Raw genomic sequence first — 54,222 nt, forward strand, 5'->3', positions numbered from 1 at the left:
GCTCGACTTGCATGTGTTAGGCCTGCCGCCAGCGTTCAATCTGAGCCATGATCAAACTCTTCAATTTAAGATTTTGTCGGCTCAATGAATACTGAACATTACATAAGTAATGTTTGAATTGACTGTGCTGAGTCTTTCGACTCAATGGTCACTTCGTATCATTGAAACCTAATTTGATACCGCTTTCCGTTAAGAAAGAAACATCTAATTGGATTATCATCAACGAGTGCCCACACAGATTGATAGGTTCTTATTTTTAAAGAGCTTTTCTAACATTTTCAGCAACTTAGTTGCTCGTCGTTAGGGGTGCGTATCTTACTTCACACCGTGAGAGAGTCAAGCATTTTTTCAAATTCTTTTTTCTCTCTTCCCGACTCGCTGTGTGACTTTCGTCTCACTCCGTGTCGGTGGATGCGCAGTATAGGGGGTTGAGAAATTAGTACAAGCGTTTTTTGCAAATAAAAAACCAACCGGTCACAAATTATCCAAAAGTGCGATATTTGCATATTTCTTCGTCACATTTGAGACATATCACAGCAATTGGTTGGAAAAACACCAACCATATACGTAAGATTCATGTGTCTATTCTGTTAATGGACAATCGATCTCTTTATCACTATGTGTAGTAATTAAAATGACGTCTAAAAAAAATCTGATTTTATGTGTTGGGCTGGCCATCGTTGGGGGAATCATCTTCTCTCAATTCATCATCCCACCAGCCTTGAGCTTCCTCATTGGTGTTATCGCTACTGCTTTTCTTTTTTCATTTTCTAGCAAAACACCTGTTCTTCAATCTTCGGATCCTGATCCTTCAACTAAAACGCTATATGTCGGCAACCTTCCTTATAAGGCCAATGAGAGTCATGTTCGCGATTTGTTTGCTGAATATGGACAGGTCTATGCGGTACGCTTAATGAAAGATAAGCGTACTGGAAAAAGAAGAGGGTTTGGTTTTGTAGTGATGGCTGCGGCAGATGCCAAGCCAGCTATCGCTAAACTTAATGAAAAGGAATATATGGAGAGAACGCTAAAAGTGAGAATTGCGAACGATCCTAAACATCCGGATGGTGGTAAACCTGAACAGGATTAAAACCTAGCTTCTTTAAACAAATGTTCAGTGCATCTTCCTGCCAAGGAGTTGCACTGGCATAAATCGACTTACTTCCCTCTTCTGTATCCTCAATTTCATCACTTAATAGCAATGCTTTTACTCGACGTGCAATCGCTGCGCCTGAATCAATTAAAGTAACGTCCCCACCCAAAGCTTGATGAATTTCCTCTTTGATTAAAGGGAAGTGAGTACAACCGAGCACCGCAACATCGACTTTATCGCGAAGGGGAAGCAGGATATTTGTCAGTTCGTCGAGAGAAACGCTGTTGCCCCGCAACTTCTCTTCGGCCATATCTACCAAGCGAGTTGATCCCACCAGCTCAACTGGTTTGCCTTGCGCAAAGTCCCGTATTAACTCGTGAGTATATTGGCGTGTTACTGTCGCCGGAGTGGCGATCAGCCCTACCCCTTTTGATGCTAAAAGCGATGCGGGTTTAATCGCAGGGACAACACCAACAACGGGAATCGATAAATTTTCGCGTAAGGAAGGAAGCACTATGGTGCTCGCCGTGTTGCAAGCAATGACGACAATGTCGACTTGGTGTTCTTCGACTAAAGAAGAGACCAGTTGGTTAACTCGTGAAACGAGTACAGCCTGATCGAGTTCACCATAAGGGTAAGCCTGATTATCGAATAAGTATAAGTAGTCTAGCTGGGGCAATAGGCGATGTATCTCTTGGAATACAGAAAGACCACCAACACCAGAGTCAAAAACTAGGACTTTTTTCTTACTTGCTACTCGCACGAGTCTTACCTAAAGAACAGAAACGTTGCGATCATACTGCGTAGATTTGTTTTGGCAATGCTTTAGCATGGTATCTTTGATGGCTGAATCTATCTCCAGATTCTACATCTCGCTTCGTCAACTCGATATGTCCTTGAAAAGATGGCGAACACGTGACCAATGTGTGAAATTCACCATTTTCCCCACAGGGATCAATTTGACTTGGTAATGACTCTATTAGGGCTTTGTCATACCAGCGACCACACCATTCTGGAGGGAGAACTCTTCCGTCGATGGTGATTAACATAGTTTGAATACCACGCTCTATGATTTCCATCGCTAGTTTTTCGCTGCTCTCCCCTAATAGAGGAAAGACGCATTCCCAGCCAACAGGTTCAATATAGCTGCGTCGGTAATCGGCAATGCCATTACAAAACATATCACCAAATGCGACAGCTTCTATGTTCAGACCACTACTTTGTAATGCATTAACGATGGTCGATTGATAAATGTCGTTACTTGGAAAGATTTCAGGTAGCTCGATAGTAATGAGCGGAAGCGCAAGTAAGTCTGCTTGCATTTGTACGACTTCAAGCGGAGTTGCTTGGAAAGGGACTTCTTTCCCTACGTAAGTCGTGTACAAACCGACAACTTGATAATTTGGATTCTCGTTAAGGCGCTCAAGCGTTAATGTCGAATCTTTACCACTGGACCAACTGATCACCACTCGCTTGGGTTTCTTCATTCGATTTTCCACCACAAAATATTAAAAACCGCCCGAAGGCGGTTTGTACTCATTCACGATTAGAATTCGTAGCCAACGTTGAGATAGTACGCTCGCTCTGCAGCAGGGTAACCTTTTGCCATCTCATACTCTTCATCAAGTAGATTATCGATACGAGCGCTAATAGAGGTCGACTCATTCGGATAGTAAGTCACCGCCGTATCAACCAACGAGTAAGAAGAAAGCGTAATATCTTGTGAAGGCCAAGTGCTGTAATCCACATCTGGACGCTTACCGACGTACTGATAGCTAACCGACCAATCCACTTTATCGAAGCTCACTAAAGTATTCCACTTATACATTTCTTTAGCGCGGCGCTGCAACTGATGCCCTTTATCGTCTTCTGCATCTTTATAATCTGCACTCAACTGGTGCTGCACAATCCCTGTGTCAAACTCAGCAACAAGCTCCACACCTTGGATATGTGTTTCACCATCGACATTCAAATATTTGTATGTGGTTGGATGGTAATCGATAAGATTCGTGATTTTATAGTCATAACCCGTCACGGACCAAAAAACGCCTTGGACATCACCGCTGAATGCTAGCTCCCAAGCATCTGACTCTTCCGGCTTCAGATCTTTCTCACCGTATGTTGGGTCATACTGTTGATATAGGTTTGGAGCCTTAAACGCAGTACCAAAAGAGGCTTTAACCCCAAACTCTGGTACAAACTGGTAACCAGCCGCTAAACTGTAAGTGAACTCACTACCGTATTCTTCGTTATCATCAAGGCGAGCACTGCCCTCGAGCATTGCTTTATCAATACTAGTGGTTGCCATACCAAACAGAGCGCCATTGGTCCGATCAAACGTTTTATTCGCACTCTTGTCTTTATAAGACTCGTTGCGCCAATCAATACCACCAGCAAACGTCGTATTGTTGTTTAGCAAGTAACTGTTGGTCCACTGGACATTTTGCTGCTCAAGTTCATCTTCAGTACCTGAGTGTTTGCCTTTTGCTTGCTCATAGTTCCAAGACTTCTGTTTCTGTGCCGTTACTTGCAGTTCTGACATCACATTATCAGACTGATACTTACCGCCCAGAGTGACAGAAAGATCGTCTTTTTCTGCTTCGTAGTAACCGCGACTGCCGTAGCTGCTGTCATATTGATAAACATTTTCGTAAGCACGTAGGTTACCAAATGCAGACCACTGGTCATTGAAGTTGTGCACGTAACCTAGCAGACCATTCTTTGTATCAAAGCCATGGCGATCGCCGTCATTAACTCCCGGTACAGGACGAACGTTATAACCATCATCACTTTCACTACCAAGCGCGATATTTAGCTGGCCGCTCTCTGTGACTTTAATACCAGATGCCACACTCAATTCCTGGTAATCTAAGCTGCCTAAACCCGCACTTAACTTCGTTCCTTCTTCGTCAGCACGCGCAATGGTGATGATATTGATCACGCCACCAATCGCTTCTGAGCCGTAAAGTGACGCACGCGCACCACGCACGTACTCAATACGTTGAACGTAAGTAAGTGGGATTTGGTTAAAGTCCACAGCGCCCTTCGCTGCTCGTGCAAAACGTACGCCATCAACCAGTACTAAAACTTGGTCGGAACTGGTTCCACGAACAAATAAAGACGCTAACTGACCACGACCACCATTTTGTGAAACTTGAATTCCGGTAAGGCGACGCAATACATCTGGTAGGGTTTTCGCTTGAATGCGATCGATGTCTTGTCGAGTAACTACTTCGACATCTGCCAACGTACGGCTTTCGGCTTGCTCAAAACGGTTTGCAGTAACAACGATGGTTTCGTCAGTGGAGGTTTCTTGGGCCTGTAGATAAGAGACAGGTGAAAGCAGCGATGCCAAAGTGATCGCCAGTGCGGATTTTCTCATTGTATTGTCCTAAATCGCGTAATTCCTTCCGAGCCCTGTCATCATGACAGTCCAGTGCTGTGGCTCAGTTGTTGGCAGGTATTCGGACTCAAGAGCACGGGTGTACCGCCTACTTGCTCGACTTCCCACATAAACTAATGCAGTGTCTGATGAGCGTTCGTTCTCTTTTACCGCTGCGCGTCAGTTCTGGATTCACACCAGATTCCCATTTCAGCCATCTAGATTGCTAGATAGCACCAACTTGAGGCAAATATTATTCAGCTATTGATTATTTGTCCAGCCAATATTGCCCTTAGAAGTTGTAACGTTTTGATTGGTTTTGCTTTCTACTCTGCCTGTACGCACTATCTTTAAATCAATTCCAGTACAAAACTGGACATCCTATTGAGATTGAATAAAATCTGCGCTCTTAAATTGAATGCACCATAAAAGGTAAGATCATGGCTACTCTTGATGTAAACCCACAACGCTACCAAGAACAACTGGCTGAAAAAGTCGAACGTCTCACTGATATGTTCGCGCCATACAACGTGCCAGAACTGGAAGTGTTTGAATCACCAGAGCAGCATTACCGTATGCGTGCTGAGTTCCGTGTTTGGCATGAAGGCGAAGATCTTTACTACATCATGTTCAACCAAGAGACTCGTGAGAAATACCGCGTAGACCAATTCCCAGCAGCCAGCCGTCTGATCAACGATTTGATGCCGCTATTGGTTGAAGCGATGAAAGACAACGACTCACTACGTCGTAAACTGTTCCAAGTGGATTTCCTATCGACGCTAAGTGGTGAGATTCTGGTTTCACTCCTTTACCATCGCCAACTTGATGAAGAGTGGATTGAAAACGCGAAAGCCCTTAAACAGCGTTTAAATGATGAAGGCTTCAATCTAAACATCATTGGTCGTGCTCGTAAGATGAAGATTGTCCTAGACCGCGACTACGTGATCGAGAAGCTCGATGTAAATGGTCAAAGCTACATCTACCAACAAGTAGAGAACAGCTTCACTCAGCCGAACGGCAAAGTCGCAGAGAAGATGCTGGAATGGGCTGTCGACTGTACCCAAGAAAGCACTGGTGACCTACTAGAACTTTACTGTGGTAACGGTAACTTCTCGCTGGCGTTGGCACAGAATTTCGACCGCGTACTGGCAACTGAGCTAGCGAAGCCATCTGTGGTATCTGCACAGTACAACATCGCTGCCAATAAGATTGATAACGTACAAATCTTACGTCTATCAGCAGAGGAATTTACTCAAGCGATCGAAGGTAAGCGTGAATTCCGTCGTCTACAAGATGCAGGTGTAGATCTGAAGAGCTACAACTGCAATACGATTTTTGTCGACCCACCACGTGCTGGGATGGATGTCGATACTTGTAAAATGGTGCAAGGTTACGAGCGCATCATGTACATCTCTTGTAACCCTGAAACTCTAAAAGAGAACTTGGACACTCTATGCGAAACACACAACGTAACGCGTTTTGCTCTGTTTGACCAATTCCCTTATACCCACCATATGGAAGCGGGCGTGCTATTGGAACGCAAAGCGTAACCCACTGCGTCAAATACAAAAAAAGCGAGCTCAATGGCTCGCTTTTTTGTATTTGATTCGTTTTGCTTATTCCGCAGAAGTCTTCTTGCTGACAAAACCTAACTTCTTACCAATCCATGCGAGTAAGATCATTGAAACCATGATCGCAAAGAAGTTTGAGCCTGCTTCTGGGTATTGCGCTTTAATAAACGCAGAGTGGCCAAACGCACCTACGAAGAAACACGCCAAGCCAACTAATGGGATATCTTCTGATACCGGATTATTTAGGTACTCTTGGTAAAGAGCTTGTACAGCCAGTACGAGTGCAATCAATGGGAAGATTGAAAAAGACACTTCACTCATGGTCAACCATGACAACAAAGCATCACCACACATACCTGCAACCAGTGCCAAAATCAGCGTTTTCTTTTCAGATTTATTTCCATTCGACATTATTCTATCCCGCCTTTTAATCGGTTACGTTCACGTTCTTTGCGATACCAATAGGCCCCTTTGGCTATCATTCGCAATTGCATGATCAATCGCTCGGCGAGTTCATCGCGCTCACGTCGATCTAAATCTAAAGCTTCAGCCCCCGAACTGAAAACCAAAGTCACAGACGCTTCTGCTTGAGTATACGCCTCTTCTCTGGTCACGCCGGTGCTCATTAAATACTCGGTTAATTCTGCCGCAAAATGCTGGATTTCTCGAGCAACAGCGGTACGAAATTCAGCAGAAGTGCCGGAGCGCTCACGCAACAACAAACGAAAAACGTTCGGACTACTTTCAATGAATTCCATAAAGGTTTCGACCGAGGTACGAATTACGCTACCTTCTTTCACAATACGTTGACGCGCCTGACGCATCAGTTGGCGTAGTAGCAAACCGCCTTCATCAACCATGGTTAAGCCTAGCTCATCCATATCTTTGAAGTGACGATAAAAAGAAGTCGGTGCAATCCCTGCCTCTCGGGCGACTTCTCGCAAGCTAAGGCTGGAAAAGCTGCGATCCGCACTTAACTGACTAAATGCCGCATCGATCAATGATCGACGTGTCTTCTCTTTTTGCTGTGCGCGGATTCCCATCGATTTCATTCTTAACTTGCTCTTTTTCTATAGGGTACAAGAGCCTCAATATAACGCAATTTGCTCCTACGGAGAAAGATATGTTGCTTCGCTCGCTCTGAGCGCCGAGAACGTTACTATTGGCATGCATCTAATTGCAATGCTCTCGATGCAATTTATAGACATACAACATACCAAATCACCCTTTTGGTCGATTCTGCGTGATCACTTCCACTCTCTAACAGGCATGACGTGTACCAATAGAGTAAATGAGTTAAAATCGCGCTAAAGCAATGTTAAGCAAATATAACAAGGAAGGCATCATGGCGCATGTTAATCACTATGACGTGATCGTAATCGGTAGTGGCCCTGGCGGAGAAGGGGCTGCAATGGGATTAACCAAAGCGGGACTGAATGTTGCCATTGTCGAGAAAGAAAGCAGTGTCGGCGGCGGTTGTACTCACTGGGGTACTATTCCATCAAAAGCACTGCGTCATGCCGTTAGCCGCATCATCGAATTTAATAGCAACCCGCTATTTTGTCGAAACAACACCAGCGTTCATGCAACATTTTCTGACATTTTAGGTCATGCTAAATCGGTCATTGATAAGCAAACTCGACTTCGTCAGGGCTTTTATGACCGTAACTCATGCACACTTTTGTTCGGAACCGCGCGATTTATCGATAACTACTCAATTGCAGTGATGCAAAGCGACGGTACAGAAGAAATCTATTCTGCGGATAAGTTTGTCATCGCGACGGGTTCTCGCCCGTATCAGCCTAACGACGTAGATTTCTTGCATGAGCGCATCTACGACAGTGATTCCATTTTGAGCCTGAAACACGACCCTCGCCATATCATCATTTACGGTGCGGGCGTTATCGGTTGTGAGTACGCCTCTATCTTCCGCGGCCTTGGAGTGAAAACCGACCTTATCAATACCCGCGACCGCTTGTTGGAGTTTTTGGATAACGAAGTGTCAGATGCGCTGTCTTACCACTTCTGGAACAGCGGTGTGGTAATTCGTAATGATGAGACCTATGAAAAAATCGAAGGCACAGAAGATGGCGTGATTATTCACCTACAATCTGGCAAGAAGATGAAGGCAGACTGCTTGTTGTATGCGAATGGTCGAACAGGTAACACCGATAAGTTGAATTTGGGTGCAGTGGGTCTGGAAGCGGACTCTCGCGGACAACTAAAAGTAAACCGTAACTACCAAACCGATATCGAACACATTTACGCTGTAGGCGATGTCATCGGTTACCCTAGCCTTGCAAGCGCCGCTTATGACCAAGGGCGATTTGTCGCACAAGCCATTACGAAAGGTCAGGCAGAAAACTACCTGATTGATGATATTCCAACGGGTATCTACACCATCCCAGAGATTAGCTCTGTGGGTAAAACCGAGCAAGAGCTAACAGCTGCGAAAGTACCGTATGAAGTAGGACGCTCTTCGTTCAAGCATCTAGCTCGTGCACAGATCGCAGGGAAAGACATCGGTAGCTTGAAGATATTGTTCCATCGTGAAACCAAAGAAATTTTAGGGATTCACTGTTTTGGCGAACGTGCCGCGGAAATTATCCACATCGGTCAAGCCATTATGGAGCAAAAAGGCTCAGCGAATACCATCGAGTATTTCGTCAATACCACCTTCAACTATCCAACAATGGCCGAAGCGTATCGTGTCGCTGCGTTGAATGGTTTGAACCGCTTGTTCTAATCTATGCTTCTTGATAGCAGACAGAAAAACAGCAGGCTTGGACCTGCTGTTTTTATATCAACATTGTGCTAGGAAGGTATCCTTGTGCCATTGGTAGAGAAAGATAACCCCTAAACCAATACCCCGCATCAACATAAAGCTCGTCATTGCAAACCACAGCGCGTGATTTTCCCACTCGGCGAATAAGTAAAAGACAACGAAGAAACTGCTGGTCGCGACAAACATACTATTGCGCATGTCTTTGCCTTTGGTTGCACCGACAAAAATGCCATCCAATAGAAAGCACCACATCGACGCAAGTGGCATCACCACCAGCCAAGGTAGATACACCGCTGCTTGCTGTTGGACCGTCTCAATTGAAGTGATCATGGCGATCAACTCCGATCCCGCCAAACCAAAGAGCGCGGTCAGTCCTAAGCAAATAACCAAACTCCAAAAGAAAGTGCCGACAAGCGATGCACTCAATTGTTGCCTATCTTTGGCACCAATCGCCTTCCCGACCATGGCCTCCATCGCATAAGCAAAGCCATCCATGCCATACGAGATAATCATCAGGAAGCTCATCAGAACCACATTTGCAGCGACAACCTCATCACCCAAGCTCGCGCCTTGGAACGTCATAAAGCTAAAAGCCGCTTGCAGACACAAAGAGCGTAAGAAAATATCGCGATTCAATTTCACGAATCGCCCTAAACCGTGTTGAGTGCTGGCTAGCAACTTTTGAGGTGATGGTAATTGCCTCTCTCGCCAGGTTTTCCAGACACACATGAGACCAAAACCCATGCCAGAGTAGTCAGCAATCACCGATGCCAGCGCAGCGCCTTCTACTTTCCACCCCAAACCAATCACAAACAACAAATCGAGGGCAATATTAGTCACGTTGGTGATGATCACCATCCACATTGGTGCTTTGGAATTTTGCGTTCCGAGCAGCCACCCCAACAACACAAAGTTCATTAGCGCAGCGGGGGCACTCCACACACGGATAGAGAAATATTGCATACCGTAGTGTTTTACCTCTGCGCTGGCGTCACTCCAACCAAAGATCAAATCAGCTATCGGGGTATGGGCAATAAGGAAGACTAACGCAAACAGCAGCGCCATAAGTGAGCCTTGCATAAACACCAAGGCAAGTTGCTTTCGGTCTTCACCGCCATAGGACTGCGCCGCCAACCCAGTAGTCGACATACGCAAAAAACCAAGCAGCCAAAACGTCACGCTGATCATGGTGCTGCCCAACGCAACACCACCCAAATACCAAGCGTGGTCTAGATGACCAATCACCGCAGCATCGACCAAACCGAGCAATGGAACAGTAATATTCGACAGCACCATAGGTATAGCTAAAGCTAAGACTTGGCGATGAACTTTTGGGTTAGATAAAGGAGAGAAGATTGAATTTGTCACAGGCACCTCATCAGTAAGATCGACGAGTGTACCTGAGCGCTTAACGACTAGCCAATTACCACTTGATATGAACGAGTACTGGCGTGAGGCGATGCTTCAACATTGGAATCTTATTAAGCCAACGCTGCCAAGCTTTCCAACGAGAACAGAATCTATCGAATGGCGAGAAAGCTTTCACCCACTGTGCCCATGGTAACCATTGCAATATCTGTGCTGCAGGCGCTTCAAAGCCATGAGCATAACGATCAGAGCCAAGCTTTTGTCCCCACTTGGTTTCCGTTAAATCTCCTGCCAGCACCATACACAGTTCAGCAGAAACAAAATGTCGACCTAAGGTTTGAATAAATTTCGCGACTTGACGCTCTGTGCAATCGAGCAGTGCCATTTCACATAAAATGAGTACCGGTGCTTGCTCTGGAATGGCTAACGTCTCTAGCCACGACATTTCATCCACACTGCCACAGCGATGTTCATAACGTTCATTTTTGTGGAACAAACGCTGACGCCATACCAAATTTTCCGTCACATCCAGCTCTATCCAATGGCAGCGTCCATTATCCAAACGATAAAAGCGGGTATCCAACCCCGCTCCGACATTGATTATCCAAGCATCGGGATACTGCTGTAAGAAGTGACTAACCTGCTGGTCACAAAGCTGAGTCAGCGTCACGTGCAGCAATTGCTTCTGCGCAATATCACCACTCAAACAATCCGGCGCCATCTTACAGCTCAAACACGCTTTAGCAGCTATCGGATCGTACACCAAGCCATTGTCGACCATGCTTTCACGGCTACGCAATAACAGTGGCTTTAATAAATGGTTAGGAACTTGATGTTTAGACTGAGACATGGGCATTTCCTGCGCCAGAGAGAAAACATAGACATTAATAAAGATGATAATGAATATCAATTACATTATCAAGCTTATAAATTGGTCAAAACAAACAAGGTCAAGATGATGAGCAAGCTTTTGGAGGAAGTAGAAAAAGAGAAAAGACAAAACAGCCCAGATGAACTGGGCTGCTTAAACACACTTACATCCAATCGGTATTGCGAATAATACCAACGGCTAAGCCTTCAATCGTAAGGTGCTGAGACGTTAAGTCCACTTGGATTGGGGCAAACTCTTCATTCTCAGCATGCAGTAATATGGTTGAACCTTTGCGCTCCAAACGCTTCACAGTCACATCATCATCAACACGCGCAACGACAACTTGACCGTCTCTCACATCTTGGGTTTTATGCACCGCGAGCAAATCGCCATCCATAATCCCGATGTCTTTCATACTCTCGCCATTTACACGAAGTAAGAAATCCGCTTGCGGTTTGAACATCGCAGGATCGACTTGGTAGTGCGCCTCTACGTGCTCTTGAGCCAGAATTGGCTCACCCGCTGCGACTTGACCAATCAAAGGCAAACCCTGCTCATCATTGGCTGCGTCTTCAAGCAGGATACGAATCCCACGAGAAGCGCCTGGAATAATTTCAATTGCTTGCTTACGAGCAAGCGCTTTTAGGTGTTCCTCTGCGGCATTCGCAGAGCGGAAGCCAAGCTCACGCGCAATCTCTGCACGAGTTGGTGGCATTCCGGTGTCGTCGATTTTACTTTTAATCAAATCGAAGACTTGTTGTTGGCGTGGCGTTAACGGCTTCATGTCTCACCTGTCTTTTTATACAGTTAACTGTGAGTATATCCAGTAAATGCTCAAATGAAAACCCAATTGGTTGTTTTTTAATTTATTTGTGGGGAGCTTTCAGCTTACCAATTAAGTTCATTCTTTATTCGTTTAAAACACCGACTTTTCATTTAATCAAGTCAAAGCAATAACTTAGGGGTTCGACTAATTTACAGCCAATAAAATTAAAAGGTTTGACCAGTTTCTGGTATCCTTGCAGCGCTTAAATTTTATCGCCTAGGCTTATTTCTATTGCCGTACTCATCTCTTTTTATAGAGAAGACATGCAAAGCGGAAACTGAAATAAGGTTAGGCCTGTTTGAATACCTATTGAGGCTGTGAACTTTATGTCTTCTGGACAATCATTTTCACGTTCATTACTAAAACTACCTTTATCGGTACTGGTAAAGGGCACCGCAATCCCGTCGAACCCGATTGAAGATCTGAACATCGACCTAACTAAACCGATTGTATATGCCCTGCCGTTCCGCTCGAACGTGGATTTGCTGACACTGCAAAAACAAGCCATGAGCCTTGGTCTACCCGACCCGCTCAGCCCGCTGGAAATCAATGGCAAAACGCTGAACCGTTTCGTCTTTATCGCTGCGCGTCCAACTGTGATGAACAACGATAATGATGTCCCAACCGATTCTGTCTCTCTGTTCACTGACTTACTGGAACTGCACAAGCTGGATAGTGAGTTGGATGTTCAAATGATCCCTGCAACCGTGCTTTGGGGGCGTAAGCCAGGTAAAGAAGAGAACCAAAAGCCTTACCTTCAACCGATGAATGGTCCGCAAAAAGCCAAAGCGGTAATGGCGGCGGGACGCGACTGCTTAGTTCGCTTTAGTCCCGTGGTATCTCTGCGTTATATGGCAGACTCTCACGGTACCGACAGCGCAATTGCGCACAAACTGGCTCGCGTGGCGCGTATCCACTTCTCACGCCAGAAACTGGCTGCTTCAGGCCCAAACCTGCCACAACGCCAAGTGTTGTTTGCTCGTTTACTAAAGTCTCCAGCTATTGAACTGGCGATTGCTGACGAAGCCAAGAGCAAAAACATCTCGATTGATAAGGCACGTAAAGAAGCCCACGACATCATGGATGAAATCGCCGCCGACTTCTCCTACAGTCTGGTGAAAAACGGCGACCGCATCCTGAGTTGGTTATGGACAAAACTATACCAAGGTTTGCACATCAATAACGCCTCGACTGTGCGTCGTTTAGCGCAAGACGGCCACGAAATTGTGTACGTTCCTTGTCACCGTAGTCACATGGACTACCTGCTTTTGTCTTATGTTTTATACCATGAAGGCATGGTACCTCCGCACATTGCGGCAGGCATTAACTTGAACTTCTTCCCGGCCGGTCCTCTTTTCCGTCGTGGTGGGGCGTTCTTTATTCGTCGTAGTTTTAAAGGCAACAAACTGTACTCAACCATTTTCCGTGAGTATCTAGCTGAGCTGTTTGCCAAAGGCTATTCAGTCGAGTACTTCAGTGAGGGTGGTCGTTCACGTACAGGTCGCTTACTGCAAGCGAAAACGGGTATGCTGGCTATGACCATCCAAGCAATGCTACGTGGTCTAAACCGCCCAGTAACACTAGTGCCGGTCTACATCGGTTACGAGCACGTAATGGAAGTAGGCACTTACGCGAAAGAGCTGCGTGGCAAACGCAAAGAGAAAGAAAACGCAGGGCTTGTACTGCGTACTCTGCGTAAACTGCGTAACTTTGGTTTGGGCTATGTGAACTTCGGTGAGCCAATTCAGCTCAACCAATACTTGAACGAGCATGCTCCTGAGTGGACGAAAGACATCGACAGCATGGGTGGTAACAAACCACAATGGATGAATCCTGTGGTCAACGACCTTGCTAATAAGATGATGACGCACATCAATGATGCGGCGGCAGCAAACGCGTTGACCTTGTGTGCAACCGCACTGCTTGCTTCTCGTCAACGTGCACTTTCTCGTGACTCGCTGATCAATCAGATCGAGTGTTACTTAAAGCTACTCAAAAATAATCCGTACTCAAGCACCTCCACTATCCCTACCGAAAGTGCTGAGGAGTTGGTTGATCATGCAATTTCGCTTGATAAGTTCGTGATTGAAACCGATAGCATGGGTGACATCATTTCGCTGGACCGTAGCCAATCGATCCTGATGACTTACTATCGCAACAACATCATTCACTTGTTCGCTCTGCCGTCATTAATTGCCCAAATGCTCATTCGTCAGCGCAACCTTTCGGTAGCCAAGATTCAAGCTAATGTCGCGCAAATCTACCCATTCTTGAAGAAAGAGCTGTTCTTAAGTTACCAAGAAGACGAGTTGGATGAATTGGTCGTTAAAACACTGCATGAATTTGCCGATCAGAAAATGATTAGTCTTGATGGTGATAAGCTGGAAATCAATCAATCGAACAACCAGCCTTTGGTTCTGCTAGGTCGTACGATAACTGAAACGCTGCAACGCTACTCTATCGCGATGAACTTGCTTGTTGCTTACCCTGAGCTGGGTAAATCGGACCTAGAGCAGAAGAGCCAAGATATTGCTCAGCGCCTAGGGCGTTTGCACGGTATTAATGCGCCAGAATTCTTCGATAAAGGTGTGTTTACCGCCATGTTCAATACGCTCAAACAGCAAAAATACCTCGATAACGATGGTAACTGTGACACGAAGAAAACGCAGCAATTTGCACGACTACTGTTCACTCTGCTTTATCCAGAAGTGAAACTGACGATCGAAGAGAGTATTCACCAACTTCGGTCGTAACCGTTTTACCTTCTTCCAATAAGAAAAAAGGCATCCAATCGGATGCCTTTTTCTATTTCTTCGCTTACCAAAATGCGACCAGTAACCCTATCGCTATCACCATGCCAACATAATTGTTGTTAAGGAAAGCCTTAAAGCACAACTCACGCTCACGGTGACGAATTAAGTGCTGCTGATAAACAAACAACGACGCTGCAATCAAAAGGGTCCAGTAGTAACTTTGTCCCAATTGATATAACAGCCCTAACCAAACCAACATCGCGAGTGTAATCAGTTGCAACACACCAATAATAAGCTTGTCATGACGACCAAACAGAATTGCCGTCGATTTAATGCCAATCTTTAGATCATCATCTCGGTCTACCATCGCATATTGAGTGTCGTACGCAATGGTCCACAAAGCGTTAATGAGGAACAAAAACCAAACAATTAATGGTAATTCCCCAGTTTGTGCAGCCCACGCCATTGGAATCGCCCAGCTAAAAGCCAAGCCTAAAAATAGCTGTGGAATATGAGTGTAACGCTTCATAAATGGATAGATGAACGCCAACACAATACCAGCGAAGGATAGCTGAATCGTCAGCGGGTTCATGGTCAGCACTAACAAAAACGAGCTGATACCCAAAACCAAAAATAATCCAATCGCCTCTTTTGCTGTCACTTTCCCTGATGGCAGTGGACGTTGCTTAGTACGCTTTACATGGCCGTCGACTTTGCGATCTGCAAAATCATTAATCACGCACCCCGCACTACGCATTAGGAATACCCCCAATACAAACACGATGAATACATCCCAACTTGGCATCCCTTGGGCTGAGATAATTAGCGCCCAAATCGTTGGCCACATCAGTAACAGTGAACCAATCGGGCGATCCATGCGCATCAGTTGCCAATATGCTTTGGCTTTTTCTGCGGACATTTACACTGTCTCCTTAGCGTAAACTGGTGAATTAGATAAGAATAACTCAGCAACTAGCATCGGTTTGTGATTCATCCACAACCTTGAGCGTCGCGCTAACAAACGTCCTTCTGGTACGGCTACCCATCCCATTTGTAAAGAGTCTCGCTCAACGTTATCTGCGCTGAACACCGTTAGTCCTAATGGGATATCCCCTTGTTGAGCCAAATCATACTGCTGATCAACTAAGGTTGAACGAGGAATCAATGTCCGCCCAATAACCCAGTTATTATTGTCACCGCACAAAATTACCTCTCTCAGTAAGCAATCTTGTTCGGACAATAACTGGCTTTCGTCCTGTTTTAATGTCGCTGCAGTGACGATCTGATTTTGTAGCAATTCTACCGTTAACGCTTGGCAGTGCTGTTTTAAACGACGTGACAAAGACCCTTGCTCTTCAAGCCAATGCTTGGCAAATTCATTTGGAAATTCGAATTCTTCGGGGTTTTGCCACTCTACTTCCAATAAAGAAGCAAGATAGAGTGATGTTGGCTGATTCATACTAGTATTCAATTGGAGGCTTTATGCGTACAATAAAGCAACAACTTACCGTCCATAGTAATGTATGTAACCGTAAGTTCCGTTATTTGTTATAGACGGCCCATTGTATCAAGACTGAAGCGATTCGAATATCGCGATCCAGAGAAAGAAAAGTTAGAAATATGTACAAACGTTATATAGCCCAAATTATTTTTGCGTTAACCATACTATTCGCCGCACCAAGTTGGGCTGAAACGGAAGAAGCTGGACCTAAGTTGGCATACTTTACCCTAGAGCCTGACCTCACTACTAACTTTTACACCAAAGGCAAAAAGTTAGGTTATGTGCAAGTGCGCATCGACATCATGGTAATGAGTCAACAAGATTTATCAGTTGTTGAGCATCACCAACCTTTGATTCGCGATGCAGTGATTGAATTATTGGGTAAGCAAACAGAAGATACGATTAAGTCCCTGTCTGGCCGAGAAGATCTGCGCAAAACCTTAGTGACGACCCTCAACGAAACGCTTTTGCCTGAAACAGGTAAAACCATCATTGCCGATTTGTTGTTTACAAAATACCTTTATCAATAAACCCAAATCCGTTTTGAACATAAAAAAGACCGCTCTTGAGCGGTCTTTTCATTTCATCTGCTTTAGGCTTGCTGTTGGTATTTCATCTTGCCTGAATCAAACAGCGCAATCGCCATCCCCGACAGTAGCCCAACTAAGTGAGCGGTGTTTGCAATCGCCATAAATGGCTGCACAAAACCAAGAACTAACCATACCAACATAAAGACGATGATTGGCTTGGGTAGCGTAAGGCCTAAATGTGGCAAGCGGTAACCCAATATCCACAAATAACCAAGCAGTGCATAGACCACGCCAGACAAGCCGCCGAAGTTAGCCCCTTCAACATAGAACTGGCCTGCCCCTGAAAACGCTGCCGACACCACAAAGAGTTGCAATAGCTTACCGGAACCGAGACGACGTTCGATGTCGCCACCCAACTGCCACCACCATAGTAAGTTAAACACGATGTGAGTTACTGAAAAGTGCAGTAACGCATGACTTAGCCATCGCCACACTTGCCATTGTTGCCCCTCAAAAGCCGGGAAGTGCAACAACTTAAACACGCCATTGCCAAAGCCAAACATTTGTAACAAGTAGATGATGATACAGACTGTCATGATCAGCAAAGTCATGGGGCCAGCTTTCGCTTTGACCATGCTTATGATACTCGGGCTGGAATAATGAAATGTGCTCTTACGAGTATCGGCAACGTCCCACGAGGCGGCGCTGTATTTTGAATCAGACGGGTTAGCAAGGAACAGCTTAAGTTCGGCTTCCGCTTCTATTTCATGCTGGCTATCAGTCAGCCACAGCGCAAATTGCCCATCCCCTTCTGGCATCATTTCGATGTCAATTTGGCGAGAGGCCATATAATCAATAAAGGCTTGCGCCATACGTGGATTATTTAACGTTACCAATCTCTTCATTAACTTCTCACTATCGGTAGTTCTGCTCGATGCCAGGCTTCAAAGCCACCATCTACACTGTACACCTGTTCAAAGCCTTGGTTAACCAAATATTGCGCCGCACCTTGGCTACTAATACCGTGGTAACACATCACTAAAATAGGTTGTTCGAACTCCACTTCATCCATAAACGCAACGATCGTATCGTTAGTTAAGTGATACGCGGACTCCGCATGCGCAACGGCAAACGATTGAGGGTCACGGATATCTACAAGCTTCGCATCACCCTGCTCGAGCAGCGCTTGCGCACCTTGTACATCGATATGCTTAAACTGATCCATTTACTTTCTCATTGTCTTATTAATATACCCAAGCAACCTCGAACCTAACGTACTAATCAGCACCCGTGGTACAGCATAAAATCCATATTTGAAGCTGCTTGGGTATACTGCCGCTATTGTAACCTATCCAACGGCAAACTTAGACACATGGATAATCAGGGTTTTCAAAAGTGTACACATTCCAACCATTTGTGGATAAAGCTGTGAATTGCGTTGATAAAGTGTATTTGGATCTTTTGATCCACAATATGTAGTGATGATCCTGATCTAACTGTGTGTATATCTATAACTATCCCCAGATGGAAAAGTGCTTGAATCCCTTATTTTGTCCGGGTTTCGAACAGTTGATAAATAATTACTTCACAGAGTTATACACAGGTAGCACATAAAATCCGGATCGCAAACGCTATCGATTTTCGATCGACAATAAAAAAGCCGAGATCACATGATCTCGGCTTTCTATGAAAATCTTACTTTCAATTAGCAGTGGAAATTAAAATTCACCCACGGCCAATTTTAGTTTCTTCATTGCATTTTTTTCTAGCTGGCGAATACGCTCGGCAGAAACACCGAACTCATCAGCTAAGTCTTGCAATGTTGCTTTCTCATCATCTAACCAACGAGAACGCACGATGCGCTGACTACGCTCATCCAAACTCGCTAATGCATGACCCAAGCGATTGTTGGTGTGCATTTCCCAGTTGGCGGCTTCAATGTTGTCGGCCACATCAGACGATTTGTCTTCTAGGTATAGCATCGGCGCTGTGTAAGCGTTTGAACTGTCGTCTTCATCAGTTGGCATATCAAAGGTTGAATCCACCGCCGCTAAGCGTGATTCCATCTCGCGAACTTCAGAAGGCTCAACACCTAACTCGCGCGCAACGGTTTCCACTTCACCGTTGTTAAACCAACCCAAGCGCTTTTTCGACTTACGCAGGTTGAAGAACAATTTACGTTGCGCTTTAGTGGTCGCAATTTTCACGATACGCCAGTTACGTAGCACGTATTCGTGGATCTCTGCTTTGATCCAGTGGACAGCAAAAGAAACCAAGCGAACCCCTACTTCTGGGTTAAAACGCTTAACGGCTTTCATTAGACCGATGTTACCCTCTTGCACAAGATCCGCCATCGGCAAACCGTAGCCAGAGTAACCACGAGCAACGTGAACAACGAATCGTAGGTGCGAAAGAATTAGACCTTTTGCAGCCTCAATCTCACCTTTATAGTGTAATCGTTCTGCCAGCTCACGCTCTTCGTCTGCAGTCAGCATTGGGTAGCTGTTTACTGAGCGAATATAGCTATCAAGGCTATCTTGCGTGACTAGAGCCATCGGATACGCTTCTTTTGTCATTCAATTCCTCATCAATCTCTGATCTGGAGCATTACATTGCAATTTAGCTTCGATATCTTGAACTCAAAATGAACAAGTTTCAAGAAGGGGAAGCAATTATCCATAAACATTTGGTCTAAGCAAGGGTTCAAAATTAGCTAGTGCTAATGAAATCCAAGTAATAAGACCGCCATCACTTAAACTGGTTCAATTTCTTTTAAATGTCGTTGCGCAGAAAAACGCGCCGCAATACATCCCAAAAGACTCCCAATGATGATTAATAACAAAGATTCATCCCAACTTAGACCAATCAGGCGGAACTGGCTATCGTACAACGCAGCAAGGTCTTCCACCGCACTATTCATGACAATGGTCACTAAAGCCGTTACCAACCACGCAATAGTGGCACCTAACACGCCAAACCACATGCCTGTGTACAAGTAAGGGCGCAGAATAAAACTGTCCGTCGCACCGATCAGTTTCATGGTTTGAATCTCTTCTTTATTCGCCAGCACATTAAATCGCAATGTATTGCCAACGATTAAAAATACCGCACCGAGCATCAGTACTGTCAGGGTAATGACAATAATACTCGCGAGAGTTTTGATGGCATCAAGACGCGCCAGCCAGTCTTCGTCAAGTCTCACGTCGGTCACATCTTGTTGCTCTCGAACGTCTTTGGCTAATGACTGAATATCACTTTTTAGCTCCGAATCTGGCGTAATCACCAACACACCAGGTAGCGCATAGCCACTTAAAAGGCTGATAGCTTGGTCGAACCCTGCATATTGGCTTAAATCAGATAGACCTTGTTGCGGTGAAATATATTCTACCTCTTTTACCAAAGGCCAAGTTTCAATTTGATCTTTGAGAACCATCACTCGTGCATCCGGCATGCCTTCAACTAAGTAAGCACTAACTTGTGAAGGAGAAGCGACATCTTCCGCTGCCCCCGCAACGTTTTTCCCCAATAGATACAAACAAGCTGGCATGGCAAGTGCCATGGAGATGACCGCTAGAGTCAGAATGTTGCCTAGTGGTCGTTGCCATAAGGCGCTAAAAGAGGATTTAGCTTGTTTTGCGTGGACAGAGAAAAAACCATCGGTATTCGCACGCTTGGCACTGCGGCCTTTCCCCTTCTTTTGGGAGTGCTTGTTACCTGCCATAGTCTTCTACCTCACTTAGGAAGCCTTGGTTCAATTCAAAATGACGATACTGTGGGCGAGTGTTTACTAACCCCACATCGTGCGTGGCAAGTAGGATAGTCACGCCCGCACGGTTAAATTCTTCGAATAGACGCAACACACGGTTGGATAATTCTGGGTCAAGGTTACCCGTAGGCTCATCAGCCACCAGCAACGTTGGTCGATTAACCACAGCACGGGCAATACCGACGCGCTGTTGCTCACCACCAGAAAGTTGACTAGGTAGACAACGAGCTTTATCGAGTAAGCCCGTTTTATCTAACGCCGCAGAAACACGGCGTTTGATTTCGTTTTCAGAAATCGATTCGATACGCATTGGCAGAGCGACATTGTCGTACACACTGCGATCCATCAATAGGCGATGATCTTGAAAAACAATCCCAATATTGCGGCGCAAAAAAGGGATGTCTTTGCCTGGAATACGCGTGATGTCGTGGCCATTAAAATGGATTTTGCCATCGGTTGGTCGCTCTATCGCGCAGATCAATTTCAGCAAGGTACTTTTACCAGCCCCGGAATGTCCGCCTAAAAACGCCATTTCACCGCGCCTCAGGTGAAAATCGACTTTTTGCAGTGCTTGTCGACCACCTCGGTAAGCTTTGCTTACTTGCTGAAATTTGATCACCGTTGATTTCCTCTAACTCTTTTTATTCTTCACGACTAAACAGTGCGTCAATAAACTCTTGAGTTTCAAATGGACGCAAGTCTTCGATACCTTCACCCACACCAATGTAACGAATTGGAATACCGAACTGATCAGCAATAGCGAAAATTACGCCGCCCTTGGCTGTACCATCCAGCTTAGTCAAAGTAATCCCGGTTAGAGGGGCAACATCACTGAAAAGTTTCGCTTGGCTAATGGCATTTTGTCCTGTACCTGCATCAAGCGTTAGCATGATCTCATGTGGTGCAGAGTCATCAATTTTCTTCATCACACGTACAATCTTACGCAGCTCTTCCATTAGGTTCGCTTTGTTCTGTAGACGACCTGCTGTATCAGCAATCACCACATCCACACCACGTGCTTTTGCCGCTTCAATCGCATCATAGATAACAGAGGCACTGTCTGCGCCAGTATGTTGAGCAATCACAGGAACATTATTACGTTCACCCCACACTTGTAGCTGCTCAACCGCTGCGGCACGGAAAGTATCGCCCGCTGCAAGCATCACTTTTTTGCCTTGAGTTTGGAACTGCTTCGCTAACTTACCGATGGTCGTGGTTTTACCCACGCCATTTACACCCACCATCAAGATGACGTAAGGCGTTTTGTTGCTATCGATTTCTAGTGGCTGTTCAACTTTAGAAAGAATCTCAGCCATTTCTTCTTTCAACAAACCATAAAGGGCTTCGCCGTCTTTCAGATCGCCACGTGTGGCTTTTTCTGTCAGGTTGTTGATGATTTTTGTTGTGGTATTCATGCCCACATCAGCAATAAGCAGTTGCTCTTCTAGCTCTTCAAATAAGTCTTCATCGATTTTCTTACCGCTGAACAGACCGAAGAAGCCAGCACCAATATTTGCTTTTGTTCGGCTTAGGCTGCGTTTAAGACGAGCAAAAAAACTTTCTGTTGGCTTTTCTTGTTCTTGAACACGAGGCGCGGCCGATACGACTTCTGGCTCTTCTGCTTCTGCTTCTGCTTCTGCTTCTGCTTCTGCTTCTGCTGGGGCAGCCTCTGATTGTTTCGCTTCTTCTTCAAGTTCTGGCGTTGCTTCCGCTTGCTCAGCAACCGCTTCGGTTTGCTGCTCTTCAGAAGGCGCTTCCACTGCTTCTTCTTTTACTGTTTCTTCAGTTTTTGGTTTTGGGCTTTGTTCTTCGTCACCAAAACCTAGCCACGAAAGTAATCCGCGCTTCTTTTTTTCCGTCATCTGGGGCTATCCTAGATTGTTCTTTTATCTATTAATGACTCTTTTTTGACAAGATTATTATCTGTCTAAAAAAGGCTAATGACAAAGTTCTGAAAACTTTCCGATTAGGTAATTCTAATCTTATTAGTGTTACACTCTGTCATCTTGAATATTCTGGGCTGTATCCAAACTCCAAGCTCATTGCTTGGGCGATTAGATATAGTATCACTTTATTAGCGGTCAAAAAATCTATGGTAAGACGTCGCCAGCAAAACTCATCACAAAAAAAGCCAACAACGGGCTTTGTTCGCATTATTAGTGGCTTATGGAGAGGCAGAAAACTTCCTGTACACGATGCTGAAGGCTTACGCCCCACGACCGATCGCGTCAAAGAAACGCTGTTTAACTGGTTAGCTCAAGATGTACCACAGGCAAAATGTCTCGACTTGTTTGCTGGCTCTGGCGGCTTGGGATTTGAGTCAGCTTCGCGCCAAGCAGAGCAAGTGACCATGGTTGAGCTAAACCCACAAGCTTTCCAACAGTTACAAAAGAATATTGCCTCTCTTAACGCGAACAACATCCAAGTGGTAAATACCGACGCACTGAGTTTTTTGAAGCAACCGGGTTCTGCTCATCATGTGGTGTTTATTGACCCACCGTTTCGCAAAGGTCTATTGGATGAGACCGTGGCTCTGCTAGAACAAAATGGCTGGCTCGCGGAAGATGCGATGATTTATATTGAAACAGAAAAAGAACTCAATATTGCCGACTTACCAGAAAACTGGCAATTACATCGAGAAAAAACAGCAGGCCAAGTGAGCTATCGTCTGTACGAACGTACCTCCGCATAACGCCTCGATTTAAAAGGATACTTAAATGAAAGCACTAATTATGCTGGCCAAAGCGGCTATCGCCTTTGTTTGGTTAGTATTAATCCTAAATATTTTTATGCCCTTTCCCGGCAATGCCGCGATTGCGCTTTACATCATGACCGCTTTTTTGTTCATCATGCACGGTTTACAAATGGCCATCTTCATTGGTGCATTTGGCGACAAAATAAAAATGAGCAGTTGGGAAAAATATTCAATCCTGATTTTTGGTATTTTTGCCCTACTCGATATTCGTCGTAAACACATGATGTAATCGCTCAGATACGAAAAAGCCGCTCTTGTGAGCGGCTTTTTTTCTGCGTTTTGTTCGTCACCCAATGTAACTTTTTACACCATCCAAGAACATTTGAGTGGAGATCATCACCAGTAACAAGCCCATTAAGCGTTCTACCGCCTTCAAGCCACGTTCACCCAACAAGCGATTAAAGAAGCCATAAAACATCAGTATAAAAAATGTTGCGCCCCACGCAATTACGACTGATGCTGACATTTCCAACATTTTCTCTGGATGTTGCGAAGACAGTAAAAGCAAGGCTGCAATCACTGAAGGGCCCGCGATCATAGGAATGGCCATCGGAACAATAAAGGGCTCCTCGCCTGCTGCCAGTCCAGTGATGCTGCCAGCACTCGGGAAAATCATCTTAATCGCAATAATGAAGAGAATAATGCCACCTGAAATGCTGAGCGTTTCTGGCTGGACATGCAAAAAACTTAAGATGCTTTGTCCTGCAAACAGAAACAACATCAAAATCAGTAAGGCAAACAGTAGTTCACGAATCAATACCTTACGACGACGCTTGGGATCGATATGTTTGAGAATAGACAACACAATCGGCAAGTTACCGAGAGGGTCCATGATTAGAAACAGCATGGTCGCTGCAGAAAGAATGTCCATATTCTGGCCTCACCTAAAAAATGGCGGCCAGTGTATAGCAAACTGACAACATGAGTATATGACTGAGGGCGAAAACACCATATTCACCCTCGATCTTAGCCGCCGTTTAGTGATTGCAAACTCGCGCCATATTGACCACAAACTTACCTTCAAGCTCACGAATTTTGTCGCGCTTGAGCAAAAATGCTAGTAATGCATCTAAGTCTAGATCATTCAGTTTACAGGTGTGAAAGCGAACGCTAGCACCAAAGTGCTGTGTGAGGGCTTCGCGATCCATTGGTGTTTCTCTAAGTAGGTTTAGCAGCTCGTGAGCATGGATTTCACTCATTATTGACTCCAGTTATTAAGAACAATGCGTTCAGTTTACTGAAATCCTCAAGAGCTGCTTTGACTTAAATTAGTAAATGATTGAGGCAACAATGAGGGCATGAGCAAAAAAGTAACTGCCACTCACCCACAAATAGGCGTGTTTCATCGGTTTTCGATAACCGTGTATCGCGTATGCCAGCGCCGAATAGATCAGAACTAAGGTTCCGCTAAAGCCGATAGCATTGGCGTAACTCGGCACTTGTAACCAAACTTCACCGGCAGCCCAAGCAAGTTGAACCAGCATCATCCCCATGATCACAACGGGGAATACCAGAGAGTCGAGTTGAGGTAGCAACAAAAAGAACGCTACGATACTCGCTGCAAGCAGCAGGGCCAACAGCCACCAGACAATCTCACCATTAAGCTGCACCCAAAATGACTTGCTGTAGCATACCTGGGCAACCAGATAAGCCGTAAAATAGATTAGCTTACGAGTTTTAAACGAGTGCAGCGTATCTGCCACCATAGACACAATAAGCCCACCCGCAATCCAGTAGGTATATGTTGCGGATGCACCTTGAGTTAACACCAACACAAGAAGAAGTAGCAGAGTAAAGATTTTAAACACGAGGGATTGTGTCGGGTTAGCTTGCTTTGCTCCCAACACGGAATACACACCTGATAGCCCTATCGCCAGCCAACTCCACATGCAGTATACACCTTTTACTTAAACTCGCCGCTAGTCTAGGTAGACCAGTTTTGATGTAAAGACACAATCTACGAAAGTTGGATCTCGCTAGCGATTCGAAACATTTTGTAACCCTCAGCCTACGTAATAATAAAGCCGATGAGCCTGAATGATGCCACTAAACATTGGGGCCAAGCTTTGCTCATCAGCCGAACCCATCAAATCACACGACACAATAACCAACGCTTTCTAAAACTATTTAACTGAAAAACAGATAAGTGCTCCAGGTAAGCCGCCATTTCACAAACTGACGATTAAACCACCAGGATGTATGTAATACAGGCAACAAGAATAAATAACAGACACAAAATAGAAAATAGTCTTAGTAGCGCTCTAAGAGAGGAGAAACCACTGATGACTAGGGGTAAAAACTAAGAAAACCGACCTTAATTCAGTAAAAAAAACATCAGACAAGAAAAGTAAGTCAATGATAAATAAAACCATAATTTCAATAACAGATAAAAGTGCGGACTTCATAAACCATAAAATCACTAAACACTTTTGAAGCCCATATTTTCTCATAAGGTAAGAAAATCTCACTCCATGCTTTCGATTTGACGATGCAACCTCATAGCACATTTTTTAATTTTCTCAATTTTTGAGAAATACAGACAAAATAAACACCCAACATACCATTCGAAACAAAAAACAATTACAAAGCCAACATAACAAACCACTTAACATTATAAAATCATACACTTAAAACAAAAAAGGATAGAAATAAAACAATGTGAACACTTTAAATACAGCACAAAAAACATAGTTTCATTAGTCAGAATCACGTAAAACTAGACAAGTTAAGTGTGGTTTTTGAAAAGATTAACGAGCATATGTTGATCAAACCCCAAAAACAGTGCTATATTAAATTCATCGAGTTCATCAAAGATTAAGGGGTAGTGTTATGATTTCATCTTCTCAAAAACAAGGGCTGGTTATGATTGCAGTGGTTGTGGGTTTAATGACACTGCCAATGATGTACTAACCCAATGATTTAAAATAAAAAAGGACGCAAATACGTCCTTTTTTATTTATCTGTATAGCTCTACTGAATGTGCTTAGACAAAATATCCCAGTGCATATAGTAGAAACCAAGAGCGGCCAGCGTAATCAACGTCATTAGCAAAATTGCTGTACGCCAAATAAAGCGAGAGCTTCTTGGTGTCAGCTCTTTTTCACAAGCATCACATGCCGCCATAAAGCCTTTACGATCATCCAACTTGTAATCGTCTTCGTGCACCACTTTGTTACGCACGGTTGCGATGAATCGAAGCTTTGCTATCACGTCATGCGGTAAACGTTCTTCACAACTATTAATAAGTTGGTGCAACCCTTTCCCTTCTGCATGGTACTGAGTACGCAAAAGTTTTTCGATCGTTCGGGTACGCATGACTACTTTTTCAATATCTGACATCGTAACCCTCCTTACCAGACCCTTCCTATGTTCATTATTTTTATTCTTCTATAAATTTAGAGCTTTTTCGAGCCGTAAAGTGCAATTTTACTTTCAATTTGTGCCCTTGAGCTCATATAGCCTAACAAGTGAAAGCCGCTTCGTTCAGCTTTAGTGACGTAGCTTACAGATGAAGCAACAATTTCATCGCGTCCCCATTGAGATAAACCGTGAAGTGCGCCGAATAAAATTCATATCCCTTTCATTAGATTATGAATAAGTTACCTCAACTCATCGTTTCGTCAGCGAGTTCTGTAGAATGGGACCCGATAAAACATTGGAGGTTAATATGCCAATCTCACTTATTTTCGCCCTATTCGCCCTTATTGCCTTGGGCGCGTGGGTGTTTTTCCGTTTTTATAGTAAGCACTATGTGGGCGAAAACGCTCCAGAGCAAAGCGCGCAGGTAACGGTTTTAGATAAACAAGCGATAGACATCCCAAACGCACCACCAGGTCAAGACGATCAAGAGTATTGGATTTACGTTCAACGTGGTTCTATCGGTCCAAAGCGTGAATTCCAAATTGGAGTGCATTACTACCATGCACTCAACCCTGGAGATAAGGGAACACTGACCTATCGCGGCAACAAGTTCCTTCACTTCGCTATCAAACGTTAAGGCAGTAACCAACGAGTCTTGGCAGAACGAGAAAAGAGATAGCTCATCGCCAAGGCTCCAGCTCCACTTAGAACGATCCAGACTGGAATCACCCACGCAGGATGTCCTGTGTACCAACCGAACTCTTTCATCGGCCATAAGAAAATAGGGTGAAGTAAGTAAATCCCCAAGCTGTGCTGACTGATCACACTGACCACTTTTTGTACTTTTGGTGATAAGCCTTCACCAAAGTAACGCCCGATCATAAAAATCATCGAAGCCGCTAGAATCACATTCAGTGTTTTATAAGAGAGCCAGCGCCCAACCGTATACTTCTCCGCCTCTAAGCTATTTGTCACAACCATAGTAAAAGTCACTGCCAACGCCACGAGTCCTAGCCCAAAAAATAAGGTCACCATAGAGCGATTCAAAGGTACCTTTTGAAATAAAACATACCCCAGTGGAAGGTAACCCATATAAAGCCACATCTGATTACTCCAAGGGCCATCAATCTTGAACAAGAACAGTGTGCTGGTGAAAAGCCAAAATGCGAGATAGGTATACAAGACGTTGTCATCCACGTTGCGTACCATCCATTGAAACAGCGGAATCACAAAATACAGTGGTATAAAGTAATAGAAAAAGCCGAGATGGTAATACGTTGCGTGGAATGGGCTATTGCTTAATACCTCTTTTACGGTTTCAAAATCAAAGCCTTGAGAAGTCCAGCCTGAAAGGTACGCATAAAACATCGACCAAATAAGAAATGGAACTAAAACTTTGCCCAAACGCCTTTTGATATAATACTTACCGTCAAATGGTCGAGTGTCACTGAGCATTAGCGCTCCGGTGATCAAAATAAAAACTGGCACTGCCCAGCGGGTTACGCTATTCACGCCTACCGCTGTCAGCCATTGGTCAAATGGAATCACTCCTAACTCATTTCGATACGGTGCCAAGACGTGAATGGCGATCACTGCTACCGCTGCGAAGCAGCGCAATAAATCAAAAAACAGAACCCTTTCTCTCATACCTTTCCCTACTTTGAGTCGCTTATCGTTTATAGCATAGGGTAAATCTCAACCAGTGAAATGGTTAACAATCTGTTTTTGCTTATTTTTAACTCAACAATGACCTACAACGGGGATTTCATCACCACTCTAATCACTTAACGAGAACCAAAAACCAAGCATCAGTATTCACTCTCGATGCCAAACCGACACAATCTGATTACAGCAAACGGCGCATAAGAAACAAAAATGGCTCCGATTTGGAGCCATTTATACCATCTACAGATAGCGATACTGGGGATAGTTACGCAGTAGCAACATCAGCTTTTGGCAACTTAATTGAAATCAGCGTCGTCAGTGCCAAGAAAGCAAAAGAAACCCATAAGCACGCCGCAAGACCAGCCTCTTGGTAGATCCAACCCGATAATACCGTGCCAATCAAACGTCCCATCGCATTGGCCATGTAGTAAAAACCGACATCCAACGAGACGCCATCGCCTTTAGCGTAGCTCACTATCAAGTACGAGTGCAGCGAAGAGTTAATGGCAAACACAGCGCCAAAAATCATCAAACCTACCACAATCACCAATTCAGGCTGCCAACCGATTTGCACACCATAAGCAATACCAGCCGTAATTAACGCTAGGATTCCTGCCCACACCAATGCTGCACTACCATCAGGCACACGACCTTGCGCTTTGCCAGTAATACGCGGCGCAAAGCCTTGCACAAACCCATAAGCAATAACCCACGCTGCGAGAAAGCTACCAACCCACAAGTGATCCCAGCCAAACACGCTACCAAGATAAATAGGCAGAGCGACCACAAACCACACATCACGCGCCCCAAACAAGAACATGCGAGCTGCGGATAAAATGTTTATCGATTCAGACTTGGAGAATATTTGGCGAAACTTAGGTTTACTCTTTGCTTTACCCATGTCCGCTTCTAGCCAGATCATGCTGCAAATAAACACTAATGTAAGTACACCCGCCATAATAAACATCGAGTTTTGAAAACCCACCCAAGACAGCAGCAAGCCACCAACAAAAAAGCCCGCTCCTTTGAGTGCATTCTTCGAGCCAGTCAAAATCGCTACCCATTTGTAGAGCGCCCCTTGCTGCTCGTCTGGTACTAGCGTTTTAATCGCGCTCTTAGCACTCATTTTGTTCAGATCTTTGGCAATCCCCGACAGAGCTTGCGCTGCCATCACCCAAGGAATGGTCAGCCATGCATTTGGTACTGCGAGCATCAACAACGCAAACACTTGCATCGCTAAACCAATGTTCATGGTTTTATTAAGGCCTAACCTTGCGCCCAGCCAACCACCAACTAGGTTTGTTACCACACCAAAAAATTCATAGAAAAGGAACAGTGAGGCAATAGCTAACGTGGAATAACCTAAGTCATGAAAATAGAGCACCACCAGCATACGCAGTGCGCCATCGGTCACCGTAAAGTTCCAATAGTTAAACGTCACTAACATGTACTGACGAATACTTTTGCTTAATTGAGAAATCATATTGACCTCATATGTACAGCGATAGAAGCATTTAGATCATCATGTTCTAAATACTTCCTAACCTGTACAGCAACATTGACCAATACAATGTTGCTGTGATTTTCAAAAAATGCCCCAACATCAATAAAAAGCAAAATACAACTTAAAAACAATGCATTAGTTAATATTAATGGCTTTTTTTGTAAACAGTCGTATCCTGAAGAAGCTCGAATTTAGCTTTTGGATCATAATGAACCAAAAGCTATTTAAGCTGATCAAGCGTCTTGAGCCACGCGTTCGATGTACTCAACTTGCACAGGTTTTGTAAATGCACCAGGGCGCAATGCCTGCACTTCTCGCACGATATCTTCTAACTGCCATTCCTTTTCTAGGAGTAGGTGAGCAGCGAACAAACCTGTGCGCCCCGAACCACCCATGCAATGCATCGCAACTTTGCCACCTTGAGCAAGAATCGCGTGCAGTTCCGGACTGGCTTGTTGCCACTTCGTCGCAAACTCTTCATTTGGTGCGCAGTCGTCTTCAATCTCGATCTGGAACCATTTCATTCCCAGTTGCTGAGTGGCTTCACCCAATGCAGAGACATTCTTCGCAGCTAATTCACTATCATCTAATGCAGTAACGACCGCTTGAACACCCTGCTCTTTCAACTGTTCTAACGACGCATGCAAATCGACACCTTTCGTTCCTGGGCACGGTGTTAAGATTAAAGCACCGGAGTCCAAATCTAATTGCCATGTAGGATGAGACATTGTGACCCCCTTTTAAGCCAAACCAACGTTACGAACCAGCTCTGCTGTGCGCGTTGCATAACCCATTTCGTTATCGTACCAAGCGTAAATCTTAACCATACGAGAACCCACAACCATGGTTGATTGCGCATCAACGATGGTTGAACGTTGGTCGCCTTTATAATCGATAGAAACTAAAGGACGCTCTTCGAAGCCAAGGATGCCTTTCAAATCACCTTCAGATGCTTCTTTTAACAGTGCATTCACTTCTTCTGCCGTGGTATCACGCTTCACATCAAAAATGATGTCTGTTAACGATGCGTTTGCTAGAGGTACGCGAACCGCATGACCATTAATTTTGTCTTTTAATTCTGGGAAAATTTCGACAATCGCCTTCGCGCTACCCGTCGTAGTTGGGATAAGGCTCATGCCGCATGCTCTTGCACGGCGTAGATCTTTGTGTGGCGCATCCAAAATAGTTTGCGTATTCGTCAGGTCGTGAATGGTCGTAAAAGAAGATTGTTCGATACCCAATTTCTCATGAATGACTTTAACCACAGGTGCGATACAGTTAGTCGTACACGAAGCCGCTGTCACGATACGATGTTTTTCAGGGTCGAAAATATGGTCGTTCACGCCCACCACAATGTTCGCGATACCTTCTTCTTTCACAGGTGCGCTTACCACGACACGTTTCACGCCTTGCTCTAGGTATTTATTCAGGAATGATGTTTTGCGATGTACGCCTGTCGCTTCAATCACAACATCACAATCAGACCAGTTCACCGCATCGATATCGCGTTGTTGAGTCGTGGCGACACGCTTGCCGTTGATGACGAGCTCACTGCCTTCGACCTGAACTCCATGATGCCAACGACCTTGCACTGAATCGAATTCTAATAAGTGACCAAGCGTAGCGGCGTCACCTGCGACATCGTTGATTAACACAAACTCCAATTCTGGCCAATCAAATGCCGCTCGCAGCGCTAAGCGACCAATTCGGCCAAAGCCATTAATTCCTACTTTAATTGTCATAGTTTTACCCTCTAATCTTCTACCTTGAATCTCTATTCGCTGTTAACAGCAAGCCTCACGACTTTTATCGTGTAAGCGTGTGATGTCGTCTTGGTATTCCTGCTTCAAACAGTTTGATGCCACTAAGTCTTCAATTAACTTTCGCATCCAACCTGGTAATTGCTGTGATAACTCGTAATACACCCATTGCCCTTGGCGTTTATCCACCAAGATGCCACTGGATCGTAACTGAGCAAGATGACGAGAAACTTTCGGCTGGCTCTCTTGTAGAGCAAACGCCAAATCGCCAACGCAAGTTTCACCTTCACGGGCCACGAGCATTAAACAACGTACGCGTGTTTCATCGGATAACAGCTTAAAAAACTGATGTGGAAGCATAATGAACATACCTATATATGGATATGCGTATATGTTTATTTAATTAAGATATATCGTCAAGAGGAAACCGTCCATCGTCATAAAAGTTTCACATCTAACGAACAGCTTGGTTGTAAAGAGAGAGATTCAAAGAGATAAAAGATAAGACCAGAAATTATGCAGTCGCGATGCTTTGACTCCAGCGAACCGCTTCACCTAAGGAGAGCTTCACTTCCTCTAAAGGCAACCCCAATTGCATCGTGATTTTTTCAACCCCTGACCAATCGGCACGCTCGTAGCACTCTTCAAGGGAAATAAGTGCACCATAAACCCCTTTGCGATGTAATAGCGCTTGTTGTACTGAATGACTAAGCGGTAACTGCCTAACTAAAGATTCCACCGAAAGATCCAGCAACGCATCTAGAATCGACAGCAAACCAACCATGAAACCTTGCTCGTTGAGGTGAGAGAATGGCTGATAGCGCGACATCAATTGGCAAAATTGAGCTCGTTGCAATGAAAGGTGATACAGCTCTCGAGGCTTGTTACTGGAGATATACGATGCCACAACCAAAGAGACAAACTGCTTAAGGTTATCCTGGCCAAGATAAATCAATGCCTGACGAAAAGAGCTGATTTCGACAGCCAAATTCGGCGCTTGCGTATTTACAAAACGCAATAATTTATATGACAACGCGACATCTTGCGTAATGATGGACTCGATACGAGTAAAGTCAGGCTCAGGAGCACAAACTTCACGAAACAGTTGCAATGCCAACACTTGCTCAGGACTGACGTATTTAGTCTGCGAGACGAGTGGCTTGCTAAAAAAATAACCTTGGAAAAATTTAAAGCCAGCCGCTTTCGCTTGCTCAAACTCTTCTGCGGTTTCAACACGTTCTGCTAAAAAGTGGTATTTGACGCGTTTGGCAAGGTGTGTTTTGACCAGTTCACAGGCCTTTTCGAGCCCCATCGCCATAATGTCGAGCTTCACAATATGCACATATGGCAAAAAACGACGCCATTCTGGTGTTAGGGTGAAGTCATCCAAAGCGATCAAGTAACCTTCTCGATAAAACTCACGAATCGCATCAAGAAGCTCATCCGTAGGTTGGCACGTTTCCAACACTTCGATGACAATTTTGTTTTTCGGCAAACTGCGCGGCAAACGTCGCACCAAGCTTTGATGAGGAAAGTTAATAAAGCATCTTGAAGAGGCAATCACTGGGTTAGTACCCAGTGATAGGAAGTTTTCGACGATCAGTCGGTATGTCGCTCGATTTGAATCAATATGTGAAGGGTATGCGTTACTCTCCCCGTCTCGAAACAACAATTCATAACCCAGCGTCTGTCTTTTTCGGTTAAAGATCGGCTGGCGAGCGACATACGTTGTATTCATGCTAAAGAAGGACCTATAAATGGCTTATGACTTTGCAGCTGCTAATAATGCACCACAACCCATGAACATTGAACCGAATACTTTGTTTATTTTTCCCATGATTTTATCGGAGCGAATAAAGCGTCCCATTTGTGCTGCCAAGCTCGTGTAACCCAACATTACACACGCATCAATCACGACCGTAGTGACGCCAAGCACCAACAGTTGCGTGATTTGGTCTTTTGCCGGGTCAATAAACTGCGGGAACAACGCCACCAGAAAAACAATCGATTTAGGGTTGGTGAGGTTAATCAACACTGCCTTGTACAACAGCGCCGTGCCTGACATCTCGTTGTGGTTTTCAGCTGCGACTAAGCTTGATGTGTCGCGCCATTTCTGAACCCCCAGCCAAACCAGATAAGCGGCACCAACCCATTTAATGACAGAAAAGGCGGTTGCTGACTGCGCGACAAGCGCACCAATACCCGCCCCCACCAGCGCGATGTGGATAACTAAACCAATTTGTAAGCCAATAATGGCACCCAGTGATTTACGGGTACCGTAACTCAAACCATTACTGATTGAGTTCACCGTGCCAGAGCCCGGAGCCAAACTAAAAACGATTGCTGTTACTACATAAGCTAACCAGACATGGGTATCCATTGCATTTCCTCACTAATTCTTCGATGATACATCGCGTAAACAACGTATCTTCAGGTAATCAACTAATGGCGACTAACCATTCACCTTTGACTTATACTCAAGAGACATTATTTGAGCAAGCAATTGGTGGTCCGATCGCAGCACTTTGGCAAACTCGCCAAGAGGGCTTTGTTAAAGGGACTGAGAAAAAGAACATTTACTGGTGCAAGCTAACCAACCCAGAGCATAAAAAAGCCGTGCTCATTGTAAATGGACGCATTGAGTCTTCCTGGAAATACCAAGAGCTGTTTTACGATCTCTACCGCCAAGGTTTCGATGTCTATTCCTTTGACCACCGCGGACAAGGTTTATCAGATCGTTTATTATCTGACTCAGATATGGGTCACGTCTATGACTTTACTGATTATATTGATGATATGGACATCGTCGTAAAAAAACACGACCTTAGCGAATATCAACAATGCTTCATCATCGCGCACTCTATGGGCGGCGCGATCGCCACACGTTACCTGCAAACTCACCCAGAACACCCTTTTACTGGTTTGATTCTAAGTGCGCCCATGTTTGGCATTAACCTACCATGGTACCTCTCACCAATAGCGATTCCGGTCACACAAATTATGTCAGCGGTATCGACTTTGCCACGCTATGCACCAGGACATCAGGCCTACTTCCCTAAGCCCTTTGAAGATAACCCACTTAGCCAAAGTTACGGCCGCTACCAATGGTTCCGAAACCTATATACGGAAAAACCGGAACTGCAAGTCGGTGGGCCAAGCACTCGCTGGGTTTGGCAAGGGCTCATGGCCGCTAAGCAGTGCTTTTTATTAACTCGCCAAGTCAAAATACCAGTAATCCTAATCCAAGCCGGAAACGATCGGATTGTTAGCAACCTCGCGCAAAAGCGTTTTATTGATAAATTGCGGAAAACCAACCCGCACGCGGAGCTGCTTTCCATCGAAGGCGCACAGCATGAAATCTTATTCGAGACCGACAAGTATCGTAATCAAGCGCTCGATGCGATTTTCCGCTTTATGAAGGACCCTAAATCGCCATCAAACGAACAAGCACAATAAGAATTCTAGGCGACCATTTCACGACTATCATTAAAGAGGAAATGTCTGCACATCGATTTACCCTCTTTTTCATCCTCATTTTGGCGTACACTGCTTGAACTTGGCTACTTTGACACTGTGTTTAACCGCATAGTGCTACGAGCCCAAGTTCCCCCGCATTCGGAGCAGTACGATCTAGTCAGTCTGCTGTACTCCGTTTGCAATTCACCTGTTCCACACTATCCAAACCGTTTACGAGGACTTCATGAGCACATCGCTACCTTGCAAAGAGATCACCAAAATCGTTGCCTCTGATCTGGATGGCACGTTACTCGCACCTAACCATCAGCTCAGTGCTTACTCAAAAGAGACGCTAAAAGCGCTGCATGAAAAGGGTTATACCTTTGTCTTTGCAACCGGCCGTCACCACGTAGACGTTGCGAGCATCCGTCGCCAAGTTGGCATTCCAGCTTATATGATCACGTCGAATGGTGCCCGAGTGCATGACCAGGAAGATCAGCTAATGTACAGCGAGAATGTCCCTGCGGAACTGGTACAAGGCGTGATCGACACGATCAAACATGATCAAGAAATACTTATTCACATGTATCAAAATGATAGCTGGTTGATGAACAAGGATGATGAAACGTTACGTGACTTCCACGATGAATTCACTTACGTCTTATTTGATGAAGACCAAGCCCCAACTGACGGTATTGCGAAAGTTTTCTTTACTCATCCAGGAGAAGACCACGAACGTTTGGTCGTATTTGAAAACAAACTACGTGAGCAGTTTGGTGATCAGCTGAACATCGCATTTTCAACGCCTTGGTGTTTGGAAGTAATGAGCGCTGGCGTGTCTAAAGGTCATGCTCTTGAAGCGGTAGCGAAAAAGCTCGACCTCACGTTAGAAAACTGCGTAGCATTTGGTGATGGCATGAATGACGTAGAAATGCTGTCGATGGCAGGTAAAGGGCTAGTTATGGGTACATCACACGAAAAAGTGATGAAAGCTCTACCAAATAATGAAGTAATTGGCAGCAATGCAGAAGATGCGGTTGCACACTACCTACAAGAACACTTGCTGTAAGCTTCAATACTCCAAATAATGAAGGGCTGCACATTCGCAGCCCTTCTCTTTTATCGCTGACTTGGCAGCTTCTCTTTGCCAAGAATCGCGTCCCATTCTTCTTCTGTCACGGGCATAATCGACAAGCGATTTCCACGTTTCACCAACGGCATGTTCTCAAGTTCTGGCATCACTTTCATCACCGACAACGGAATCACTCGCGCCGTTTTACGTACAAACTCTACATCCACCATAATCCAACGCGGGTTGTCTGGGTCTGACTTTGGATCGTAATAATCGCTTTCGGGATCGAATTGGAAATGATCGGGATAGGCTTCTCTCACAACTTTAGCAATACCTGCCACGCCAACATGTTTACAAGAAGAGTGGTAAATCAGGACTAAATCGCCCACCTTCACTTGGTCACGCATCATATTGCGCGCCTGATAATTACGAACTCCCTCCCAACATGAAACCTTTTGGGTTCGAAGCGTGTCAATAGAAAAGGTATCTGGTTCAGTTTTAAATAACCAATATGCCATAATGCCATCCGATGCCGATTGAGTAACAATAATGAGGAAGATATAACATGAAGGCTTTGAAAAACCCAGTGGCGCTTGCCACCCTGCTGGTTCTGCAAGCATGTAGTTCACAGCCGCCACAATCTGGTGCTGCTGACCCAACCTCTCCACCAGCAACCTTAGATAAGCCTGAAACCATTCAACCTCAAACTTTTATGCTACGCGGAAAAGTGATCGTCGGTCACGAGAGCCAATACATCATGCCTTGTGGCAGCGACAAGCAATATTGGTTGCAACTATCACCACAGCAAATGCAACGAGCAATTCAGTTAAATAACGAGCCTTACCAGACTATGTATGGCGAGGTTATCGGCCACCTCAACCCACCGGGCATCGATGGGTTTTCTGCTGATTTCGATGCTAACTTTGTAGTGGAACAAGTGAACTTCCTCACAACGGAAAACCCAAACCGTTGTCAGCAACCAAACAAACCAACTCGCGTGTTTGGTAATGAGCCTTCTTGGTCGGCAAGCTTTGAGGCTAATGGACTAACATTCCAGCAAATCGGCAAACAAACCACAAAATTAGCGATTAACAGCAGTCAGCTTCAACCTCGCCAGCGCACTTATCAACTGCAAGGTGGTGAGCTTCGCTTAACAGAAAACCTCTGCTCAGACACAATGAGCGATTCTTTATATGGCTGGAAAGCAACACTAAAACATGATGGCGAGACGTATCAAGGTTGTGGTATGGCTGCAAACGTCGATGCAACGCTTGGCTGGGCTAATACCTATGTCGCGACCTCAACCCAATCACAAGGCTTTGAAGTACAAATGACCTTAAACCCAGACCACAGCGCCACAACAAAATACCGTTACGCCAATGGACAAGCACCATTAATCGAGCGTGGTTACTGGCAACAGTTAAGTCCGTCTCAGGTTCAAGTTGTCATGACGCATCATCAACAGCAAAGGCTAATGTCAGAGCGACTGTTTACTCGAGAAGGCAATCAGCTCAAAGCGACCAAAGAAAAAGTCGGTAACTTGGTATACCCAATCGCCGATGGTGGTTTAGTCCTTTATCCTGCCACCGTTCGTGATGAAGGCATCATGCAACCAGCCGAAAAACGCACCAACAACCCCATCGGTAGTGCTGACGTACCTTCTAGTGCAGAGTTTGATTCAAAAGTAGATGCCGCGGTGCGCAACTACTTCTTTATCCATCAAACCAACCCCAACAATAACCAATACCGTTGGCTAACTTACGACCTCAACAGCGATGGTAACGAAGAGCTATTGGTACAGTTGGATTGGTGTGGTTCCGGTGGCTGTACATTGCTAATATTTGAACATCACGAAAAGGAATGGCGCTTTAATAGCCGCATTACACTAGTGCAAAGCCCGATTATGCTCGGCCAACAAACCTCTCATGGTTGGCGAGATCTGATTTTTAATGTCAGCGGTGGCGGAGCTAAAGCGGCTCAACATGTGATGCAATACACTGGGGTTAGCTACCCACTCAACCCAAGCATGGCGCCAACGGCAACGCCGAACCAAGTCAGTGGCGTGCGTCTGTTCTCTGATGGGATAAGCCCGGTGCGAGAAGGAGTTCGTCTGTAATGTCACAACCGTGTCCAACCTGCGGTTTTCAATTCAATTGTATGTGCTCGCTAATGCCGAAACTTAACAGTGAGCACAACATCCTGCTGTTAATGCATCCGAATGAACTGAAGCGTGATACTAATACCGGCCAGCTACTAGAGCAGTGCCAACTCAACATTGAGCGAGTAATCTGGGATCGCAAACAGCCACCAGCAGAATTGCTCACTCTATTAGCTGATCCGTCGCGGTATCCGGTGTTGCTCTTCCCCTGTGAAGAAAGTATCACACTCGAACATGTGGTACTCCAAAGCCAGCAACAAACCAAAACTCCGCTGTTTATTATTTTGGATGCCACCTGGCAAGAGGCGCGCAAGATGATCAATAAGAGCCGTTGGTTAGAAGGTATCCCTACTATGGGATTGTCTGCGTCGGCGGACTCACAATATCAGCTGCGACGCAACCAACAACAAGGTAATTTGTGTACGTTTGAAGTCGCTGCACATTTGCTCGGGCAACTTGGAGAACAAAACAACCAACAACAAATGCAGCGCTTTTTTGCCCATTACCTCGCTCTGTTCCAAGCTGAAAAGAGTGGACACGCTCTTAAGCGTTAACCATTAAGCTCAGTAGAAGAACCAAACAAAAAACGCAGCCTACGCTGCGTTTTTTACGACAAGAAGTTTCACGTGAAACATCATTAAAACAGTCGAGTCGGCTCGCCAAGATAGTAACCCTGCAAATAATCCACCCCCATGTCTTGTGCAATGGTACACACCTCCTGATTGTGGACGAACTCCGCCACCGTCTCCGCGTTAAACACCTGGCACAAACGCACCAACTGGGAAGCGATCTTGCGCTGTTTTAAGTCTTTATCAATATCACGAATCAAGCTGCCATCGAGCTTTATGACTTCTGGCTCCAACTTTAGGATTTCATCGATATTCGAATAACCGGACCCAAAGTCATCAACAATGATACGCGCCCCTAAGCTTCTAAAATGACTGCACACTTCTATCATTCGGCCGTAGTCTTTGATCTGCTCAGATTCCAGCACTTCTAAACCAATTCGCCTTGGGTCATTTAGCTGGCTAATTTCATGCTCTAAAAGCATTAAAGTTTTATCACTGAGCAAATCTTGCGGCGATAAGTTTATAGAAAAGTCACCTTGCTTATCTCGCATATAATGCAACGTAGAATGAATCATGTGCCGACTTAGTCGAGTGTAAAGATGTGTATCAGAGATAATTGGCAGAAAACGCCCTGGCGCAATCACCGTTCCATCGGCTTCCAGAATACGAACCAAACATTCTTGGCTTGCCAATTTGTGGCTACCCGCATGCACAATAGGTTGGCTATAAGTGATGATATTCTGTTTGAGAATGGCTCTACTGACGCAACTTAGCCATCCAAGTTGCTCTTTACGCACATCCTCACTGACTTCAATATCTTTCGCATTACAGATATGGGTATTACTGCGTACACCGGAGCGCCTCGCTTCGATGCCTTTGAGTAAGAGCTCATCTACTGAAGCGGATGGAAAATCTCGACGACTCACTAAGCCGCCGCATAGCGAGATAGAAAGATAATCTATTTCACGTAGGCCAATTGGCTCAAAATTAGTTTGTTCTACCGCGTCAGCAAAACGCGTAAAGTGCTGTTTGATGGTCTCGCTGCTTTGATCAGCTTTAAATATGAACGCCCATTCACCAACCCCAATACTATAAAGCTGCAAAGCCGTTGGCATGCCGAAACGCTTTCGTAGTCGATTCGTAAAGTGCATTGAGAGATCTTTGAGTAATTGATCTCCCACTCGGTAGCCGTATTTTTCGTTAATATGACTAAAGTTAAGTAGCTTTAGAGTCAACAAATGCTCATCCAAATCGATGTTACTCAGCCGCTCTTGCAATGCGACCCGGTTTTGTAACCCCGTGCGACTGTCGCGTCGATAGCTTTCTTGTAACTTGCGCGTTTGGCGATCGAGTTGATATCCCATATGCGCGTTCATATGGTTGAGATCGCCGATCGCATTTCGAATCAAGCTAAACAACGGTGAAATAGAGGAGCTAACGGGCGACTTAGGCAAGTTCAATGTTTGCACTTCGTCTCCCTCTCGCATCGCTAAATACGTCAGGCTGTGATGAAGAATTTCGGGCTGACCAATACCACCATGCAGTTCCCCCATACAGTAACTACCAAACGTCGTCGCAATATCTTTAAAGGCTTGGACTTCGTCGCTGCTGTCAATAAAGTCTAACCGTGACGCGCAGTTAAAAATCATAACGACTTCAGGTTGGTGCATGGCTAACTCAACCACACCATGCCGCACTTGCTCGAGCGTTAACGAGGGATGGTTATAGCAAAATTGCACTTCGTCACCAAGACACCAGGGCCTGTCGAAGCTCATACTGCCATCAGCGTGTAGCTCCGTTACCGTACAAACTTCCTTTCGCCCTAAGCTTTCTCGATACAAAGGAAAGCTGAGCAGTTGACTCAGCGTCACGTCATGGCCATCCGCCAAGTAACGCTTGTATACGTCCAGTGCTTTCTTCTCACCTAAACAGTACAAGCGCGTTCCTTTTGCATGAGTGACTTTGTGTGGCATGCCAATCGGGTTCCATTCCGAATACGCATCAGTCCATAGCTTCAAAGTATCACTGTGCAAAGCTACGGCAACCACAGCGTTATCGTAAACTCGGTTTTGATATAGCACCCAGCAGCCATCGTCAATACTCTGCGCCAACCCTCCAGAAATCACTACTTCTTCACTGGCGAAGGTTTGAAACAAGGGATAGTCACGTCGTTCAATTTGCACAGCAAAGCTGAGGATCACCTGTGAATTATGCTGCATTAGAAGAGAGCGCTTGAGCTCCCCGCCATCAATGTCAGGGGAGTAAGAGTATGTTTGTACCGCAGAAGTCAGCGTGGTTTGCTCAAATTCAATCACACTCACTAGGCAACCAGAGGTAAATATCTCCCCTTCCAGAATCACATTACGCGTACTATGCCCCATAACATGAGCATTCGGCAGCGACGACAAAACGGCGTCTGCAAGTGTGGTCGTAATTTCGCGCGATTGCGTCGACAATATTTGTACTAAATATTGTTTATCTGAGGAAGTCGGAAAAGTGACTAAAAAGTCATTCAGTTGACTGACATCGTGAACCAGTTTTGAAAAAGCTCGCATGGACCTACCACTGCCGTAACACTATCTTCACCACGACTTGTGGCGTTACTATTTTTATTTAATAGAGAATAATTTACGTGGCTTTGCGCTGCTTTTCTAGACACAAAATGAGATTAGAATGGATTAATGCGAAAGCAATTAAAAAAGTGTGAGTAACGGCTGCAAACTATTGATTTCAATATCAGGTAAAGTACGTGTTTTTGAATGGTTAATGACATTTTTATTCATATCATTAAACCAACAGGCTGCAAAACCAGCCAACTTTGCACCATGCACATCCGTGGTTAGATGGTCACCGACATGCAGAATATTCTCCGCAGGAATATCCAAGAATCGCTTCGCTTTAGTAAACATATCGGTTGCGGGTTTCGCCAATCCATCTGGCCCTGCTTTAAGTACCTGTTGGAAATAAGGCGTAAGACCGATGCGGTCTAAATCCACATTACCGTTGGTGATTGCCACCAACGGGATGTGCTGCGCGAGTTCCTCCAGTACATCGAGGCTTTGCTGCGGCACTTCAAAACGGCTACGCCAGTCCAACGCAACGTCTACTGCGGCTTTCGCGGCGGCATGTGCTGCGTCTTCGTCGTAGCCTACTTGGGAGAAGGCTTGCTGAAGTTGCACTAAACGCCATAAAGTGACATCGCTCTTCAGCTCGGGTTGTTGCTGCACAACTCGCTGTTTGAGAGCAAACCAATCCGCTTTGTTCATATGAGCAACCGCTGGATGATGGTGCTTGAGCCAAGATAGCAACTCACGCTCCATGCGAACGATCACAGGATAGTTGTCATAGAGGGTATCATCTAGGTCAAAGGTCATTGCCTTAATAGGCTCGATACGGCGATAAAATTTCATACTTCGGCTCACTCCCCGTTCTTTTTGCGTGCGCGTGGGTGGGCTTGGTCGTAGGCTTGCGCCAAATGTTGGAAATCCAAGTGCGTGTAGATTTGGGTCGTCGAAATGTTCTCGTGCCCTAAAAGCTCCTGCACCGCACGTAAGTTATTGCTTGATTCGAGCATATGTGTCGCAAATGAGTGACGCAATTTATGCGGACTAATATGGCTTGCGACAGACTGTTTCTGCCCCCATTCAGCCATGCGCTTTTGCACGCTACGATGCGAAATACGCGTTCCAAGCTTAGATACAAACAAGGCGGGCTCACCTGGAGCGGCTAAATCACCACGAACGCGTAACCACTTCCCGACCCACTCGGTTGCCATCCCAGAGAACGGCACTTTACGTTCTTTATCGCCTTTACCAATAACACGAAGCTCACCACTACGCAGTTGTACATCACGTACATCCACACCCACCAACTCAGCCAAACGTAAACCGGCGCCGTACATCAGCTCCATCATGGCGCGATCGCGCACAGCCAGCGGGTCGTCCTCGTTGACTTCAAGTAATTGGCTCACTTCGTCAACATCGAGGTTTTTGGGCAACGGGCGTTTTTTGCGAGGTGCTGAAACCCCTTTGGCTGGGTTAGCAGACATCTCGCCACGCAGAATAAGGAAATCGAAAAAGCTACGCAGCGATGAGAGTCGCGTTGCCAAACTGCTGGCTTTCATGCCTTCTCGCATGCCCTTACCTGCTAATTGGCGCACCCAACCAGCATCCACTTGAGACCAATCTTTGAGCCCCATTTCAGCTAGGTGCTGCGCCATAGTTTCTAGCTGCTGTTTGTAATTGCGCTGAGTATGTAGGCTAAGCCCCTTTTCGCTTCGTAAGAATTCATAGAAGCGCTCAAGAGGCTTTTGCAGACTATTTGGCAGAGGAGTGTTGGGAGTTGTCGTCATCGTAACTTTGCCATACCAGTGTTTGAGCGAGATGTGCCACTACTAATGATAGGTGACGCAAAAACAAGGTATCCATATCTGGCTGAAAATGGCCGCCATCTTCACTAGAAAAAGCAAGCACGCCCAGTGTTTGCTGTTTCACGAGCGGCAGTACCACATAGGAACCCATTTCCGGCACTTCCATGTTGCCAAACAAAGCTTCACGATCTACTTTGCGAAGACGTCCTAAGTACGCATCTTTGCCATTTAAGTGAGTAGTCGCAAAGCGTTGATAACTTTCCTTACTCAATTGAATCGATGCGTCGCATTGACTAAACAATCGAACAAACGCACGTAAGCCCAATGCTTTGGCTTTATCTTCGATAGAATGAATGACTTGTTTAAAGTCACCACACTTTAGAATCTGCCCCTGCAAATCCATAAATTCGTAAAAGGTGCGATCATTGTTCGCCGCAAGCGACATTAGTGTAGTGATCTCTTCCTCTAACTCTTCAATGCGCTGACGTTGGCGATTCATTTGGATGTGTACCAAAGATACCGCGCCTAAGTCTGAGTGTGGGAAAGATAAACGATCCACAAGCTCCGGACGTTGCACAAAAAAGTCTGGATGATCTTTGAGGTACTCGGCCACTACTTCAGCCGTTAAGGCATCTGCTTCTACTTGAGACAAACCGTTTCCTTTTTCTTCAACTAGCAAGACAATTGACCATCAAATACATGCGTTGTAGGTCCGGTCATAAACAACGGCTTGCCAGGGCCTTGCCATGCAATTCGCAATTCACCACCAGGTAGAGAAACCTTAACGTTTTCATCCAACAAGCCCTGCAGAATCCCAACCGCGACTGCCGCGCATGCACCACTACCACAAGCTTGTGTTTCTCCTGCGCCTCGCTCGTAAACTCGAAGACGAATATGGTCACGACTCACCACCTGCATAAAGCCAGCGTTGACGCGCTCTGGGAAACGCTCATGCGACTCAAGCAGCGGACCGAGAGTTTCCACTTCTGCCGTATCCACATCGTCGGCCACGGTCACTACGTGCGGGTTACCCATGCTCACAGCACCACAAAACAGGGTATTGTCGCCTGCTCGCATGATGTAAGTTTTCTCTTTTTGCTTCGCTTTGAAAGGAATTTTGTTCGGTTCAAACTCTGGCACGCCCATGTTGACCGTCACTTCCCCATCATCTTCGATGTTGAGAATCATCTTTCCTTTCTTGGTGCTCACGCTGATGCTGTATTTATTGGTCAGCCCCTTCAAGCGAACAAAGCGGGCAAAACAGCGTGCACCGTTACCACACTGTTCAACTTCACTACCATCGGCATTAAAAATCCGATAATGGAAGTCGGTTTCAGGGTCGTAAGGGGCCTCTACCACAAGCAATTGGTCAAAACCAACGCCAGTATGACGATCCGCCAAGCGGCGGATCAGGTCTTGCGAGAAAAACACGTTCTGGGTAATACAGTCGACGACCATGAAGTCGTTGCCCAAACCGTGCATTTTGGAAAAGTGGAAATGCATTTGTTGTGTGTTACTCCGGTAGAATCTGTTCCAGCTGCCACAAACTGGTCAGCTCCTCACGCTGGCGAACTAAGTGGCTTTGTTTACCGTCCACCATCACTTCTGCTGCTCGGGTACGAGTATTGTAGTTCGAAGACATCACAAAACCATAGGCACCTGCTGAACGAACCGCGAGTAGATCACCTTCTTGCAAAACGAGTGCGCGATCTTTACCCAAGAAGTCGCCGGTTTCACAAATAGGACCAACCAAGTCGTAAGTCTGAGCTTCACCCTTTCGCGGTGAAACTGGCACAATATCTTGCCATGCTTGGTATAGCGCAGGACGCATCAAGTCGTTCATTGCAGCGTCGATAATCGCAAAGTTTTTATGCTCAGTATGTTTTAAAAACTCAACACGCGTTAGCAAGATACCTGCGTTCGCAGCAATTGCACGGCCTGGCTCAAAGATCAGCTCCAAGTCTTGGTGATTTTCAAGACGTCCAAGTAACGCTTTGGCGTAATCAGAAGGCTGAGGTGGTAATTCATCACGATAGACCACACCCAAACCACCGCCGACATCAAGGTGACGAATGTTAATGCCTTGCGCTTTTAAATCATCAATCAGGGCTAATAAACGGTCTGTCGCGTCGATAAATGGGTCTATATTGGTCAGCTGAGAACCAATGTGGCAGTCGATGCCTTGCACATTCAAGTTCGGCAGGCTTTGCGCGAATTTATAAACATCTGGCGCACGATCAAACGCAATGCCGAATTTATTGTCGCGAAGACCAGTCGAAATGTAAGGGTGTGTTTTCGCGTCGACATCTGGATTGATACGAAGAGAAATTGGCGCAATCACACCAAGCTCACCCGCAACCTTGTTCAAACGTTCTAGCTCTGGCTCAGATTCAACGTTGAAACATTTGATACCTAGCTCAAGAGCGCGCTTCATCTCTGCCGGTGTTTTACCAACACCAGAGAAAACGACTTTTTTCGGATCACCGCCTGCGGCAATCACACGCTCAAGTTCACCACCCGACACGATGTCAAAACCCGATCCCAAACGCGCTAGCGTGTTCAATACGCCTAAGTTTGAGTTGGCTTTCACCGCGTAGCAAACCAGGTGAGGGTGCTGACCCACAGCACTATCAAACGCCTTCCAATGGCGCTCTAGCGTGGCTCGAGAATATACGTAAAGAGGAGTGCCATATTGCTCTGCAAGAGCTTGAAGTGGGACGTCTTCGGCCCAAAGCTGGCCATCATCCTGATAGTTGAAGTAATCCAAAATTCGCTTCCCTTATTTTATTCGACTGCTGAACCCTAATTTCACCCTAAGGTGCGGTTATTTATTATGATTGCTCATTCTGTTGAGTGTCATCTGGAATGTATAGTGAGCCAGACTGACCACACCCCGCTAAGGTCGCGGCAACCATCACAAACAACACAGTAACTAATTTTTTCATTTCGCATATCGTGATTATTGAATCAATGCCCCCTATAATCGCACCACACTCAGGAAAAGCAATAGGATAGACGGATGAACGATACTGAATTTCATCAACTGGTGGATGCGCAGATGCAAATCATCGAAGAATCCATCGATGATTCAGGCGCAGACATTGATTACGAAGTCACTGGCAACGTAATGACATTGGAATTTGAAGACCGCAGCCAAATCATCATTAATCGCCAAGAGCCGATGCATGAGATCTGGCTAGCGTCCAAATCTGGTGGTTTCCACTTCAAGCTTATTGAAGGTAAATGGACCTGCTCAAAAACGGGTATGGAGCTATTTGAAATGGTGAAGAAAGAGTGTGAAAAGCACGCAGGCGAAGCCATTGATTGGGCATAATTCTGGTCAATCGTCACCAAAACAAAAAGAGCACCGAAGTGCTCTTTTTGTTTATTGATACGGGTTTAATTACGCGTTCACAGTTTTGGTCGGGCGACTCGGTGAACAACCGTCATTACGGTAAGGAATGATATACGCATTCCCCTCTTCAGGGTGAATAATTTGATAGTACTGAGGCAGGTTAAAATTAATAAACTTCGACGCGACACGACTATCGTCTTTTACCGACGTGTAGAAACTGTTTACAGACGAAATCATTTCATCTTTGGAGCCACTAAATTGGTGATACACTTCTACTTGATTTGACTCATCCAACACATAAATATTGAAGCCATCTTCGTTATCTTCAAAGAAGAACTGCACCAGACCTTCACTGGCAAACCCATCCACCGCTTCCGGCATTTGATATTCTTGCTCACGATCGAGCATTAACAGCGGCGAGCCTTTGAGTTTGTTAGTGGAAATGCTGCGGTAGAAATCGATGGAATTTTCTAGCTTCTGCACCGACACACCACGACGTTCAAAGAACAACCCATAAGTCTGGTTACCAAGACGCATCGCTTTAAAGCGGCGACGTTTCTCTTGCTCTACTGGTTTCAAGCGTAAGTCGATACATTCAGCTAAAAGCTGGTAAACCATATTACGCATCACACCACGCATGTTCTTCGCATAGCAGAACACATCCACTGATTCTGGTGGCAACGCATCTTGGTGCATTTTGCCCAAAATGGTTTTCAGTGCATCCAGCATCGCCGTTTCCCCTTTGAAATGCAGCGTACGCACTTCATGCCAAGAATTACGGTAAACAAGGTCAACACTGCCGACTAAATTTTTATGTTCTGGACCAAAGCTAAAAATATCGGTGTTCTTAACATCCACTTTCAACGAACGACCAGAAAGTTCAGACGTCGGATCATTTTCAAAGTTGATGAACATCGCAAGCTGGCTTATTTCACAAGGACTCGCTAGCGCCTGCATAGATGGACGACGCTTACGCAACGCAAAAGTATTTCGTAAGTCACTCACCATTTGGTAAAACTTATCAATATCTAGCTGCGCTTCACGTACCACGGCATGTAAACGAGTCGATTCAGTAATCAAGCCATTGAAGAATGCCCAAGCAACCAACTTACTCAAGTATTCATGATGCTCTAGATATGGTTGCCCCAAAATGCGGTGCGCAATAAGTGGTTGTTTATAGAGGTACCAACCAGACTTGTTCACTCCCCCTTTTTTCACTTCGATAAAGCTCAAGTCAGGCTCGTGCAGATCAGGTGAAATCTGTGGGTTTAGTAACGTTACTTTGCCCGGCAATACTTCAAAAGCTGCGTAAAGTTTACGGGCCAAAATACTGATGTCTTGCGGACTGATAGCAGAAGTGATGTCGTTACGACGCGCAAATTGAATCAAGTTACGGTAGCTTTGCATCAACGCATCCAGCAATGCATGATGTACCACCTTTACTTGTTCAACCTTCCAATTACGGCGGTCATCGAGCTCTGCAACGACACTGGCATCCCAATTCCATTTTGCAATCATATCGCTCAGCGCTTCACGACGCCAAGCTACTGAGCCAACATTCGGCTCACGAGATAATTTTTCATGGGTTTTGAGATAGAAACAGCGACGCACTAAATCCAAACGTGTATCGTCTTGAATTCGCTCTAAGTAACGGGTTACTTTTTCCAACATTAAGTAGTACGCATCCATGCCATAGAGATCAGGCTCATGGGCAAAGAAACGACGTTTAGTGTCGATGCTTAACAATTGAGTATGCGGGTATTCCCACGAGTAAGCTTCTAGCAAGATGGCTTTTAATACCGATTTGTAGGGAGAGTCGATGCTTTTGTATAACTGCCACAAGTTCGAGCCGAAGTATTCTTCAGCAGGAATGCAGTTCAATTTACCAAAGTCGATCCATTCACTACAGTCGATGTAACCATCACTGCACAGTTGAGAAACGTACTCGTCGTAACACTCTTCCATTTCTGGCGGCACGATTTGCCATAACAAACGCTGTCCGGCAATACGCACCGCACTACGATAGAATTCATCTAGCAAAAGTAAGTGCTGAGATGAACCACAGTTATCACCTGTCATCTCCTCAGAATGATTGCTTCTAAAGCGCTCTTTATCCATTAAGAAAAAGTTCGCTTCCACGCCTTTGCTTTGTGCCCAATCCGTGATGAGTAAGCATTTATTGGTCAATAACTCGCGTTCGTCACAATCCATCTCTGGTGAGATACACACCCAAATATCCAAATCACTGGAAGTACTTTGACCAATCGAGGAGGTACTGCCCATGGTGTACAAACCCAATATAGCGGGCTTTTCTACCGTCTTGAGCGGCTGACCAATGGCAAGTTGAATATCATCTATGAATTGTTGCTGAATGCTATTTAGTTCAAGCCCATGCACACCAAAAGGGACATCGGCATCATAATAGCCAGGAATTACAGGATGGTTGTAGTTCAACAAGGCAGGAATCAAATGGAAGACTTGCTGGCTTTGCGAATCCATAAGCGCCAGCGCGCGATCAACTCGCTGCTGATTCAAATTATCTAGTCGCTGGATGATTTTTTGGGTGTAAGCCTGCAAGGGGAATTCCTTGGTTGAACAATCACGAAAATCTGCTGACGTTTTAAACCAAAATGGCTTAAAAACGTGATCAATTTAACACTTTTATTGGTGCGGGTAAAGCTTCACGCCCGCGTATCACTCTGGATACAAAACCATACTTTAGTCACAAAATTAATCGCGCGGTAGTGTCGCTCTTATTACCTATTACTAATAATAGTCCTTAGTCTAATTGAGAATCCAGTCACACTATTTTCATAACGTCATGTAATTCCATTCATAGCCTTCAGAGATAACGAACTAACAGTAAGCATTTCTTGATGAGAATGGTAGGATAAACCCAAATCCAAACAGCATTGAGAAGATCATGACACAATCCACACCGATTCGCATTGCAACTCGAAAAAGCCCTCTTGCTTTATGGCAAGCTTACTTTGTTAAAGACGCCCTTCAAGCCGCTCACCCTGGCTTGGAAGTCGAGTTAGTAACCATGGTGACCAAAGGTGACGTGATTTTAGATACACCACTAGCAAAAGTTGGCGGCAAAGGCTTGTTCGTAAAAGAGCTTGAAGTCGCGATGCTAGAAGGACGCGCAGACCTCGCCGTTCACTCAATGAAAGACGTACCCGTCGATTTCCCAGAAGGCCTTGGCCTCGTGACCATTTGTGAGCGTGAAGATCCTCGTGATGCCTTCGTCTCTAATACCTATAGCCACATTGATGAGCTCCCTCAAGGTGCCGTGGTTGGTACTTGCAGTTTGCGCCGTCAATGCCAACTGAAAGAATATCGTCCGGACATCATCATCAAAGAGCTTCGCGGTAATGTGGGCACTCGCCTTGGTAAGTTAGATGCGGGTGAGTATGATGCAATCATTCTTGCTGCGGCTGGCCTCAAACGATTGAAGCTTGAAGAACGCATTCGTAGCTTTATCGAACCAGAGCAATCACTACCAGCGGTAGGCCAAGGTGCTGTCGGTATTGAGTGCCGCCTTGACGATGAAAGACTGCTTAAGCTGCTTGAGCCACTTAACCACCAAGACACCGTAGACCGCGTTTTGTGTGAGCGCGCAATGAATCTGACCCTAGAAGGCGGCTGTCAGGTACCAATCGGCAGCTATGCCCTACTAGACGGCGACAACATTTGGTTACGCGCATTAGTTGGCGAACCAGATGGCAGCGTAATTGTTCGTGGTGAAATTCGTGGCCATCGTAAAGATGGCGAAGCATTAGGAGTGCAGCTAGCCAATGAGCTGCTAGATAACGGCGCTCGTGAAATCCTAACTAAGCTGTACGCAGATCACGAATAACCATGGCAGTGTTGGTCACTCGGCCGGGAGAGCAAGGCAACGCGCTTTGCTCTCTGCTCGAAAGGCACGGCATTTCCGCATATCACCATCCTCTGATCGACATTGTCGCCGATCTCACGGACACGCACCTCTCTAAACATCTACATCAAGCTCAAATTGTTATCGCTGTTAGTCGACATGCAGTGCAATGTGCACAGCAAATCTTAGCCAGCAACGGGATGTCATGGCCGAAACAAGCTATTTACCTTGCCGTTGGTCAAAAAACAGCACACTATTTAAGCAAATGTACCCAACAGAAAGTACACTATCCCCAAGTCAGTGATAGTGAACACTTATTGCGACTGCCAGAGCTCAACAATGTGGCACAACAACAAGTTCTTATCCTTCGTGGTAACGGCGGAAGAGAGCTGATCAAAGATACATTGGTGAGGCGTGGCGCAAAAGTTCACTATAGTGAGACTTACAAGAGAGAATTCATCCCATTCGATCCAGTAAGCTGTATCTCACTATGGAAAAACCTACAAATTAACCAGATTATTGTCACCAGTGGTGAACAACTGGATTATTTGTGCAGCCAATTGACGTCGGAGCAATTGACTTGGCTTAATCAACAAGAGTTGTATATCCCCAGTCAGCGTATCGCTGACATCGCAATTCAAAGGGGGTTCACTCGCGTGAGATGCACGGGAAGCGCATCCAACCAAGAATTACTGGCGGCTCTCCAGCCCTAGCTACACAGGATATAGGCATGACAAGTAAAAATAACGACCAAAAAAATAACGATAAAAACCTTTCCGAAGAAACCTCATCGGCACCGCTAGTCGAAAAAACCACATCGCAGCAGGATGCGGACCTTAAAAAAGAGCAACCACAAGCGGCCGAGCCCCCAAAAACAGCAGAGCCAACCAAAGTCGAGTTTGAAGAAAAACAAGGTAAACGCGGTGTCAAACTAGGCACGGTCGCTATCATCTTATCGATTATTTTTGGCGGTGGCCTCGCGTACAAGGTGCATCAACAGCAAGCCGATTACCAAGCGCAGATCGCCCAACTAAAAAGTCAGCTAGAAAGCACTCAAGCTTCCATGAAGCAAGAGCTCAGCCGGGTACAAGAAGAAACCATCGAGAAAGCAACAACCGTGACACACAAAGCGGAAGTGGTACTTGGACAGCAACAGAAGAGCATTGAAAGCTTACAGCTCGCCGTTGCCGATGTGAAAGGTCGTCGACCAAACGACTGGCTATTAGCGGAAGCCGATTACCTTGTCAAATTAGCTGGTCGTAAATTGTTCTTAGAGCACGATGTAGAAAGCGCGACTCAACTGATGGAAAGTGCAGACCAACGCATTGCAGCACTGAATGACCCTAGCCTCGTCAAACTACGTAAAGCAATGGCGAACGATATCACCAAGCTTCGCACTATCCCGCTAATTGACCGTGATGGATTGGTACTACGCTTAACTGCCCTACAACAGCAAGTAGACAAGCTCCCTCTCGCCAATGCACTGCTACCTGAAGCTGAAGCCGTAGAAAACACTGAAGTGTCTGAAGATATCGCAAACTGGCAAGATAACTTAATGACCTCTTTGAAGGACTTTTCAGAAAACTTCATTACCTTCCGCACGCGCGATGGTAACGTCATTCCACTGCTTTCTCCTGAGCAACACTTTTACCTGAAAGAAAACATCAAAGCCAAATTGGAAACGGCAATAAAAGCGGTGTACCAAGAACAAGGTGAAATTTACACCACATCTCTAAAAACAGCCGACAAATGGGCATTCGCTTTCTTCAACCAAGACGATAATTCCGTTAAAGAGTTCAACAAAACGGTTAACCTGCTAAGTCAGCAAAATATTCAAGTGGAATACCCAACAAAACTGCAAAGTCAGTCTCAACTATCAGATGTCATCCGTGAACGCCTACGTCGTGAAGTCACAACGATGACAGGCATGGAGGATAAGTAATGTTTCGTCTTATTTTCCTATTTGTTGTACTAGGCGCAGGACTATTTGTTGGCACCCAGTTTTCTGGTCAGCAAGGCTATGTACTCATCTCCATTGCCGAGAAAACGATCGAGATGAGCGTAACGACATTAGTGGTTTTCGTTATCGCTGCACTCGCAGGTCTTTTTCTGCTTGAGTACCTGATTAAGAAGTTAGTTTATGCTAGTTCTACAACATGGAACTACTTCAGTGTTCGCAAAATGCGCCATTCCCGCCGATACACCAATGAAGGCATTATTAAACTTCTAGAAGGTGACTGGAAAGGTGCTGAGAAGAAAGTAACTCGCTGGGCAAATCATCACGATATGCCGCTGCTTTGCTACTTGGTTGCCTCTGAAGCCGCACAAGGCCAAGGTGATAAAGCAAAACGAGATCACTATCTAGAGCTAGCGAGCCAACAAGAGAACGCCCATCTCGCAGTAGAACTGACTCGAGCGAAACAATTTATCCGCGACAACGAGTTCGAGTCCGCTTTCGATACCTTGCAATCGTTAAAAAGTCAGTATGCGAGTAACTCTATTGTATTGAACTTGCTGAAAACAACGTACATGCAGCTAAAGTTGTGGCAACCTCTTATTGACCTCTTGCCACAACTAACCAAAGCAAAACTCATCTCGGAAGAAGAACATGCAGAGCTGATTCAAAAGGCGCAGTGCGGCTTACTCCATGAAGTAGCGCAGCAACAGGGTAGCGAAGGGCTAATCTCCCATTGGAATAGCCTCTCACGTAAAGTGAAACAAGACACACACCTCGTTGCCTGTTTTGCTCGAGAACTCATCACACGAAAAGCTGATGCAGAAGCCTTTACCGTGCTAAAAGAAGCATTAAAAAAACAACCAGCCCCAGAGCTTTATCAACTACTGCCAGATCTAAATCTGCCAGATACCCACCCTGTCGTGGTCTTCTTAGAGGGAGTAGTGAAGAAAGAACCGGATAACGCCGCTGCCCATAGCGCATTAGCGCACTTCTATTTCCGTCAAGAGAAGTGGCAAGAAGCCCAGGTTCACTTTGAGATCGCCTTAAAGCTTCGCTCTGACGTCTCTGACTATGCATTCCTAGCAGACACACTAGAGAAGCAAAATCTAACCAAAGCTGCTCACGAAGTCTCTCGTAAAGCTCTCACGCTAGTACAGAATGACTAACTAAAGGTGACCTAACGAAGCCGGCAGCTTACTGTCGGCTTTTTGATTGCCTGCTACTAACCCTTTAGTCCTTGGTCATCAAGATGTTTATCAAATTCATTGGCTCCCAAGTAGCGCCCGACTTCCTAGTAACTCACTATCGTTTCACTTTCACTCTTCTCTTTTGACTACTCTGATCCTGTCATTCCAGCAGAATCCAAAACAATTTTAAGAGATGCAGGAATACGTAACTTTAGCCTGTAGAAGTATGGTTTTAAGACGTAGCTAGATTTAGGCAATAGAGCACGCGCGTCGCTAGACTGAGTAAAACAAAAAGATACATCAGTGAAACAGTGGCTATTTGAGTATGCTTATTTGTTCGGTCTATCCGGTAAAGGGGCTAGAGAAGCAATGGTAGTGCTTTAAGAGAACGATAAGGCAATAGATGGTTCAACAACTTAACAAAGCATCTCCAACAACCTTATCTGGACAGCATGCAGTGATGAGGATGAACAGCTTTAGAGGCAACTGCACTTCTTAGCAAAAATCAAAACATCACAACCAATACCGATACCAATATTACTTTGTCGAAAAGTAGATCGCATATGGAATTGATTTTTGACAAGCACAGATAGAGTAATAAAGATGTGCGGAAATGAAAAAAGCCTCGCTATTTCTAGCGAGGCTTCTTAATAGTGGCGGAGAGATAGGGATTTGAACCCTAGATACGCTATTAACGTATGCCGGTTTTCAAGACCGGTGCTTTCAACC

Annotated in this window: 53 protein-coding genes, 1 rRNA gene and 1 riboswitch; of the genes, 17 read left to right on the plus strand and 37 right to left on the minus strand. The window is 45.3% G+C overall.

Annotation, left to right across the window (positions count from 1 at the left end; genetic code table 11):
* Nucleotides 1-67: ribosomal RNA gene (locus R8O10_RS20000) — 16S ribosomal RNA — on the minus strand; the annotation flags it as partial.
* A 567-nt stretch (nucleotides 68-634) separates the two neighbouring features.
* On the opposite strand from R8O10_RS20000, the gene R8O10_RS20005 reads away from it, so the two are divergent.
* Entirely contained in the window at nucleotides 635-1,090 is a 456-nt protein-coding gene (locus R8O10_RS20005) for an RNA-binding protein (protein WP_017636066.1), read from the plus strand.
* On the opposite strand, the gene murI is transcribed toward R8O10_RS20005, so the two are convergent.
* The 3 genes from murI to btuB are packed head-to-tail and all read right to left on the minus strand — an operon-like array spanning nucleotide 1,053 to nucleotide 4,475.
* Nucleotides 1,053-1,856 carry a glutamate racemase gene (murI, locus tag R8O10_RS20010; protein ID WP_047104461.1) on the minus strand — a complete coding sequence of 268 codons (804 nt, stop codon included), beginning with the start codon at nucleotides 1,854-1,856 and terminating at the stop codon, nucleotides 1,053-1,055. The two genes, R8O10_RS20005 and murI, sit on opposite strands and share 38 nt — an antisense overlap.
* A 31-nt stretch (nucleotides 1,857-1,887) precedes the next feature.
* Complete coding sequence (locus R8O10_RS20015) at nucleotides 1,888-2,580, minus strand: adenine nucleotide alpha hydrolase (RefSeq protein WP_213870847.1); 693 nt, start codon at nucleotides 2,578-2,580, stop codon at nucleotides 1,888-1,890.
* Between the two features lie 59 nt (nucleotides 2,581-2,639).
* Nucleotides 2,640-4,475: a TonB-dependent vitamin B12 receptor gene (gene btuB / locus R8O10_RS20020; RefSeq protein ID WP_205391034.1), complete on the minus strand. Its 1,836-nt coding sequence runs from the start codon at nucleotides 4,473-4,475 to the stop codon at nucleotides 2,640-2,642.
* A gap of 55 nt (nucleotides 4,476-4,530) precedes the next feature.
* Nucleotides 4,531-4,731, minus strand: a riboswitch (cobalamin riboswitch).
* Nucleotides 4,732-4,915: 184 nt separating this feature from the next.
* Here btuB and trmA point away from each other — a divergent pair.
* Nucleotides 4,916-6,025: a tRNA (uridine(54)-C5)-methyltransferase TrmA gene (trmA, locus tag R8O10_RS20025; protein ID WP_017636070.1), complete on the plus strand. Its 1,110-nt coding sequence runs from the start codon at nucleotides 4,916-4,918 to the stop codon at nucleotides 6,023-6,025.
* Nucleotides 6,026-6,091: 66 nt separating this feature from the next.
* Here the strand turns inward: trmA and R8O10_RS20030 are convergent, their stop codons facing one another.
* Nucleotides 6,092-6,457 (minus strand): YijD family membrane protein, encoded by a 366-nt coding sequence (locus tag R8O10_RS20030; protein WP_005378634.1) that lies wholly within the window; start codon nucleotides 6,455-6,457, stop codon nucleotides 6,092-6,094.
* Nucleotides 6,457-7,098 (minus strand): HTH-type transcriptional repressor FabR, encoded by a 642-nt coding sequence (fabR, locus tag R8O10_RS20035; protein ID WP_005378632.1) that lies wholly within the window; start codon nucleotides 7,096-7,098, stop codon nucleotides 6,457-6,459. Before fabR ends, R8O10_RS20030 begins: the two co-directional genes overlap by 1 nt.
* Nucleotides 7,099-7,361: 263 nt before the next feature.
* Between fabR and sthA the strand changes: the two genes are divergently transcribed.
* Nucleotides 7,362-8,792, plus strand: a complete 1,431-nt coding sequence (sthA, locus tag R8O10_RS20040) for a Si-specific NAD(P)(+) transhydrogenase (RefSeq protein ID WP_005389689.1) — start codon at nucleotides 7,362-7,364, stop codon at nucleotides 8,790-8,792.
* Nucleotides 8,793-8,849: 57 nt separating this feature from the next.
* Here sthA and dinF read toward each other — a convergent pair whose 3' ends face one another.
* The 3 genes from dinF to lexA all read right to left on the minus strand — a co-directional run bounded on the left by dinF (nucleotide 8,850) and on the right by lexA (nucleotide 11,854).
* On the minus strand, nucleotides 8,850-10,199 hold the full coding sequence (gene dinF, locus R8O10_RS20045; RefSeq protein ID WP_318191680.1) for an MATE family efflux transporter DinF: 1,350 nt from the start codon (nucleotides 10,197-10,199) through the stop codon (nucleotides 8,850-8,852).
* A gap of 55 nt (nucleotides 10,200-10,254) precedes the next feature.
* Nucleotides 10,255-11,049, minus strand: a complete 795-nt coding sequence (locus tag R8O10_RS20050; protein ID WP_005378679.1) for a class I SAM-dependent methyltransferase — start codon at nucleotides 11,047-11,049, stop codon at nucleotides 10,255-10,257.
* 184 nt (nucleotides 11,050-11,233) lie between these two features.
* Nucleotides 11,234-11,854: a transcriptional repressor LexA gene (gene lexA / locus R8O10_RS20055; RefSeq protein WP_005378682.1), complete on the minus strand. Its 621-nt coding sequence runs from the start codon at nucleotides 11,852-11,854 to the stop codon at nucleotides 11,234-11,236.
* 368 nt (nucleotides 11,855-12,222) lie between these two features.
* Here lexA and plsB point away from each other — a divergent pair, with 368 nt between their 5' ends.
* The gene (gene plsB / locus R8O10_RS20060; RefSeq protein ID WP_033907264.1) at nucleotides 12,223-14,649 is read left to right on the plus strand and encodes a glycerol-3-phosphate 1-O-acyltransferase PlsB; all 2,427 of its coding nucleotides are present in this window, start codon (nucleotides 12,223-12,225) and stop codon (nucleotides 14,647-14,649) included.
* A 64-nt stretch (nucleotides 14,650-14,713) separates the two neighbouring features.
* Here the strand turns inward: plsB and ubiA are convergent, their stop codons facing one another.
* Together ubiA and R8O10_RS20070 are read right to left on the minus strand one after the other, a co-directional pair.
* Nucleotides 14,714-15,568, minus strand: a complete 855-nt coding sequence (ubiA, locus tag R8O10_RS20065) for a 4-hydroxybenzoate octaprenyltransferase (protein WP_285334649.1) — start codon at nucleotides 15,566-15,568, stop codon at nucleotides 14,714-14,716.
* Complete coding sequence (locus R8O10_RS20070; protein ID WP_005378686.1) at nucleotides 15,569-16,108, minus strand: chorismate lyase; 540 nt, start codon at nucleotides 16,106-16,108, stop codon at nucleotides 15,569-15,571.
* A gap of 161 nt (nucleotides 16,109-16,269) precedes the next feature.
* Between R8O10_RS20070 and R8O10_RS20075 the strand changes: the two genes are divergently transcribed.
* A complete protein-coding gene (locus R8O10_RS20075) occupies nucleotides 16,270-16,680 on the plus strand; it encodes a flagellar basal body-associated protein FliL (RefSeq protein WP_005378687.1) in 411 nt (136 codons plus the stop codon).
* Between the two features lie 62 nt (nucleotides 16,681-16,742).
* Here the strand turns inward: R8O10_RS20075 and glpG are convergent, their stop codons facing one another.
* The 6 genes from glpG to ftsY all read right to left on the minus strand — a co-directional run bounded on the left by glpG (nucleotide 16,743) and on the right by ftsY (nucleotide 22,308).
* Nucleotides 16,743-17,585: a rhomboid family intramembrane serine protease GlpG gene (gene glpG, locus R8O10_RS20080; RefSeq protein ID WP_047103977.1), complete on the minus strand. Its 843-nt coding sequence runs from the start codon at nucleotides 17,583-17,585 to the stop codon at nucleotides 16,743-16,745.
* Nucleotides 17,585-17,905 (minus strand): thiosulfate sulfurtransferase GlpE, encoded by a 321-nt coding sequence (glpE, locus tag R8O10_RS20085; protein ID WP_005378691.1) that lies wholly within the window; start codon nucleotides 17,903-17,905, stop codon nucleotides 17,585-17,587. Before glpE ends, glpG begins: the two co-directional genes overlap by 1 nt.
* Nucleotides 17,906-18,398: 493 nt before the next feature.
* On the minus strand, nucleotides 18,399-19,256 hold the full coding sequence (gene rpoH, locus R8O10_RS20090; protein WP_005378693.1) for an RNA polymerase sigma factor RpoH: 858 nt from the start codon (nucleotides 19,254-19,256) through the stop codon (nucleotides 18,399-18,401).
* Between the two features lie 176 nt (nucleotides 19,257-19,432).
* Nucleotides 19,433-20,401: a permease-like cell division protein FtsX gene (gene ftsX / locus R8O10_RS20095; protein WP_005378695.1), complete on the minus strand. Its 969-nt coding sequence runs from the start codon at nucleotides 20,399-20,401 to the stop codon at nucleotides 19,433-19,435.
* Nucleotides 20,391-21,065 carry a cell division ATP-binding protein FtsE gene (gene ftsE / locus R8O10_RS20100; RefSeq protein WP_005378697.1) on the minus strand — a complete coding sequence of 225 codons (675 nt, stop codon included), beginning with the start codon at nucleotides 21,063-21,065 and terminating at the stop codon, nucleotides 20,391-20,393. The genes ftsX and ftsE overlap by 11 nt, the downstream gene beginning before the upstream one ends.
* Nucleotides 21,066-21,087: 22 nt before the next feature.
* On the minus strand, nucleotides 21,088-22,308 hold the full coding sequence (gene ftsY / locus R8O10_RS20105) for a signal recognition particle-docking protein FtsY (RefSeq protein ID WP_064368850.1): 1,221 nt from the start codon (nucleotides 22,306-22,308) through the stop codon (nucleotides 21,088-21,090).
* 230 nt (nucleotides 22,309-22,538) lie between these two features.
* Here ftsY and rsmD point away from each other — a divergent pair, with 230 nt between their 5' ends.
* Nucleotides 22,539-23,138 carry a 16S rRNA (guanine(966)-N(2))-methyltransferase RsmD gene (rsmD, locus tag R8O10_RS20110; protein ID WP_213877895.1) on the plus strand — a complete coding sequence of 200 codons (600 nt, stop codon included), beginning with the start codon at nucleotides 22,539-22,541 and terminating at the stop codon, nucleotides 23,136-23,138.
* Between the two features lie 25 nt (nucleotides 23,139-23,163).
* The gene (locus tag R8O10_RS20115; protein ID WP_005378704.1) at nucleotides 23,164-23,430 is read left to right on the plus strand and encodes a DUF1145 domain-containing protein; all 267 of its coding nucleotides are present in this window, start codon (nucleotides 23,164-23,166) and stop codon (nucleotides 23,428-23,430) included.
* 57 nt (nucleotides 23,431-23,487) lie between these two features.
* On the opposite strand, the gene R8O10_RS20120 is transcribed toward R8O10_RS20115, so the two are convergent.
* The 4 genes from R8O10_RS20120 to R8O10_RS20135 all read right to left on the minus strand — a co-directional run bounded on the left by R8O10_RS20120 (nucleotide 23,488) and on the right by R8O10_RS20135 (nucleotide 26,540).
* On the minus strand, nucleotides 23,488-24,072 hold the full coding sequence (locus R8O10_RS20120; protein WP_005389671.1) for a YhgN family NAAT transporter: 585 nt from the start codon (nucleotides 24,070-24,072) through the stop codon (nucleotides 23,488-23,490).
* A gap of 106 nt (nucleotides 24,073-24,178) precedes the next feature.
* Nucleotides 24,179-24,400 carry a YecH family metal-binding protein gene (locus R8O10_RS20125; RefSeq protein ID WP_005378711.1) on the minus strand — a complete coding sequence of 74 codons (222 nt, stop codon included), beginning with the start codon at nucleotides 24,398-24,400 and terminating at the stop codon, nucleotides 24,179-24,181.
* Nucleotides 24,401-24,469: 69 nt separating this feature from the next.
* Entirely contained in the window at nucleotides 24,470-25,090 is a 621-nt protein-coding gene (locus R8O10_RS20130; RefSeq protein WP_005389670.1) for a lysoplasmalogenase, read from the minus strand.
* Nucleotides 25,091-26,171: 1,081 nt separating this feature from the next.
* Entirely contained in the window at nucleotides 26,172-26,540 is a 369-nt protein-coding gene (locus R8O10_RS20135; protein ID WP_005378717.1) for a hypothetical protein, read from the minus strand.
* Between the two features lie 328 nt (nucleotides 26,541-26,868).
* Here R8O10_RS20135 and R8O10_RS20140 point away from each other — a divergent pair, with 328 nt between their 5' ends.
* The gene (locus R8O10_RS20140; RefSeq protein WP_318191681.1) at nucleotides 26,869-27,198 is read left to right on the plus strand and encodes a DUF2500 domain-containing protein; all 330 of its coding nucleotides are present in this window, start codon (nucleotides 26,869-26,871) and stop codon (nucleotides 27,196-27,198) included.
* On the opposite strand, the gene R8O10_RS20145 is transcribed toward R8O10_RS20140, so the two are convergent.
* From R8O10_RS20145 to rhtB, 7 genes are all read right to left on the minus strand, one after another.
* Nucleotides 27,195-28,208 carry an acyltransferase gene (locus R8O10_RS20145; RefSeq protein ID WP_318191682.1) on the minus strand — a complete coding sequence of 338 codons (1,014 nt, stop codon included), beginning with the start codon at nucleotides 28,206-28,208 and terminating at the stop codon, nucleotides 27,195-27,197. The two genes, R8O10_RS20140 and R8O10_RS20145, sit on opposite strands and share 4 nt — an antisense overlap.
* Nucleotides 28,209-28,491: 283 nt before the next feature.
* Nucleotides 28,492-29,709, minus strand: coding sequence for an organoarsenical effux MFS transporter ArsJ (arsJ, locus tag R8O10_RS20150; protein ID WP_054579686.1), 1,218 nt, complete (start codon nucleotides 29,707-29,709; stop codon nucleotides 28,492-28,494).
* A gap of 254 nt (nucleotides 29,710-29,963) precedes the next feature.
* A complete protein-coding gene (locus R8O10_RS20155) occupies nucleotides 29,964-30,458 on the minus strand; it encodes a cyclin-dependent kinase inhibitor 3 family protein (RefSeq protein ID WP_005383629.1) in 495 nt (164 codons plus the stop codon).
* Nucleotides 30,459-30,470: 12 nt separating this feature from the next.
* The gene (locus R8O10_RS20160; RefSeq protein ID WP_005383630.1) at nucleotides 30,471-31,472 is read right to left on the minus strand and encodes an ArsJ-associated glyceraldehyde-3-phosphate dehydrogenase; all 1,002 of its coding nucleotides are present in this window, start codon (nucleotides 31,470-31,472) and stop codon (nucleotides 30,471-30,473) included.
* A 42-nt stretch (nucleotides 31,473-31,514) separates the two neighbouring features.
* Nucleotides 31,515-31,850 carry a metalloregulator ArsR/SmtB family transcription factor gene (locus R8O10_RS20165; protein WP_005378730.1) on the minus strand — a complete coding sequence of 112 codons (336 nt, stop codon included), beginning with the start codon at nucleotides 31,848-31,850 and terminating at the stop codon, nucleotides 31,515-31,517.
* A gap of 154 nt (nucleotides 31,851-32,004) precedes the next feature.
* Nucleotides 32,005-33,228, minus strand: a complete 1,224-nt coding sequence (locus tag R8O10_RS20170; protein ID WP_053304474.1) for an EAL and HDOD domain-containing protein — start codon at nucleotides 33,226-33,228, stop codon at nucleotides 32,005-32,007.
* A gap of 24 nt (nucleotides 33,229-33,252) precedes the next feature.
* The gene (gene rhtB / locus R8O10_RS20175) at nucleotides 33,253-33,870 is read right to left on the minus strand and encodes a homoserine/homoserine lactone efflux protein (protein WP_054729573.1); all 618 of its coding nucleotides are present in this window, start codon (nucleotides 33,868-33,870) and stop codon (nucleotides 33,253-33,255) included.
* Between the two features lie 65 nt (nucleotides 33,871-33,935).
* Here rhtB and R8O10_RS20180 point away from each other — a divergent pair, with 65 nt between their 5' ends.
* A complete protein-coding gene (locus R8O10_RS20180) occupies nucleotides 33,936-34,946 on the plus strand; it encodes an alpha/beta fold hydrolase (RefSeq protein ID WP_182016951.1) in 1,011 nt (336 codons plus the stop codon).
* A 244-nt stretch (nucleotides 34,947-35,190) separates the two neighbouring features.
* Entirely contained in the window at nucleotides 35,191-36,015 is an 825-nt protein-coding gene (locus R8O10_RS20185) for a Cof-type HAD-IIB family hydrolase (RefSeq protein ID WP_053350823.1), read from the plus strand.
* A gap of 50 nt (nucleotides 36,016-36,065) precedes the next feature.
* Here the strand turns inward: R8O10_RS20185 and R8O10_RS20190 are convergent, their stop codons facing one another.
* Nucleotides 36,066-36,536: an EVE domain-containing protein gene (locus tag R8O10_RS20190; protein ID WP_151514315.1), complete on the minus strand. Its 471-nt coding sequence runs from the start codon at nucleotides 36,534-36,536 to the stop codon at nucleotides 36,066-36,068.
* Between the two features lie 47 nt (nucleotides 36,537-36,583).
* On the opposite strand from R8O10_RS20190, the gene R8O10_RS20195 reads away from it, so the two are divergent.
* Nucleotides 36,584-38,134: a COG3650 family protein gene (locus tag R8O10_RS20195; RefSeq protein ID WP_054577269.1), complete on the plus strand. Its 1,551-nt coding sequence runs from the start codon at nucleotides 36,584-36,586 to the stop codon at nucleotides 38,132-38,134.
* Nucleotides 38,134-38,730, plus strand: coding sequence for a tRNA-uridine aminocarboxypropyltransferase (locus tag R8O10_RS20200; RefSeq protein ID WP_033907272.1), 597 nt, complete (start codon nucleotides 38,134-38,136; stop codon nucleotides 38,728-38,730). The genes R8O10_RS20195 and R8O10_RS20200 overlap by 1 nt, the downstream gene beginning before the upstream one ends.
* An 83-nt stretch (nucleotides 38,731-38,813) precedes the next feature.
* Here the strand turns inward: R8O10_RS20200 and R8O10_RS20205 are convergent, their stop codons facing one another.
* The 7 genes from R8O10_RS20205 to lptM form a co-directional block, all read right to left on the minus strand.
* Nucleotides 38,814-41,300: an EAL domain-containing protein gene (locus tag R8O10_RS20205; RefSeq protein WP_005383644.1), complete on the minus strand. Its 2,487-nt coding sequence runs from the start codon at nucleotides 41,298-41,300 to the stop codon at nucleotides 38,814-38,816.
* Nucleotides 41,301-41,438: 138 nt separating this feature from the next.
* Nucleotides 41,439-42,155: a 5-amino-6-(5-phospho-D-ribitylamino)uracil phosphatase YigB gene (yigB, locus tag R8O10_RS20210; protein WP_005378741.1), complete on the minus strand. Its 717-nt coding sequence runs from the start codon at nucleotides 42,153-42,155 to the stop codon at nucleotides 41,439-41,441.
* Between the two features lie 8 nt (nucleotides 42,156-42,163).
* Nucleotides 42,164-43,096, minus strand: a complete 933-nt coding sequence (gene xerC, locus R8O10_RS20215) for a tyrosine recombinase XerC (RefSeq protein ID WP_005378742.1) — start codon at nucleotides 43,094-43,096, stop codon at nucleotides 42,164-42,166.
* A complete protein-coding gene (locus R8O10_RS20220; RefSeq protein WP_017636089.1) occupies nucleotides 43,062-43,793 on the minus strand; it encodes a DUF484 family protein in 732 nt (243 codons plus the stop codon). The genes xerC and R8O10_RS20220 overlap by 35 nt, the downstream gene beginning before the upstream one ends.
* Nucleotides 43,787-44,617 carry a diaminopimelate epimerase gene (dapF, locus tag R8O10_RS20225; protein ID WP_318191683.1) on the minus strand — a complete coding sequence of 277 codons (831 nt, stop codon included), beginning with the start codon at nucleotides 44,615-44,617 and terminating at the stop codon, nucleotides 43,787-43,789. Before dapF ends, R8O10_RS20220 begins: the two co-directional genes overlap by 7 nt.
* 10 nt (nucleotides 44,618-44,627) lie before the next feature.
* Nucleotides 44,628-45,881, minus strand: a complete 1,254-nt coding sequence (gene lysA, locus R8O10_RS20230) for a diaminopimelate decarboxylase (RefSeq protein ID WP_005378745.1) — start codon at nucleotides 45,879-45,881, stop codon at nucleotides 44,628-44,630.
* 64 nt (nucleotides 45,882-45,945) lie between these two features.
* A complete protein-coding gene (gene lptM, locus R8O10_RS27955; protein ID WP_408059510.1) occupies nucleotides 45,946-46,059 on the minus strand; it encodes an LPS translocon maturation chaperone LptM in 114 nt (37 codons plus the stop codon).
* A 74-nt stretch (nucleotides 46,060-46,133) separates the two neighbouring features.
* Between lptM and cyaY the strand changes: the two genes are divergently transcribed.
* On the plus strand, nucleotides 46,134-46,448 hold the full coding sequence (cyaY, locus tag R8O10_RS20240) for an iron donor protein CyaY (RefSeq protein WP_005378747.1): 315 nt from the start codon (nucleotides 46,134-46,136) through the stop codon (nucleotides 46,446-46,448).
* 69 nt (nucleotides 46,449-46,517) lie between these two features.
* Here the strand turns inward: cyaY and R8O10_RS20245 are convergent, their stop codons facing one another.
* The gene (locus R8O10_RS20245) at nucleotides 46,518-49,046 is read right to left on the minus strand and encodes a class I adenylate cyclase (RefSeq protein ID WP_053350817.1); all 2,529 of its coding nucleotides are present in this window, start codon (nucleotides 49,044-49,046) and stop codon (nucleotides 46,518-46,520) included.
* Nucleotides 49,047-49,392: 346 nt separating this feature from the next.
* Between R8O10_RS20245 and hemC the strand changes: the two genes are divergently transcribed.
* The 4 genes from hemC to R8O10_RS20265 are packed head-to-tail and all read left to right on the plus strand — an operon-like array spanning nucleotide 49,393 to nucleotide 53,472.
* Complete coding sequence (hemC, locus tag R8O10_RS20250; protein WP_258461104.1) at nucleotides 49,393-50,331, plus strand: hydroxymethylbilane synthase; 939 nt, start codon at nucleotides 49,393-49,395, stop codon at nucleotides 50,329-50,331.
* A gap of 2 nt (nucleotides 50,332-50,333) precedes the next feature.
* The gene (locus R8O10_RS20255) at nucleotides 50,334-51,062 is read left to right on the plus strand and encodes a uroporphyrinogen-III synthase (protein WP_318191684.1); all 729 of its coding nucleotides are present in this window, start codon (nucleotides 50,334-50,336) and stop codon (nucleotides 51,060-51,062) included.
* 17 nt (nucleotides 51,063-51,079) lie between these two features.
* Nucleotides 51,080-52,291 carry a uroporphyrinogen-III C-methyltransferase gene (locus tag R8O10_RS20260; RefSeq protein WP_318191685.1) on the plus strand — a complete coding sequence of 404 codons (1,212 nt, stop codon included), beginning with the start codon at nucleotides 51,080-51,082 and terminating at the stop codon, nucleotides 52,289-52,291.
* Nucleotides 52,291-53,472 (plus strand): heme biosynthesis protein HemY, encoded by a 1,182-nt coding sequence (locus tag R8O10_RS20265; protein WP_318191686.1) that lies wholly within the window; start codon nucleotides 52,291-52,293, stop codon nucleotides 53,470-53,472. Before R8O10_RS20260 ends, R8O10_RS20265 begins: the two co-directional genes overlap by 1 nt.
* Nucleotides 53,473-54,222: the final 750 nt, after the last annotated feature.

The organism is Vibrio sp. 1727, assembly GCF_033344415.1.
GTDB classification, from domain to species: domain Bacteria; phylum Pseudomonadota; class Gammaproteobacteria; order Enterobacterales; family Vibrionaceae; genus Vibrio; species Vibrio alginolyticus.

Bases quoted from the DNA above. Each gene is read 5' to 3' on its own strand.
- R8O10_RS20005 (WP_017636066.1), top strand. From the start codon at position 635: ATGACGTCTAAAAAAAATCTGATTTTATGTGTTGGGCTGGCCATCGTT.
- R8O10_RS20015 (WP_213870847.1), bottom strand. From the start codon at position 2,580: ATGAAGAAACCCAAGCGAGTGGTGATCAGTTGGTCCAGTGGTAAAGAT.
- btuB (WP_205391034.1), bottom strand. From the start codon at position 4,475: ATGAGAAAATCCGCACTGGCGATCACTTTGGCATCGCTGCTTTCACCT.
- trmA (WP_017636070.1), top strand. From the start codon at position 4,916: ATGGCTACTCTTGATGTAAACCCACAACGCTACCAAGAACAACTGGCT.
- R8O10_RS20030 (WP_005378634.1), bottom strand. From the start codon at position 6,457: ATGTCGAATGGAAATAAATCTGAAAAGAAAACGCTGATTTTGGCACTG.
- fabR (WP_005378632.1), bottom strand. From the start codon at position 7,098: ATGAAATCGATGGGAATCCGCGCACAGCAAAAAGAGAAGACACGTCGA.
- sthA (WP_005389689.1), top strand. From the start codon at position 7,362: ATGTTAAGCAAATATAACAAGGAAGGCATCATGGCGCATGTTAATCAC.
- R8O10_RS20050 (WP_005378679.1), bottom strand. From the start codon at position 11,049: ATGTCTCAGTCTAAACATCAAGTTCCTAACCATTTATTAAAGCCACTG.
- lexA (WP_005378682.1), bottom strand. From the start codon at position 11,854: ATGAAGCCGTTAACGCCACGCCAACAACAAGTCTTCGATTTGATTAAA.
- plsB (WP_033907264.1), top strand. From the start codon at position 12,223: ATGTCTTCTGGACAATCATTTTCACGTTCATTACTAAAACTACCTTTA.
- ubiA (WP_285334649.1), bottom strand. From the start codon at position 15,568: ATGTCCGCAGAAAAAGCCAAAGCATATTGGCAACTGATGCGCATGGAT.
- R8O10_RS20070 (WP_005378686.1), bottom strand. From the start codon at position 16,108: ATGAATCAGCCAACATCACTCTATCTTGCTTCTTTATTGGAAGTAGAG.
- R8O10_RS20075 (WP_005378687.1), top strand. From the start codon at position 16,270: ATGTACAAACGTTATATAGCCCAAATTATTTTTGCGTTAACCATACTA.
- glpG (WP_047103977.1), bottom strand. From the start codon at position 17,585: ATGAAGAGATTGGTAACGTTAAATAATCCACGTATGGCGCAAGCCTTT.
- glpE (WP_005378691.1), bottom strand. From the start codon at position 17,905: ATGGATCAGTTTAAGCATATCGATGTACAAGGTGCGCAAGCGCTGCTC.
- rpoH (WP_005378693.1), bottom strand. From the start codon at position 19,256: ATGACAAAAGAAGCGTATCCGATGGCTCTAGTCACGCAAGATAGCCTT.
- ftsX (WP_005378695.1), bottom strand. From the start codon at position 20,401: ATGGCAGGTAACAAGCACTCCCAAAAGAAGGGGAAAGGCCGCAGTGCC.
- ftsY (WP_064368850.1), bottom strand. From the start codon at position 22,308: ATGACGGAAAAAAAGAAGCGCGGATTACTTTCGTGGCTAGGTTTTGGT.
- rsmD (WP_213877895.1), top strand. From the start codon at position 22,539: ATGGTAAGACGTCGCCAGCAAAACTCATCACAAAAAAAGCCAACAACG.
- R8O10_RS20115 (WP_005378704.1), top strand. From the start codon at position 23,164: ATGAAAGCACTAATTATGCTGGCCAAAGCGGCTATCGCCTTTGTTTGG.
- R8O10_RS20120 (WP_005389671.1), bottom strand. From the start codon at position 24,072: ATGGACATTCTTTCTGCAGCGACCATGCTGTTTCTAATCATGGACCCT.
- R8O10_RS20125 (WP_005378711.1), bottom strand. From the start codon at position 24,400: ATGAGTGAAATCCATGCTCACGAGCTGCTAAACCTACTTAGAGAAACA.
- R8O10_RS20130 (WP_005389670.1), bottom strand. From the start codon at position 25,090: ATGTGGAGTTGGCTGGCGATAGGGCTATCAGGTGTGTATTCCGTGTTG.
- R8O10_RS20135 (WP_005378717.1), bottom strand. From the start codon at position 26,540: ATGTCAGATATTGAAAAAGTAGTCATGCGTACCCGAACGATCGAAAAA.
- R8O10_RS20140 (WP_318191681.1), top strand. From the start codon at position 26,869: ATGCCAATCTCACTTATTTTCGCCCTATTCGCCCTTATTGCCTTGGGC.
- R8O10_RS20145 (WP_318191682.1), bottom strand. From the start codon at position 28,208: ATGAGAGAAAGGGTTCTGTTTTTTGATTTATTGCGCTGCTTCGCAGCG.
- arsJ (WP_054579686.1), bottom strand. From the start codon at position 29,709: ATGATTTCTCAATTAAGCAAAAGTATTCGTCAGTACATGTTAGTGACG.
- R8O10_RS20155 (WP_005383629.1), bottom strand. From the start codon at position 30,458: ATGTCTCATCCTACATGGCAATTAGATTTGGACTCCGGTGCTTTAATC.
- R8O10_RS20160 (WP_005383630.1), bottom strand. From the start codon at position 31,472: ATGACAATTAAAGTAGGAATTAATGGCTTTGGCCGAATTGGTCGCTTA.
- R8O10_RS20165 (WP_005378730.1), bottom strand. From the start codon at position 31,850: ATGCTTCCACATCAGTTTTTTAAGCTGTTATCCGATGAAACACGCGTA.
- R8O10_RS20170 (WP_053304474.1), bottom strand. From the start codon at position 33,228: ATGAATACAACGTATGTCGCTCGCCAGCCGATCTTTAACCGAAAAAGA.
- rhtB (WP_054729573.1), bottom strand. From the start codon at position 33,870: ATGGATACCCATGTCTGGTTAGCTTATGTAGTAACAGCAATCGTTTTT.
- R8O10_RS20180 (WP_182016951.1), top strand. From the start codon at position 33,936: ATGGCGACTAACCATTCACCTTTGACTTATACTCAAGAGACATTATTT.
- R8O10_RS20185 (WP_053350823.1), top strand. From the start codon at position 35,191: ATGAGCACATCGCTACCTTGCAAAGAGATCACCAAAATCGTTGCCTCT.
- R8O10_RS20190 (WP_151514315.1), bottom strand. From the start codon at position 36,536: ATGGCATATTGGTTATTTAAAACTGAACCAGATACCTTTTCTATTGAC.
- R8O10_RS20195 (WP_054577269.1), top strand. From the start codon at position 36,584: ATGAAGGCTTTGAAAAACCCAGTGGCGCTTGCCACCCTGCTGGTTCTG.
- R8O10_RS20200 (WP_033907272.1), top strand. From the start codon at position 38,134: ATGTCACAACCGTGTCCAACCTGCGGTTTTCAATTCAATTGTATGTGC.
- R8O10_RS20205 (WP_005383644.1), bottom strand. From the start codon at position 41,300: ATGCGAGCTTTTTCAAAACTGGTTCACGATGTCAGTCAACTGAATGAC.
- yigB (WP_005378741.1), bottom strand. From the start codon at position 42,155: ATGAAATTTTATCGCCGTATCGAGCCTATTAAGGCAATGACCTTTGAC.
- xerC (WP_005378742.1), bottom strand. From the start codon at position 43,096: ATGACGACAACTCCCAACACTCCTCTGCCAAATAGTCTGCAAAAGCCT.
- dapF (WP_318191683.1), bottom strand. From the start codon at position 44,617: ATGCATTTCCACTTTTCCAAAATGCACGGTTTGGGCAACGACTTCATG.
- lptM (WP_408059510.1), bottom strand. From the start codon at position 46,059: ATGAAAAAATTAGTTACTGTGTTGTTTGTGATGGTTGCCGCGACCTTA.
- cyaY (WP_005378747.1), top strand. From the start codon at position 46,134: ATGAACGATACTGAATTTCATCAACTGGTGGATGCGCAGATGCAAATC.
- hemC (WP_258461104.1), top strand. From the start codon at position 49,393: ATGACACAATCCACACCGATTCGCATTGCAACTCGAAAAAGCCCTCTT.
- R8O10_RS20255 (WP_318191684.1), top strand. From the start codon at position 50,334: ATGGCAGTGTTGGTCACTCGGCCGGGAGAGCAAGGCAACGCGCTTTGC.
- R8O10_RS20260 (WP_318191685.1), top strand. From the start codon at position 51,080: ATGACAAGTAAAAATAACGACCAAAAAAATAACGATAAAAACCTTTCC.
- R8O10_RS20265 (WP_318191686.1), top strand. From the start codon at position 52,291: ATGTTTCGTCTTATTTTCCTATTTGTTGTACTAGGCGCAGGACTATTT.